This is a genomic window from Flagellimonas baculiformis (assembly GCF_033441575.1).
Lineage (GTDB): Bacteria > Bacteroidota > Bacteroidia > Flavobacteriales > Flavobacteriaceae > Flagellimonas > Flagellimonas baculiformis.
On the sequence record NZ_JAUZVW010000008.1, the window covers coordinates 1 to 57671 of the forward strand.

Consider the following 57671-nt stretch of genomic DNA (forward strand, 5'->3'; position numbering starts at 1 on the left):
AAGGTGGGTCACTTTCGTCCGGCCAGCTATGGTCACTTTGAACCGGCGAGGGTGGTATACTATGTCCGGCGTTTCCAACCCCATGGCACAAACATGGGCATGTCCATCTTAGACTTGCGATGGAGTTATGCTAGAATGATCAATGATTCAAGTTCCAATAGCTCGTACAGGCCTATATAGATAAATAAAGATTGCACCTTGTTCCTGATTGCCCTGACCAAGCTCCCGATATTTTCCAGGTTCATGAGGTCCATCAAAGAAAACTTTATATCGTATTTTTTTTCGATTTCGTTGATGAGCATCATGTGTGTGACCGAATCCCATCCATCCACATCCTTTGCAGTAGTGTCATCTTCCAGTTCAAACGAACTATGGCCCAGCGTATCCGTAAATATACTCTTTAACGAATCTTTTATTTCAGTATTTTCCATATCAATTGTGTTTGGTTTTTGAATCTGTAAACTGTGCCCTGAGCACTTTCATATCCACTTTATCATTTACGTTATGCGGAAACTGATCAAGGAACAGAAATTGGGTGGGGATCATATACGGGGGCAAAACTTGCCTCAAGTGGGCAATGACAGGTTCCAGATCAATTTTGTTGCCACAGATTGCCAATCCCAATTCCAGGTTCCCCATACCATCGGGAATGTCAATGACGACCACATCCACGCCCGCCAACTTTGTTTTTACATGGTATTCTATTTCTCCCAATTCAACTCGGAATCCCCTTATCTTTACTTGAAAATCAGCCCGGCCCACATACATATAATCCCCGTCGGTATCTTTATAGCAAAGATCTCCCGTCTTGTAGAACCTATGTAAAGAGCCTCCTTGTTCCCTAGTGAAAAAGACCTGTTTGTTCTTCTCTTCGTTTTTGATATATCCTGGAAATAATTGTTCCCCTGCTATGCAAAGCTCCCCGGTTTTTCCCACACCAACCTCTTCACCATTTTCGTCAATTATCATGTAGAAGGTATTGTCAAATGGTTTTCCGATGGATAGTACGTCATTTTCATGTTTGTTTTCCCCATCCTTGTTGAACAGGTACCCACCACAATATATGGTTGTTTCGGTGGGTCCATAATAGTTGATGATCTGTGCATTGGGAATGCATTTGTTCCATTCCTTCGCAATCTCCCCATAGAGTTTTCCTCCGGCAAAACATGAATACCTGACACTTGGACTAAGGATTTCCTTAAAGTATGGGCGTAGGTAGTGGATGATGGACGGCACCATGATCAAAACCGTCAATTGATATTCCGATAATAATTTTACGATCTCGAAATATTTGATGCCGTTCTTGGACAGGGTATAGACGCAGGCACCTTTCAGTAGCGGGGCCAAGAAGGAGACCACGGACATGTCGAAGGTCAGTTCGAACATTTGAAGACAGCGGTCGGAGGGTGAAAGGGCAAAGGATAGGTTCTCATCAATGGCAGCTGCAAAACTGTCCAAATTTTTGAATGTGATGGGTGCTCCCTTGGGAACGCCCGTACTTCCGGAAGTGAAAATCACGTAGGCAAAATTTTCAGGATCGACAGCCTTGGGCCGTAGATCCATTCCGTGTTTGGGCAGGTTGCCAGTGGAAAGAACCTGGAACCCTTCATCGAGGTATTTGGATGTGGACGAATCCAAGATATAGGCACTTTCCGTTTGCTCCAAAATCTCTTTATTACGGGCTTTTGGATAAATGGGGTTGATGGGCACATAGGCCTTCCCCTCAAACCACAGGGAGATAATGCCCGCATAGGTTTCCAGGTCATCATTGGTGACCACTCCTATGAATTTTTCGGAAGAGGGAACCCGGTGCTGTATAAGAGTCCTGATCTCAGAAATCTTAGCGCCCAATTGACCATAGGTATAATAAGTGCCATTTATCAGGAACGCATTCCTTAAGGAATGTTCTTCAATGGATTCTTGTAAATTTTTGAGGATTTCCATAGCTATATAAAATGTCCATCTTGCTCTGTCACAACAGCATCCCGCACCATCTCATGTATGGAATTGTGTGCCATGGATTTTTTCGTCTGTGTGTAGTGGTAAACCGTTGAAAAATTGTCCAAAAAATGCTTGGCCAGTGACGCGTTGTCCGTGAAAAAGTAAGTAATGCCCAACTTGATCATGTGCTCGTAGAGGGTTGCGCACACACTTCCCATTTCATCGAGATGGGCAAGGCCATATTTCAAATATGCGGTATGCCCTATATAGTGGAACGACACAAAACCGATATAGGCGTCGCCCCGAGTCAACATATAATTGACCATGCCTATTTTAGACCCATATCCCCTTATCAATCCTATGTTGGATTTTCTTTTGTCCAAGGGCGTCGATAAGTATTGCTTTTGATCAATTTGCCAATTGATGTATTCCCTGTTTTTTTGGACAAGGTCATTTTGAACCAAGGGTTCAATGAAGTCCCAAGAATCGGTATCCAATTGGTGGAGGTATTTTATTTTCAGGTCATGGCCAAGTTTATTGATCCGCGCTCGATTGAGCCATGAATACAACTTTACGGATGTTTTTTCCAGGCCTTTTGCGATAAATTTGATTTTTCCCAGCACAGGTAGCTTCTGTGCAAGGACATCACTGGCCAGACCAATGAACACCACATGTCTCAAATAGGTCTGAACTACGGTAAATGGCTGTTTTGCGTAGAAAGCTTCCGCATTCTGTTCATATGCTTTTACCAGCACCTTATGATGTGTGGCTTTTAGGGATTCACTGAAGACATAGGTGGAAACTACGGTACTCTTGGCAGTTTCAGAGGCCCACCATTGGGGCATCCAATATATTTTCCTATCCTCTTGTGTATGGTTGCCCCGTTGGGACAGTATATCGGGAACCAGATGGGTGAAACTCAGTATTTCCTTACTTGTCGTGGCCATGATCGCACAGAAATCGCCGTCCTCCATTCCTGGCTTTTCAACCAGCCATTGGGCTTTGTTGTCAGAAAAAGGTAGGTTATATTCACGCTTAAGGGCAGGAGTTCGTAAGTAGTCGAGGATATCTTTCTTGGTAACAAGGACCACTTTTAAATCAGTACTGTCCATACTTGTCTCTAAAGTTTATTGATCAACAAGGGTCATCATAACTAATGGGTTGTTTCAAATGGCCTGCAACGGACAATCCTTTCCCTCATGGGCCATAGATTTGCCGAATTTAATACATAGAACCGTATGTTTTCCAGATTTTGTCTTTGACCACTGTCCGCTTTTTGGAAATCATTCCAATAAGTGAACCATTTATCGGCCAGAGAACAGGACCTGTTATACAATCCCTTGATCGAAGTCGTCAAAAGAAACCTCCAATGTCCAGACAAAGAATCAAAAAAACAACCGAACATGCAATATATTATGATGTAAGGCAAAAATGTACGTTCTACGGCTCTAGTATGACGGAATCTCCAGAAGTATCAATGTTTTCCCTTTGCATCAAAAACCACTTGGATTCCAATTTCGCATAATAATGGTCCCCATCTGTTTTGAAAAATTCAACCTTGTTACGGGCCACCTCTTGTAAGTACAATAAGTCGTAGAGTGCTTTTTTCAGGCCATTGGGCAAGGGTCCGGAAAAAGGGCATGGATACAGCCCTATGTTTTTTGGAGGATGCCCCAAAAGGGAATGGGAGAATGACATCTCTTCTGCCTCATTATGCCCCTTGTTAAAATTAAATTTGAGCAACAATGTATCCTTCAGGTCATTGATTTTTTTTGATTTGAGGTATTCCTTTACCGATATGCGCCCATATTCCAATGTCCCCATAATCTTGGAGAGGGAATTCTTTTTTGGGATCAGGATGCAGTGGTCGAACTGATAGATATGGTTGCTCCATCTTCTTTTGTAATCCATGCCGCCCACTCCCATTTCAAAGCGGGAATAGCCATTTTGCAGACACCATTCCAACTGTTTGTAGATTTCTACATGCCCCAGGCCAAATTTGTTGTAGTTTATGTCAAAGGATGAAATGGAACTGAACAAAATTCCTTCCAGATGATAGTTCAGCGAGATTTCAATGGGAATGTTCCCATCAAAAATAACGAAGAAGGATGCCTTTTTTGAAAGTATCAGGTCATATGTGGAATCTTTTAGTGCCTTCCATCTCCACATTTCCTTATGGGTTTCTTCCCTTTGCTCAAAACGGTGGAGGATCATCTGCTCCAGGGATTCAAATATTCTGGTATATTCCCCGTGTTCCATCTCTCCAAAATAGTACCTGTAGGATATGGGGAAGCATATTTCCAACCTCTTGATATATCTTTTGATGATACTTCTTGTCTTTGACTTGAATTGGGATTCCATATAGGCATCAACGGATGGGAACCCTGTAAGGTCTATGGAATGCCCCCAGTTGAATTGGGGGATTTTTTTTAGGCAATATTGGTTGGGGATGTTTGCAAATTGCACATAATCGGGCATCAACCGCAAGGAATAACTGTCCCCATTGCCATGTGGGCCACCAAGGTTTCCATCAGTGTGAAGGGGGCGCCCGTTCACCATTGGTTCTGGAAGTCCGGGGGGCAGGCCCTCCCGTTCATAAAGGGCTTGGAAAATGTTTATTTTATGTAGCATCCCAAAAATGATTTCATGGTTTGAATTTTTGTCTCATTGCTTTTGTTGGTGAAATCAATCTTGTCTGTGGCGGTTCCACAGTCGATATTTCCACAGCAAAAATTTACTGGCCATATGTTGTCCCCCAATTTTTTTCAGGAAAATGATTGCATGATAACGAAGCGTATTGAGGGTCCAGACGGTACAGGCTTTGGACATTCCCAAGATATCACTGGTTTTGAACAGGCTAACTTCCCTATAGGTATAGGTGCCGTTCACCCATTTTCGTTTATGGAAAAAATCGCCTCTTCCCATGTCCACTGTGGAAATCTTTTTTTCAAAGCACCATCCCAGAACATCCAACAGCAATTGGTTGCCCAATCCGTATTGACCATATTGGACATCAAAGGCAATATTGAACAGATAAAGGATGTTTGCATTCACAAAACCGATTCCGATCCCTATGGGATCTTTGCCATGGAACCGGGCAAATATCACAGCTTCTCCCTTGGGGACCAAGGTCCTGAGCATTTTTTTATATAGGGGCAACAATGGAAGTTCGTAATTCTCGGATTCCTTTTGCTCAAAGCGGTTTGTAAGGAACATCCCAAGACGGTCGAACAACAGGGTCAGTTCCGCTTCATCCATGCTGTTGCCATAATAAATCTTGGTTGTGGAACCTATTTCCTCCCGAAGTCTTTTCCCATGTCTTCTGAACATCCGCGTCGTGGTGGGGAAATGGGATTTTAAATAGGAATCCAGATTTGGATAGAGGGAAAGGTCTATCAAAAATCCTTTGTACAGGGGGGAATCCATTTTTTTGAATGTTTTCAATTCTCCTTGCAGTACCAACTTTTGATAAGAAGGCAGGTCATAAAGGAAAAAAGGGGTGTTTGTGGGTTCACCGTCTTTTAAATTCACCTCGAAAGTCCAAGGACCTTCAATCATGGCAGAAGCAGATAAGGGCCCGGGATGGTCCTGGCCATGGGAGAGGACAATATCGAGAAGGAAGCGCAATTTCATCCGATTGAATTGTTTTTGACAAAAGAGAACAAATAGCAGTTGTCCCCGATTGTGATCAAAAATTGCCTTGGGTCATCTTTTTTTTGCGATACCTTGATGCTGTTCACGGGAAAACTGTGCTTATATGCCAGTGTGAAAATGCTATTTCTCAATTCTTTGTTGTCGGGAAATTTGCCCAAGGGATATGCATCTATTTCCAAATCAGTTTCGCAAGATATGGGAAGTAGTGGGGTTGTTTCCTTTTTTTTGATGCCCAACCCATTTTTCTTCCACGACTTGACAATTTGATGGAGCCTTAGCTGTTTGAGAACCCTTACCATGTCCAACCAAACTGTGACCCTATAGAACATCAAAAAGAACTTGATCTGGCCCAATAGGGAACCATCATGGTTCACAAAGACCAAATTGTTGGGATAAACTGAGTCTGACCATCTCTTCTTGATGTATCCATATCCCTTTAAAAGGTCATATTTTTCATAGCCGTGATCCATCATCCAATTGATGTTGTACCACATATCAAGCTTGCCAATGCGAAAGATCTCAAAATCAGGATCGAAAGCACTCAGTAGATAATAGGCAAGCTTTCCTTTCATAAGATTTATACGGATGCTGATAGGACTGCCATCTGCATGGATTACAAAGATGGAAGCCTGTTTTTGACAGATCTTGGGGTAGATGTCCCTTTTGATCTCCTCCAAATGCTGAAGCTCATAATTCTGTTCTTTTTTTTGTTCGAACCGTCGTGTCATCAAATCCCTGAGGTTTTCGAACAGGGTGTCATATTGTGTCCTGTCAATGTTTCCATAATAGGTATGGCTGTGTATGGAAAAACAGGATTCAAGCTTTTTTTTATAGCGTCTGAGCGAAGATCTGCTTTTGGCGCCCAAGTGTTTTTCCAAATACTCCCCGATGTCACTATATCCATCCAGGTCAATAACATAGGTCTGTTGGGTGGTAATGGTCCTGTATTGGAGAAAGTCAACATTGGGGTCCATTTTCATGTTGAGGTATCCGGGTACATCCTGTATGGCGAATAGTTTGGCACAGGATGCTGCAGGTGGAATGGTTTGTTTTTGATAAACTGTGGTGCCGTCCACAACATTTGTTATAGAGGCAATGCTCGGAGGAAATTTTTCAAGTGAGGCAAAGTGCTTCAAAAAAACGATGGTTTTGGGGCCCATGGATTCCATTAGTTTTTTTTCGAGTTTGTAAATTGTACTTTTTTGACCTGCCCGTTCCCTTTGAAAAAATAGATGTCCTGTTGGCCGGGGATTCCATAGACCTCCAATTCTTTTATGGGTGTCTTTGTATTGTACAGAAAATGATAGGCCGCTCTTTTAAGATATTCATGGGGTTCCGTTTCCAGATTTACTTTAGGCATATGATTTTTTGCCAATTGGATGGATTCCTCCTGACTGGGTACATCCAATTGATAAACTGAAACTTTTTTCTTCCGCCTTTTTGGTAAAAAGGATATGCCATGGTAAAGAATCCCAAATTTTCTCTTGAGGTTATAATAGACATCAAATTTGAGGGAGCACCCTATCCATGGCAGTAGGGCCAGAGGATTACGTTTTACAGAAGGTATAATAAAATGGGCCCGATATAAATAGGTGCTATCCGCGAACATTATTTTATAGTCCAAGTTCCCCCTTAGAAAGTCATGGATTTGGAATTGGTTGTTGAAGCTCCATTCAATCTGGATCAGCATATCGATAAACCCCAAGTGAAATCTCGAATAATTAACATGGAATCCCCTGACAAATGCAAAAACGAGTTTTTCCCAAACATAATTAAAGGCGATATGTATGGGCTGGCCATCACTGTAGATTACAAACATTACTGCTCGTTTTTCCGCTATCAAAATTCTACCCCACTTGATGAAATTGTCCCAGTCTTCCAAGGCGGTATGTTTCATCTGCTTTTCCTCAAACCGCTTGGTGATCATTTCCTTTAAGGCTTTCATAAGCCCGAAATATGTGCTGTCCGATAGTTCCACCCCGTAATAATAGGCATAATCGATTGAAAATATATGCTCTAGGTTCCGCTTGGCGGCCCTTATTTTGGCTCTTCGGTTGGAGCTTAACTTTTGCTTAATAAAATGGTTAAAGCCCTGGTATTTGCCTAATTCGATATAGGAGCCTTCATAAAGGGCAACTGATCTTTCAAATACCTTCCCGTTATCCCCGTGAAAGGTAACCTTCATATAATCGGGTATGTCCCAATAGGAACACGCCACCTCCGCCTCGGCTGTGGTGGAAGAACCCGAAGAAATGGGAATAATTCGCAAATGCTGACCAATATCGATAGATCTGCAATGATTCTTGATGGTACCCGATATCAATAATTCCTCAAAAAATGAATATTTTCTCATAATTTGGATTTTCGGAAATTTTGGTCCTTGTTTCCCATGATCAACAGCATTTGAGATCCCTCCATCAATATAATCGTGGAAGGTGTTTCCGAAAGGGAGAACAGATTTATACTTTTTAAGGGCTTTTTGTTTTTATGGCAAAAATCACAAATGGCCTTTCTCAGATTGGGGCAGGCAATTTCAGACCAATCCACCATAAAGCTATCATGCTCCAATGGCCCCTGTTCGGTATGTTCCAATTCCCTTAGATGAACCTGGCCATTCAATTTAGGTTTTGTGTTCCTTGGTTTGGACAGAGTGTGCCATAATTTAAGAAGTCCTACGGACCGTATAACATTATAGAGGATATAAAATATGGAAAGGATGTAATATAAGGACAATCCTTTTAGTTTTGGCCACCAAACATTGTTTCCAAAAACCAGTTGAAGGGTAAAACAATAGGGCGTGTCAGTGAATTTGTTTTTATAATTGTATTCCCCTTTCATGAAATCAAGGATTTCGAATCCCTGCTCAAAACACCATTCCACCATGTTCAACAACTCGATGGTTCCCAGGCCGAATTTGGAATAGGCCATGTCAAAGCTTCGGTTAAAACCGTGCACGACCTTCCCTAGTATAAAGTTTAGGCTTATGGCAATGGGCCTATCCCCATGATAGACTACCGAAAGGCAGGCCTCTTGGTCCAAAATTTGTTGGTAGGCACTTGCTTGGTACAGGGCCCACATCCCAGCGGTGTCATCCGTACAGCCCTTATGCGCCAAACGGGCCAAATGCATTTCTTTCAGTGTCTCAAAAAGCCGGTCGTATTCTGGCTTGTCAATGGCCCCGAAATACACCCTGTGCACAACTTCAAAGCAATGGTGGAGCAGGGCTTTGGAGCTTCTGAACTGGGCCCGCTGCTTGCCAGTGAAACGCATATCCAGATAGGATCTGTAATTTGGGTACGCCTTTAGGTTGATCAGGGAACCGGGAAAGGTTTTTATCGTTTTGACCTTCAAGTTGCCTCCAAGAACATATTGTCCCTTTATATATCCGGGCATGCTGGATAGGAGCATGGGTTTATCCAGATTCTTTTTGGATGCCGTGTTTTCCGATTCCACAAATTGGATACACTCCCCGGTAAACATATTGCTCAAGAATTCAAATAGTGAAGCTCCCTTTCTGTGTAGAAGGGTGGATTCATGAAAATCCACGGCTCTGAAAAGTTTGTGCTTACCTTTGAACATGGTTAAAGAGGGCTATTGGACTGAATTGGATCGTTGAATGTTTTCCTGTGCCTTTTATAGAGCCATTGGTCAACGTTGATTATATTTCCCAATATCCCAAGGTCCCTTAGTTTTTGAATTGTATTGTACTTCAGGGCCAAGGCACCTGCACATAGGGTCAGTGAAAGGGAATTCTTGGGATAGATCAGATCATGGTATAGACGGTACCTATGGTTGCACCATTTTTCCTTATATGCGCTTTCGCCCTTGGAAAGGTCGAGAATCGATTTTTCATGGTCCAGGCACCATTCCAATTGAAAATACAGCATGAGGTCCCCCACATTATATTTGGAATACTCCTGGTCAAAGGTCTGTATGTGGCTGAAGACACTGGATTCAAGAATATAATCCAGGGCCATCCCGATGGGTTTTCCGTCCACTTGGATAAGGAACAATAGAGCCTTTCCCTCCACCAATCTTGGATATGCCTGAAGGTACAGCCCCTGCCAGTCCATGAGATACCGGTTCAGGATTTTCTTTTTGTCGAACCTTCTTTTTAAAAGTTCATGGAAGGTTTCAAAAGCCTCTTTATAGACTCTTTCCTGTAAAGGTCCCATCAGTACTTTGTACTCCACCGTCCCCAAGCTTTCCAGTTTTTTCTTTTTTGCCTTGAAATTCTTTATGTTACGCCTACTCAATTGTCCCCGAAGAAAATCCTCAATTCCAGTATATGCTTCCAAGTTTACCAGGGAGCCATGGTATTGGGGAACATGTAGAGATTTCATTCCAACGGGCAATTTGGTCTCAAAATAGAGGTAATCCGGTATATCCTTGACCAGATTAAGGCCCTTGTAGATGTTTGCACGGTCCAGGGCAATGGAGTTTAGAGAGCTGCCCAAAAGCCTGTTGTGGACCTTTCCGGTACACATACCATGGACGCGATGTTCCAGATAGAACTGAAAGATGCATTCATGGATCTGCATGTTGGAACCTTTGCTCATCGTATATTTTAGTATTTCAAGATTTTGGTCTAAACCTATATCGTATTTTATGAACGGTTTCCTGGAGGTTATATTTTCGCGCCCAGAACTTGAGAATGAACTTAAGGGCCAATGTCCTGGCCAGGAGGTTGCTCTTCAAATTTCTGGAATCGTACCAAATGTGGTATTCAAACATATATGAGCTATTGCTCCATTGTTTTTTATACTCGTAAAACCCTTTTGAGAAATCCAGGATCTTGAAATTGTTCCCAATACACCATGCAATCTGTTCCATTAGGCTAAGGGTCCCGATACGGTACTTGGAAAAAGCTATATCAAAGACCCGTATGACATCAAAGGCCCGATCCCCAGAAAAATTCAAAAGTGTGATTGCCACGGGACGGTCCTCAACATAGGTGACAAACATGCCGGCCTCTTTGTCCTTCAGCATGGGAAAGGTCACTGCCTTATAAAATTGCCATTCAGAGGGGTCGAGATTATTGTTCACAATTTGTTTGTCTTCAAACCTCTTGTGCAATAGGGAGTGAAATTGCTCGAACAAGGTTTCATATTCCTCAACGGAAATATCGCCCCATACCATTCTGTACGCTATCTTATGGTCCCTATGCAATCTGTTCCTGTAGTTTCTGAGTTTTGAACTGGTGCGTTTACTGATCTGTTCCGCCATGTAGTCTTCTAGGGTGGTACAAACTCCAAAATCGCAAAAAAAGCCTGGGTATTGTGGAACCTTTTTAAAGCGGAATCCATGAACAGACCTGGCCTCGGGTGCATGCAGATCGGGAACATCATTGATAAGAAGCACTTTGTTCTTCAAGGGCTCAAGGGCCCCCTTTGGATTGACCCCATAGGACACCCCCTTGGTATTTGTACCCCCGACATTCGTCCATAGGAGAGCTGTCCTGGATTTGCAAAACTCAACACCTGTAATAAATTCCTGAGCCAATAATTCCCCTTCCGGTGGGAAGTGTTCCAACCAAATGGACTTGAAAGTTTTGTTCTGATATGGGGAACTGAACTTCATACTTGATTTCTAGATATCGGTTTCAGGGTTCATACGCCTCCGTGGTCCCCCCATTGCTTAGGATATCCTTTGCCAATTGAGTGCTGAATTCCTTGGCCGTTTCGGAGTATAGGTGAGAGCCATCATAGGTTGCAAACTTTCCACCTTTCTGGGAATAATCAAAATAGGGGATATTTTTCTCCAATGCGACACCCCGGATATAGCTGTTGAATTCCTTCCAACTTTGGTTTTCGAAATTAAGAATTTCCCGGTCAACTGGCATTCTTACCAAATAGACTGACCCCTCACTTTGGAGAAACTCAATGGTTTTCACAAACCATTCCTTGCGGTAAGGCTTTATTTCCAACTGGGACAATTGCCGGTGATAGTAGGCAAGATTCTGTCTTTTCCAATCTCCCATGAGCGTCTTGCCTATGGGTGTGGACTTGGATTCAAGGGATATTTCGTTCCAACCATTGTTGTGAGCGGTGAGGTTATCCCAATTTCGATTTTCAATCAGGGCAGTGTATAGCCCGTTTCCGTAACAGTTCATTATATAACTGTAATTGGGGTTGGATGTGAAATCCTTGGTTTTTCCAATTCCCGTTTTTGAATCCATCGCAGCGATTCCCTTGTTCCCGAAACCCATAGGTGCCGTAAAACTTCCTGGAGAAACCGTGATTATAAAAATTCGGTTTCCAGGTGCTGTATTGAGTTTCTTTTTTATGGCCTTGAAATAAGTTTCCCCAAAATTGTATTGGTTGGAGGCAAAGTTTATCAAAGGTCCATTAAAGGTTTCTTCTGGCATATGGTCCTCAATGGTCTCGGGATCAATGCCAAGGTCGGCCCTGGAAAGGCCAATGATCAGGCTGCCGGCTTCCTGGGTGAATTTCTGGTAAGTCATGTCCACATAGCCTTTGGAGAGTTGATCAACCAATAGAAAATAGCCTCCCCCCAAAAACGAACAGAAAAAAATTGTTTTTAGAATTAATTTCTTCATGGTTGGATCAAAATTGAAAATAAATGAAACTCTGTTGGCTGTTCACCCCGAACAGCAATATAAGTATCAGATAGATAAAATAAATGGACCATCTGGCCCATACTGGTTTCGCCTCGACCAATTCATAAATTTTATTGTTTCCTTTGTAATAATGTACCAACTGTACCCCTAAAATCAAAGCAAAGCTCAAAATCAGCTCAAAATAATTGTTGAGGATGTTAAAGTGAAGGTTGGGCCAAATAAAGAGATTCTGGAAATATGTCACGGCATCCCCAATACTTGGTGCCCTAAAGAATATGAGGGAGAGAAGCATAAATGAAAATGCAGCCCCCCAACCCAAAAGTCCCCTTATCCTTGGACCCACGCCCAAAAATTCAAATACTCGTTTGCGAAGGGTATAGGTCATCATTTCTACAATCAAGAACACGGCATTGAGAATTCCCCACACGACAAAGGTCCAGTTGGCCCCGTGCCATAGTCCCATGACAGAAAAGACGATCAAAACGGCCAATGCCCGGTCGATATTTGCATTTCTTGTAAGGGGACGATATAAATAGTCCCGGATCCAATGGGTCAGTGAGATGTGCCAACGTTGCCAAAACTGGGTTATGCTCTGGGAGAACAGCGGCCTGTTAAAGTTGTTGGTCAAGACGATCCCCATGCACTTTGAGGCACCAATGGCAATATAGGTATAGCCTGCAAAATCAAAATAGATCTGAAAGACGAAAAAGAAAGCGGCCAGGATCAAGGGCAGGCCCCTGTTGCCCTCGGGATCGGCATAGGCAACATCAACATACATGCCCAACCGGTCTGCCACGACGATCTTCATGAAAAAACCCCAAGCCATAAAAATGAGGCCTCTCTTTATTTGATGGGCATCAGGGAGTACAATTTTTTTGAACTGTGGCAACATTCGGGAGGCCCGTTCGATAGGACCGGCCACCAATTGCGGAAAAAAGGCCACGAAGAGGGCAAATCGGCCAAAGTGTTTTTCAGGATGTACATTCCCCCTGTACACGTCTATGGTATAGCTCATGGTTTGGAAAGTGTAGAAACTGATTCCGATAGGTAAAAGGATCTGGTCAATCCGATACCCTTGTATCTTTTCAGCTGCCTCTACTTGGATTCCGAATTGTTCCAACAATCCATTGAGGGAATCCCATAGAAAAAACAAATATTTAAAGCTGACCAGAATCCCTATATTGATTATGATACTGGTCCATAGAAAGATTTTTTTGGTTCTCTGGTTTTCAGTGGTTCCGATTTTCAGCCCACAATAATAATCCGTCAGCGTGGAAAACATGAGCAAACCGATCAGGTATGGCTCCCCGACGGCATAAAAATAATAACTGGCCAGTACCAAAAACAACCAACGGCTTCGGTGGGGCAGCACATAGTACAAGATGAGTACAACTGGGAAGAAAATCAGAAATTCAAAAGAGTTGAAAAGCATAGCTTGTCCTTGATTCAGGTAAATGTACAGTTAAAAAGGAAGTCCAAACCAGAAAAAGGCTGATCTTGAAGGTTTCATCGATGAACATCCAAACCTATTACCAAGTACTAGCAGTTACTTGTAATGACTTGTTTGGTATCGGTACTTACGCTTATATTAGTTGGCTGAACTTATGGGGTAATGAGAATGTTCAACTCAGTGCGTCACAAATTCTCTCGGCTTTGGTCAATATGTTGATAATGAGGAGCGAATATTAGTGTAGGTTCAGAAAAAAATAATGCAATCAACCTATGGGTATAGAGAACGGACAAACAATTAGATGGGCCTTTTTATGCAGTTTTTGGGGTAAAAATGCAAAGGATGCCATCTGTTGGCACGTGGAGAGAGACCTAGTTGACAAAATAGGCGTATTGGTTTATGAGCAAGAAGAATGTGGTGCGGCCATCGAGGCGGAAAAGCACGGGATAAAGACAGTTTTTTTGCCAGTGGACAGGTTTGGGAACAAAAAAAGCCATCAGGCGGAAATTCTGCAAGTATTGTCCCAAGAAAAAATATCGCATGTGTTCCTATTGGGATTCCAACATTTGATCCTTGGCGACATGCTACGATCTTTTCCCAATAGGATCGTGAACATCCATCCGTCCCTCTTCCCTAGTTTTTTGGCAACAAAAACTGCCATCCAGGATGCATTGGACTATGGCGTGAAGGTATCTGGAATAACGACCCATATCATAGATGACAAGTTTGACAGGGGGGTCATCCTCTGTCAGGAGCCCATCCGAATCGAACAAACGGACACCTTTGAAACATTGTACCCGAAATTCTCCCACAAAGGACTGGATATCATAATCGACACGATGAAGATGATGGAGGATGGGAGCTGGAAAAAGCAACAGAAACATTAAACAAGTCGATGTGTATAAGAATGGTTTAAAAAGGTCACTTGACTTTCTGACATCCCTTTTTGGGATTCTGCTACTTTCCCCATTTTTCATTGTCATAACCATTGTTTTATGGATCGACTTTAAGGGGAATCCTTTTTTTAAACAGGATAGGCCAGGAAAGGATGAAAAGATCTTCACTATCCTTAAGTTCAAGACCATGAACGATAAAAAGGACAAAACAGGCAATCTGCTTCCGGACAATCAACGGATCACCAAAATGGGGAGGTTGATAAGGAAAACCTCTTTGGACGAGATTCCCCAGCTCTTCAATATACTGAAGGGCGACATGAGCTTGGTGGGGCCTAGGCCTTTGCGGACCTTCTATCTTCCCTACTACAATGAGGTCGAAAAACTGCGGCATACTGTCCGGCCAGGTATAACAGGCCTTGCCCAGATTTCGGGAAGGAACTATCTCACGTGGGAGGAAAGGTTCGGTCTGGATGTGGAATATGTAAGGAATGTAAGTTTGCGCATGGACTTTAAGATTTTGGTGGAAACTTTCAAAAAGGCAGTCACAGGAAAAGATGTTGCAGAAGATCCTGACGCCTTTATCGAACATTTTGACAGCTACCGCAAAAAACAAATGTCCGAAGGTGTTTTTTCCAGTAACCAGGACCAAGATGTCGAGTGAATTGTTACGAATGGCCCAGGGGTGACCGATTCCTGTCAAAATGGAATACGTTCAGCACCTTATTTTAAGTTGCTTCGGTATTTTGGAAAATAATTGGGTTTCCCTGAATTGGGTTCTGGAGAATACCTTTTGCAAAGCCTATCATAAGCTTCCCGATCGGCAATGAACTTCCATACCTGAAACGGCGCACTGTTTTGGGAGAAAGAGGCCTTAAATTCATACAGGGAGTCGTTTTTGCTCCCGACACCGCCGCCAAGATTGAAATAACGATGACCATTGGAAGCTCCTTGTCTCCTGACATGGTCGATCACTGTGCGGATGGGGGAGAGGTGACGATATTTATCTGATGTGCCCGATAAATGATACTGTATGATATGGTTTTGGGTAGCTACTATGAAGGCACCGGAAGCGACTTCCTTCGAATCTTTGGAAACGGCAAATACAAATCGGGCATCAAAATTTTCATTTTGGACGAGGTCCATGAAATAGGGGAGCTTGAAATAATAATTGGGTTCTGCATGGATCCTATCCATAGTTTGATAATAGATGTCCATAAATTTTTTGGCATCTTGCTCTGTTTTTCCCTCCTGTATATCAAAAAGTTGCTGGTTCCGTTTGACGTACCTCAGGGTCGTTTTTGAGTACTCCTCCAAATGATCATCGGGTTTCCCCAAATCGAAATAGACAATCCTCCCGAGGTTCTCGATATCGCCAAACCCGACAAGAAGACTATTCTGTTCACTGATGAACGGGTTCATACTCGAAAAGGCGCTCACTATCCTGTTCTTTGCAAAGAACTGAGCCAGCTGTCGGTGCCATTCAGGTAGAAGGTTCTTCCACCCATCCATTTTTGTGACCAAGGGGCCGACATAGCCATACACAGAGGTCACATCAAAATAACCGCTGTCATTGATGGGGCGGATCACTAAGGGGAATGCAATGGAAACCCCGTTGGAAGTATAGGACAGTAGCACGGCCTTTTCATCCTCCTTTATGTTGGCCTTATGATAGTCAAAGGAATGGTAAAAGTCAATTTCACCGAAACGTTTCACCGTCCGGTCCCAATCATTTTTATGGGTAATTACTTCTAACATCCGTCTTTTTACTATTTATATGGAACCCTTTCGATATAGTGGGAAAAATGGGAGGTTCCCAGTTTCTGTACTAGTGTCCGAAGAAAGTGCACTTAATCTATGATACCCGTCCATGTCCACTATTTTTCTGCCGGTATAAAAGGTCCGGTCCGACGAATTTGGAAAAAGCGACTTCTTGAATTTGTAAAGTCCGTCCCCATTCGTAATTCCGCCTCCAAGTATATAGTGTTTGTCACCCCTTTCAATTCCCCAGCGGATCACTTCCACTCTTAAAAAATCGTTGGGCCTGTAATTGAAATAGTCGGACAAGGTCCCGCCCAAATAACCATAGATACAGCCATCCAAATGGATTATCAATTCTGTTGACACAGGAATGCCGTTGGTGTACACAAAAACCAAGCTAAAGCTTTCATTGTGGTTAAGTATCAGATTTTCAAAATGTTCCAAAGAGAAGAACATTGCTTTGGAAGCCTCGTTGCGTACCATGGTACTGACATAAATATGGTAAAAATCCGAAACGTGCTCTTTGGTAATGTGGTCATTGGAGAAAAACCCCATCGTAAGATCGGCCTTGGCCGCTTTTCGGTAGTTGTTCCTTACTTTTGGCAAAAAGGATTCCCATTGGGCATCGAAAGTGTCCATGAGCGTTCCATACACATTGTCAAGAGTGGGCAGTATAGTGCCTGAATAGTGTTGATGGTTACCATTAAGGTGGAACCTTACAAACTCTGTTATGATGTGGTTCTCCCGATACCAGCCGTCAACTGCCCTCCAAAAGGTTTCTACCACTTGTTGGGCCGTGCCTTTTTTGAACAAGGGTCCACTATAGCCATAGGGGGAGATGACATCCAGCAAGGGTTCGTCTGTCATCTCTATTTCCCTGACAACCATAGGCATTACAACGGTTGATTTTCCACCGACCGTAAAGTTAAAGGCAATAAGCCTGTTCGTGCCATTACGGTGATGACGGAAATAATCATATAGATAGTAGGGATTGTCGTCCCATTCCTCCTTGATCAGGTTCGTATAAGTATATAGTCCATCCTTATCGTCAAGGTTCAGTACTTCGAGCTTAAAATCCATAGGTGGTTATGGTTTGGTGATTATGGCTTTAAAGTGTTCTCAAATACATTGTCATTTGTCGATTTCTCGTTTTACAATGTTTTAGGTCTTTATATCATAGGCTCCTTTATTTATTTCTGTTGTCCTTAAAATAATGATATATGAGTGAAATGTCTTGGTTCGGGTTCTTTCCATTTTTTGGAAGGCTTCCCTGAGATATTAACATACTTTTATGTGTTATATTTTATGATCCTTCCAGGATTGCCCACCACAACGGCAAAATCGGGAACATCCCTAATGATTACTGAACCTGCCCCCACAGTGCACCATTTTCCGACCTTTACCTTTGGGATAACGATTGCCCCTGTTCCCATATGCGTCCCTTCTCCTATTGTCACTTGGCCAGCCAAGGAAACATTTGGGGATATGTGCACAAAGTCCTCTATGGTATTGTCATGGTCCACCAAGGCACCGGTATTGATAATGACATGGCGACCTATGGTGCTACCGGCCTGTACTATCCCACCTACATTCACCACGGTTCCTTCGCCTAGTTGGGCATGACGGCTTATCACAGCGGTGGGGTGCACAAGAACTTCAAAACGGGAGTTCAGCTTGTGGGCCAGCTTTGCCCTTACATGGTTGTCGCCTATGGCAACTATCATGGGCTCGCTGTCGGAAAAAAAGTTTTCCTTGTCAACGGAAAGTTCTTGTATGTCCGCTCCATCATTCAAACTCGTCTGGTCAGGATAGTCGTCATATATTTTGGTAATGGTGTATCCAAGGCTCTCCGCTATGTCCATGATGACCTTGGAATGTCCCCCTGCACCGTAGATTTTTATTTTTTTCATAGGATAGTGTCGTATTGATAAGAATGTTTTGAGGGTAAAAAAGTACAAAGAATATAACTCAATTTCCTTCCCAAACGGGCATTGTTTTATCAATCCCTTGGTTGATGTCCTTTTTCTTGACCACTTTGATCAATGTCAGATACAATATTTTTAGGTCCAATGAAAATGAAAGATGGTCAACATACCAAACATCCAACTCAAATTTTTGGGTCCAACTGATACTGTTTCTCCCATTTACTTGGGCCCATCCTGTAATCCCAGGCCTTACCAAATGCCTTTTGCCCTGGACCTCATTGTACAACGGCAAGTATTCTACCAGCAAGGGTCTTGGACCGACCAGGCTCATATCACCTTTTAACACGTTCACCAATTGCAAAAGTTCATCCAAGGAATATTTGCGGATAAGGTGTCCTGCCTTTGTTACCCGGTCTAGGTTATGTACATCCACTGTTGAGCCTGGATCCAAGTCCCTCATTGTCTTAAACTTGATGATCTTAAAAATTCTGCCGTTTTTTCCTGGACGGGGTTGGAGGAAAAATGGAGTGCCTTTGTTGGTCAGGGTCAAAACAATGATGATGACTACCAGTAGGGGAGATACCAAGACAATCAGCAATAGGGAAAGTACAAAATCGATAAGAGGCTTAAATAAATGATTGTACATGGTAAAACTGTATTATTTGGGGTTAGAATACACGATTGTCCAGCATTTAAAAGTAGGTCAGCAATATAAAATTATGCTACAGGAGCCAACTCTTCTCTATATTATGGTCAAAGAAGCGAAAAAAATAGATGAATGGACTTTAGAAATGTACGAACAATTATTCAAGTTTATCCGTTTCGCTCTAAAATATGCTTACAGGACCTGTTATGCTGCAAGGAACGGATTTCATTCCAGACTCCTATATTCCTTAAGGAGTTCTTCCCAGATAAAGGCCCTCTGGAAGCGGTCTTGGATAAGTTGTCTATAGGTGGATTTCGCTTTTGTAAGTTCATCTTTGTGCTCTACGGCATATTTCATGGCCACATACAATGCATTTGCATCTTTTGGAGGTACTATCATTCCGTTTACCCTCTCTTGGATGATTTCATTGCATCCATTTATATCACTGACTATGCTGTACAGACCCATGGCCCCGGCTTGCATGACCACATTTGGAAACCCTTCCCTGTAACTTGGAAAAGTGAGGCAATCACTGATTCCAAAATAGGGACGTACATCATCTACCCAACCGACCCATTTGATCTTGTCCGATTTTAAGATAAATTCTTCGGTCTCGGGCATAAGGGGGTCAAGTTCTTTTTCAAGATTGCCTACCAAGAGCAACTGAACGTTTTCATACTCTTCGAGTATCTTTCTGAAAGCAACTATGAGTTCGTTCAGCCCTTTATCCCCAACTATTCGACCAACAAAAACAAAAACAAAATCGTCATTGGAAATTTTCAATCTGTTTCTGAGCTGGGCCAGTTCGGACACATCGTTCAATTGTGGGTCGAAATAGGAAGTGTCGATTCCATTGGAACTGCCATGGCCGATCACCCTAAGTTTGCCCGGTTTGGTAAACTTATGGTCCAGGACTATTTTTTTCAATCCCATCGAATTTGGATACACCCGGGTAGCGCAGGCATAGGTGATTTTTTCCACGGTGTTCAGCAGCATTCTTTTTAAGCCGGTGGATTCTACCAAGGGCAGCCCGGCTATGGTATGCAGGCGATGCGGCACGCCGGCCAGTCTGGCGGCCATCATGCCAATGGTGCCGGCTTTGGGCGTATGCGTGTGGACAATGAAGGGCTTTTCCTTTACCAGCACCCGCCATAATTTTATCAGGGCGACCACATCCTTTATGGGCGTGATCTTCCGGGTAAGTTCGATGGGGATTACCCTGATCCCTTCCTGTTCCCCGACCAAACTTAATTTTTCCGGATCTGCCGAAACCCCTATTACTTCATAATATTGGTTCATGAATTTCGATTGCCCTTGCAACAGACCGCCCAAAGAGATCGGTATTGTGGTAACCCTTATTATTTTCTTTTTCATTTTTTTAGCAATCTAATTTGAAAATGATTTTTTTAAAGATTTTTTGAGGCAAAAAGTATTTTTGACCTTGGTAAAGATAGTCCCATAAATTACCTAAATATGAATAATGGCCAAATTTTAGATTTAAGGAACAAATAAGGGATAAGATGTCTAACTAGGATAAAAAATGCTACCCATGATATGATTTATGTAATTAATAAGTATTTTCGATTTCAATGGATGTCAATTTGAACTTATAGATATTATCCCTTTTTTTCCCATTTATCTTTGACTTGTTTATGAAACTGAGTTTTGTTATCCCAGCATATAATGCAGAAAAATTTATTGTTAGATGTATAAAATCTATAACCGAACAAAAAGGGGTTGATGGTAAGAGTTATGAGATTATTGTAGTAAATGATGGCTCTAAAGATGGAACTGAAGCCATATGTCTGGAACTAGAAAATGAACATCCTCAGCTTCACCTTTATAATAACGAAAATCACGGTCCAGGATATACTCGTAATTTTGGAATGAAAAAGGCACAAGGGAAATATGTTTGGTTTGTGGACTCTGACGATTATCTAGAAAATGGAATATTGTCAAATGTTATGGACGAGTTGGATTTGAATAAACCCATGTATGTTGTTGGGTTCAAACATGTCACAGAGTCAGGTGAAGAAATGAGAAAGATGAAGTTTGGACATCAAATTCTGACTTCTTCAGAGTTTTTAAATCAAGGGAATTATGTTAATTACGTTTGGTGTAGGGTCATAAGAAGGAATCTTTTTGAAAAGCATCAAATACTTTTCCGTGAAGATGCTATAACTGCTGAGGATTTTCATTTGATATTCAGACTAATGAAAGAAGTTGAAGAATTGAAATGTATTGATAGGATATGCTACAATTATGTTCTTAATCCAAAATCTCTAATGAATTCACGTTCGCAAGAGCATATGAAACGCCTGGCTTATTCTACACTATTGATAGGTAGGGATTTAAGAACAGAGTTGAACAATATCAATGATTCAAAAAAAGCAGAGGCTTTTGAAACGTGGTTGAGCAATTATCTATATGGTTTTCTATTTAGCTTATATAGATTTAAATACAGCCCAACTTTTGTGATAAAAATGCTTGATCAGTTAAAAAGAGATGATAATTATCCGGTAAATGCTCATTTGTTGAGTCTGAAACGGAAGCTTTTTACTACCATGGCAAATCAACGCTTTTTGTTTGTATTTTTTATCAAAATGCGTCGTATCTTCTTTTAAACACCCAATACATTTATTCGGGGCTAAATATATTGCTTCAATTTTTGTGGGCTTTAACTCAAAATGGAAATATCTACATAGTTCCCCTGGCAGACATGGTAAAGTCTATTTCTACATAATCCAATAAGTGTATTTCAACGATTTTTTTGTTAAAAAATAGACCTACAGCATCCAAAAGATGCTCGAAGCCCGTATCATGCTGTGTATTTCATCGAAAAAAAGACCCATTTTGTCGTTTTTTCAGTTAAAAGAATCAATTTTGATTTAATAAAAATTGTATGCAGCAAATGAACACCCCAAAACTGCTATTATATTCCCTGGTATTTTTATTATTCATCAATACAACATTGGTGTCTTGTGCCAAGGACGAAGCATTTATAGACCTGGTAGGTCTTGACGACGATAAAGATGGGACCGACCCGGACGGAAACGGTTCGGAAGATCCCGATCAAGGAGGAGGAGACCCAGATCCTGGAAACGGTGACGATGGTTCCCAAGATGGTGACAGTGGGCCTGATTTTGATTCTTCTGAAGGATTAAAAATAAGTACGACCCCTTGCGATTTTACCTTGAGCGCAGTTGAAGCCAATGCTACAGTCGAAATTGATTGCCGTATGGACCTGGGAGGCCAGACCATTACACTTCCAGCCGGGGTTACCCTCATTTATAAAGAAGGGGAGATAATCAATGGGACCCTGAATTTTTCTGGACAAGGTGTTATTGACGGAAAACTGTTGAACAAGGACTTGACCATTGAAGGGGATGTTCGATTGAGTGACCCTATTTTTCAATTTTACCTAGAGCGTTGGGATATTGTTCAAGGAAATGTTGATATGCAAAGGGCAAAGGATAACAGTCTTGGAATACAAGCGGCGATTGACCTAGTCCATACTCTGGGAGGGAGTACCTTTGAAATTGATGTTTTGGACGCTTTTTTTTATGGAAAGGGTGTTTTCAATTACAACATAGTGATGCCTTCCAATTTTCATTTAAAAATGACAGAGAACACCCATCTTCGAACTTTTCCATCAGTTGATGAATATTCTACTTTCTTGATAATGATCCAAGGTGTGGAAAACGTTCGGGTATCTGGAGGATTTTTACATGGGGATAGGGACCTTTATGGAAGAAAAGATAATTTGCCAGGCAGCCATACAATGAAAATTAAGACAGGTGTGAATGTCGTGATTGAAAACGTGCATATGAGCAACGCCACACAAGATGGTTTGGCGATTGAGAGTAATGGTTTTGCTTACGATCCCAACTATGTTGGCTCTAGTAACATCCTGATTAAAGATTGTGTTTTTGACTCAAACAGGAGGATTAATTTAACAATAACTGATGGCCATGATATTACTATTGAGGGATGTACTTTTATAGATGGTGGAATTGACACCCCTAATTCCAACTCTTCTGCACCGTCATGTAACTTGAACATAGAACCTCATCGCTCTTGGAGTGCAGGAAATCTTATTGAGTATCAAAGAGTAAGTGATGTGACGATTCGTAACAATAAGCAATATCTAAGGGATGCCTCTAACACTAAGGCCGGAGGGTTTTTGCTCTCTCACGGATATGGGCCTATTATTGTGGAAAATAATGAAATGACATATTGCGGTGTATCTTTCACTACAGTTGATGGTGCTATTATCCGAAACAATACCATAGTTGGAGGAGGAATAAATGCAGGGAATGCAGGTAATTTTGATAGGACAGATTTTGTGTATGGCAATGAGATTTATGGAAACAAAGTTATTAATGAAGGGGGAACGGCCCTAAATGTTGCAGGTAATGGCGTTTTGGTACGTGACAATGAGTTTGAAGGTGCCGTAGGTGTAGCTTTTGGAACAGGTGCCACAAATTCAAGCTATGGAACGTCAAATTCTACATTTTCAAACAATATTATAAAGGCTAGTAGTCAGGGAATCAGGACTACCAATACAATCAAAAATGTATTGATCGACTCTAATGAAATACATATGTTACAAGGTTCAAGCTTTGCTTTAAGTCTTGGGAACACATGGAATGAAACTTCCAATGCCAATTTTGTGGTAAGGGGTAATGTAGTAACTGGTGAAAGTTCAAACACAGGTGCTCCGGGAGTATTGATTGCAGCAAATTCTATTGAATTTTCTGAGAACAATATTGGAGATTTGCAGATAAACGGAGGTGAAAATATGGAACTGACAGGAAACATTATCAATGCGCCCATAGGTGCACATGGTATATTGTTTTATTCAGATGCTCCAAACAGTACAGTAGCTGATAATAGTATTACAATTTACCCATCCCGAACACCATTGAATGTGCAGTGCATTACACAAGCAAATGGCGTTTCGCTTTCTAGTTCGGTCAATATTTCTTCCAATAATACATGTACGGAACAGTAATAATTTAAGTACAAAACAATATAGGTGGAAAGGATTCAATATGTACAAACTATTGAATCCTTTTTTGTTCCCTAAAAATGTTTTTTATAGTTGCTTTTTGAAGATTGTACCATATAAATCAATTGTCTTGGCCACCATGGCGCCAATATCATATTCCATGGCTCTTTTTTGACAGTTTTGTACAACGGTCTGGTTCAACTCTGTATCTTCTTCAAGATTCTTAATTGCTTCTGCCAGCAATTGACTGTCACCCTCAGGAAACAAAAGACCTGCATCCATTACAATGTTTCCAAGTCCCGGTACATTGGATGCGATAAAAGGTTTTCCCGATGCCATCCCCTCAATACAGGCTAAGGATAGCCCTTCAAAGTGAGAGGAAAGAACTATAAAGTCAACTGATTTTAAAAGTTGATAGACATCTGTTCTTATTCCCAAGAATATAACCCTATCATTTAAACCGAGTTCGTTCACTAGATTTCTGCATTCGTCCCTTGTAGGACCATCGCCAACAAAACAGCAAAAATAATTTTCCGGTAAGAGCTGCAAGGCTTTGATTACCGTTTTCTGATCTTTTTGTGGAGTGAATGAGGATACTTGTAAAATGACTTTGGACCTATCTGCTAGGATAGGCGATATTTTGGATTTTGGGATTGGGATGGCACTATTTATGGCTTCAATATTCACGCCATTGGGGATGAGCACAAATTTTTCACTATCATTTTTTGCTCCTAGATGGATTTTGATATTCTTATCAACATCGGGTGAGATGGTTATGATTTTTCTAAAATTGGCATATACCAGTCGATCCAGATATTTGAAAACTATATTCTTTCTTCTTCTATTGGTTGTATTGTGTTCTGTATATACCATTTTCACCTTGGAGAAAGACAAAAATTTTGCTATTCCTGCCCAGTACAGTGAAGGAAATAGATGTACATGGACTATATCGTATTTTTTTAAATAGGGTAAAATTTTAAAAATGAAGAAAGGATCATATATTCTGTTCTTGCTCAAGCAGAATGTCCTATTCGCGTTTAAAGAGCGTATCAAACTTAAAAAAGGTTGATTGTCCCCACAGAGCAACAATAAATCTACGGTCATGTCCTTTTCTTGGTTAAGCCTGGGTATAGTTTCCAAGAGTAATTTTTCGGCACCACCGGTATGTAGGCTATTGGCAATATGAAGTATCCTCATTTTCTAATTTTGAAGAGTATATATATATGTAAAATGATTCCAAAGGGTAATGCAAGAATGGTTGTCAGTTTTTTTGGATTGCCGGATAAAATATTCCACCTCTTTATGAAAATACATGAGGATACATAATGCATAGCCCTTGTAAATGTATGTGGCCATGACTTGGAATATTTCATTTCAATGACTCTGGCATATAAAAAACCTTTAGGACTTCTTTTATATTGTTTCAAGATGTTTCTGGAGGATCCGTCATCTAAATATTCCACTATACAGTACACTTCATTCGCACATCGGTACTTGTATTTTTGGTCGATTTGAAGGTATAAGGTCCCTAAAGGAACAAGTCGTTCATTCTCATAAATAGGGTAGGGCGGAAATTCTTTCACAACGGATGTTCGAAGAACCAACTTTTTGTCACCTTTAACCTTATGTTTATGGTGCAAATCGTAGAGGGTTGATTCAACAAGACCCTCAGGTAATTTGGTTCCTAGTATTTTTCCGGATTTATCTGCATCCAAACCTATAATGCCAGCCAATTTTTTGTTATCCTTGATTTTGTCCCATTGTTTTAGAATCAGTTCAACTGCATTTAAGGGCATATGATCATCGGAGTCGATACATACATTCAATTCAGTCTCGATTAATTTATAAGCGGAATTATGGCCACCGTGCATTCCCTGGTTTGCTTGGTAATGGTATTGTATGTTGATCTTATTCTCATTGATCCATGACTGGACTAATTCTTTGGTGTTATCAATTGAGCCATCATCAATGATCAACCAACAAAAATCCTGATTGGTTTGACCAATGAGGCTATTGTAGAGTTGTTCCAAGCAATAAGCTCTATTGAAGGATGGAGTGAATATTGTTAAAGTCTTCATGATAGGTTTATGCATAATAGATGTAGTACATTAAATAGGTGAAGGAAAAATAAGCCACTATTATTTTACCTATCATAAAATGCTGATTCTCGAAAAATTGTTTTTTTAGCAATGGATAAATGATCACAATGGCCATCATAAACCAGGACAGATAGGCGAAACGGTTGGAAAAATTCGCTTTGATTACCAAAATCCAGAACCCATTACAAATCAAATAAGTGATCAGAAGCTTATTGTACACACTGTCATGGAAATTTCGCTTCAACACAAAATACCAACCTGCAAAAACGGCAAAGGCTGAGTGGAACAGAAAATCCCACCGAAAGCCGGTACTGGAAAACGTGCCATCGGCAGAGCTTGATGTCAAATACCCGGAAAGCCTATCGTCCCCAAATCCCAAACTCGCAAATAGATTGATCCATACTCCACCGGCCGCAAGTGACAAAGGAATGCACAACACCCATCCCCAAAAAAAGAATTTGGGATTGTTGTAAACATAGGTAACCAAATAGGCAGCCACAGGAAGCAGCAGTGTTTTATGGAAGGATACCGCCAGAAAGAAGAACAGTGCCATTACAAGTTTCTTGTTTTCATGGCACAATCCCCAGAGGAACAATGAACAGGCGGCTCCATTTCTGATACCGTTTACTCCATAGGTCCAAAAGGAAAAGGAAACTAGGAACATGATAAAGGCATAATACCAATATTGACCAAAATAGGTAACGGAAATCTTGTACAGCGGGAAGGTGTAAATAAAAGCCACAACAGTAAAAAATGTTGAAATAGTGGTAAAAGACGCCATTAACTTCATAAAATAATGCCATCCAAGATCGGTATCTTTTTCAATTTGGCCCCCTAAGACATAATTTTGATATGCATGTGCATAATTGACAGTATCTCCGAAAAATCTTCCACTTATTTCTCGCTGTCCCATGTAGAGTATAATGAAGCACAACAAAAACAGACCTGCCAAATTGATAAAGGTCAAGTTAGTGTGGTTGTCCATTTTTAAGGTCAAGGTGTGGAACAAGGTAAAGACCACCAAGAACAGACAAATATTGATGTATATGGGATAATATGATTCAAGAGGTATAAAAGAGAACATAGCCTATTCTATAGATTTGATGATTTTTGCCGGGTTTCCGGCAACAATACAATTGGAGGGCACATCCTTGACCACCACTGAACCGGCCCCGACCACCACATTATCGCCGATGGTTATGCCACCGATTATGGTGGCATTGGTATATAATTTCACATTGTTGCCTATTTTTGGACGAAGCCCATTGTTTTCCCCTATCGTCACCAATTGATTGATATATAAATTATCGCCAATAGTTTCCGCATTGATGATGCTACTGTATGGATGTGCCAAAACAACACCCCCACCCAAGCGGGTATTGATGTCAATGGTGAACCGTTTGTCCCTAGGAAAAAAAATTCGTAAAAGATGGCTCAATAATCCTCTTGTCCTAAAATAGAACAAGGTTCTAAAGTAAGTGTCCGAGGCCAATTTATACAGGAGATCAAAAAATATCTTCCATTTGCTGGACGGTTGTTGGTTTGGACCATAAACATCAGCAATGATCAAGTCCCGTTGGGAAGATTTTACAAAAACCAGCCCATGGAGTATAAAGGCAAATTGGTAAGCAAGTAAAAAATATCTCCTCATTAAATTTTGCTTAAAATGTTATCTTCCCAGGATTGCATGACATTGTCCAAAAGATATTGCTGGACCGATTGAAACCCATTTTTGGCCAACCCCGATCTTCGATTTTCATCTGAGGTTAATTTTATCATTGCATCAACAAAGGAAGCTTGATTGTCCATCTCCACCAACATCCCATTTTTTCCTGATTGGACAATATTGCGCGGTCCCGTAGGACAATCAAAAGATATAAGGGGCAATCCAGATGCCTGCGCTTCCAACAAAACCATGGGAAAGCACTCCTGTTCAGAAGTCATCAAATAGATTCCCCTGGTGCGCATGATTTCTGGTAGATTATTAACAGGTTGCAATATTTGGACCGAGTCCATAATTCCCAATTCCCTGATTTGATCATTGAGCCTTTCCATGTCATTCTCAGGACCGTCCCCATATATTTCCAATTTCCACTCGGTATCATTCTTTTTGAATTTTGACCAGATTTCCAATAAAACATGAAATCGTTTCACTGGGGAAATTCGTCCAGCGGCCATGGCCACTTTTTCCCTTTTGCCAAATTCCGGCTGTTCCAAGCTTGAAAAAGGGATAGGGTTGGGAATATGAAAGACCTTGTTTGAATCGTAGAACGATTTTTCTTCCTTGTTCAATACAACCTGAAAATCGAGCTTGGATTCGATGAATTTTTCAAACCTCTTGAAAAGTGTGACACTTTGTTTCGACCGAAAATATTGGGTGTAGTGGTATTCTTTTAAAATTTTGGCCTTTGTCCGCAACAAAGGGAAAAAAAAAGTAACGGGTATATGATTCGCAATGATGATCAGATCAGGCTTTAATTTTCTTTCCAATTTTTGGAGGGCCCTGAGGTTTTGGGCCACTTTCGGAAAATTTTCTTTACCAAAATAGCTTTGGGCCCTGTCATAGTTGATATTCAGATCATGCAATCCCACTTTGGGGTCGAAATCATAAAAGGGTCGGTTTCCGGCTTGTTCTGTGGTCACAACATGCACTTCATATCCCTTTTTAGTGGCCCAATGATTGGCCTTTAATTGAATGAGACTGTTTATTCCCCCTATTTTATGGAGTTGGTCCGTTAAAATAACAATGGTCTTCATTCGGGTTGAGTTCGTCAGTTGGATTGAGCAGCAATGGTTTCGACCTCTAAATTAATATATTTGTTGAGGTATGGTGAATAGTTTTCCTTGAATGGTCTATACTTTGGTCAAAATGCCCTAATGCCTATTGGCCAGCTCCAAGAAAAGATTGTTCCAGACGTTCCCTATTTCCCTTATTTTGTATCGACCTACGGATATTTTTGCATTATGGCCCAGTCGTTTTCTTAGATTCTCATCTTCAATGAGCTTACATATGGAGTTGGCCATTTCTTCGATGTTTCCGTTTTCAACCAAAAGGCCATTATGATGATCTGTTATAATATCCGATGGACCGTGTGGACAATCAAAGGATATGGAGGGAAGCCCGCATGCCATAGCCTCAATGATCACCATACCAAAACCTTCATATCTTGAAGAGAGGACATGGAAAGAGGAATTTAAATAATGATTGTAAATGTCTTTGGCTGGGGACTTAAGATTAACGGTATGGTCTATTCGGAGATTTTTTGACCATTGATCAAGATTATGCTTGGGGTGGGATAAACCAAATATCTCCAGGGTCCAATCAGGATGTTGTTTTGTAACTACTTCCCATGCCATCAATAATCGATCATATCCCTTCTGATAACAATGTTTTCCGACAGCTATAACTTTTTTTTCGGTCAAAGCAGATACACCTTCTGGAAAAATTGGCAAAGGGTTGGCTATTACCCTTACATTTGGTGATTTCCACTCTTTCCTGTTTCCCTCGGTGAGCACTATAAAAGAATCAAACTTTTTTGCTCCAATATCCATTAACTTATATTTGATTTTAGTGGATATCCTTTTAGAAAAGGAACCTTTGCCTTCGCCCTGTTCCACCACCTTGGAAACATGTCTTTCATAGACAATGGTTTTGCCATTATTGAAGAATGGAACAAAAAAACCTTTTATACCGTCATCACACACCAAAATAATATCAGGGTCAATATCTGAAATGATTTTCTTTACACCTTTAAAGTATCCTAGCATATAAGCTATGGTGGAATTTCTCAAACTGATGTTGTGAAGCTGTATTTTTGGACTGAACTTAAAGAAAATGGAATCGTGCGTATCATTTAAAGTAACAATATGCACTTCATGGCCAAGTTCATCTGCAAAATGACTTGCTTTTATAGAGAGGACCCTTTCCAGACCTCCAGAACCACTGATTTGATTTGTAATGTATAAAAGCTTCATGAGTATATATCAATCATTTGGCAAAAGTTCCAGGGCCTTTCTTAAATAGGTTTTGGAGTGGTCTATGTTCTCTTTGATTATATGTTGGATTCCACTGTAATCGATTGTTACAAGTTTGTCCAGAGATACAACATCATTTTTACCAAAAAGACGATTTTTAATATGAAAAAGCTCTAGAAGGTCCCTCATACGTGTATTTATGGCTTCCTTTCTATTAAAAACCACAATCTCCTTCTGAAAAATGATGGAAAATGCCACCGCATGAAAGGAATTGGCAACTACAATTTTAGCGTTCTTGACTAAGTCCAAAAAGATTTCAGGACCTTCTAAGTAGAAGTTATGGTCAGCATACTTATTGAGTTCGTTCATACTGATAATTTTGTATCCCTTGGAACTTCTTACGCTTTCGGCAAATTGTTGTATGGATGGGTTATAATCAAAATCGTATATAAAAATATAATCTTGGAGTTCTTTTTTTGGTCTCGCAATATTAGCCCAATGGGCCTTGTCCAATAGAAAAACGGGATCCAATACTTGCGTGACATTTTTTATACCTAAATCATTCAGGATTCGAACCCCTGAAGTCTCCCGAACCGATATTTGGTCCAGTCGAGAGATCTTTTCCTTGACGAACGGTTTTATGGATTCTTCCAGATTGTCTATAGCAAAACTAGCGGCATAAGAAATCTTTAATTTGTTGTTGGGCACAAAGTCTAGATAAAAAGCAGGATCTTTGCCATTTTCGAAAAAAGAATTCCATATTTGATCGCTTCCACAAATATAAGCTTCCGCATCCGGTAATTGCTTTCTTAACTCATCATTGTTCTGATAGAGTTTTTTGGTAGATGGAATGTATTTTTGGGTAAATCGGTCAAAATTTCTTTTTCTGATCCTGTTGATCAATCGTTTTGGGAGTTTAAGTACCAGATAGATTGATTTGGTAATCAAATTTCTTTCAAAAAAAGGATGCGAAACCTGCCAAAGATTGAAATGGTTACTTAAATAAGGAGGCTTATAATTAATGGTTTCGCTGATATGTCCTTCTTGTTTTAGGAACTCCAGAAGTGCATATTCTTGCAAACTTGCACCATAGTTGTACACATCATGGCATGTGATAGTCAAAATTTTCTTGTCTTTTTTTCCTTCCACGGTTTTGCGGTTTGTGTTAGACTTCGTCAAAAAGTTGGTACATGGCATCCAAGGTTTTTTGTGTTTCCTTTTGTGATTGTTCCCTGAGATTTTTGACAAGCCTTTCTTTAAGGTCATTGTCAGAAATTAGCCTTATTATTCCACTTGCGATTTCAGATGGCTCCATTCCTACAATAATACCTGTCTCATTATTCGTGAGGATTTGAGATGCGGTCGGAAAATTGGTGGTGACAATGGGTTTGTTTAAAATGCCTGCCTCGATGATTGTCCTCCCGAGACCTTCAAAAATGGACGATTGGAGATAGATGTCACAATCTTTAATGTATGGAAATGGATTTTCCAAATAACCAAGTAGGGTGACCTGACCTGACATACCTTTCTCCGAAATCAATGATTCCAAATACCCCCTTTCTGGACCTTCTCCAATGATATAGAGGTGGGCCTTGTGCCCTTTCTTGTTAACGATATCAATTGCTTCGATTGCAAATTGAAAAGATTTTTGTTTTGCCAACCTCCCAACAGAGACGATATTAAGTTCTTCTGTATTAAATTCAATCTCTTTTTTTTGTTGACTCCAAGAATAAATTTCAACCTCATCAACGATATCCCTTATAAACATTACGCTGTAGTTGGGATAGGTTTTTTTCATTTCCTCTTTCACGAACGGAGAAACACCGATTATTTTATCAAACTCCTTATAAATCAACTCATCTTGGGGAGCATAATATCCTGCTTTTTCATAATCGATATTCACCCAAGCAATTTTTTTTGATGCACGGACTTTTTTTGATACAAAGTAAGTGGCGAAACCTTGCCCCCAAGCAATTGCAATGTCATATTGTCTTTCATGCTCTGGTATGGAGGATTTGATTGATTTCCATAGAAGTTGGGCGTTGTGGTATTTTCTATTGGTATTTAGCAGTTTAAAGACTTTAAATTTCAATCTTTCACCAATACTGGGCACATAATCTATATAGGATTTCTTTACGTCCTTGGGAACGAATTTTTCAAATTCCCCGCCTTGTTTGTATAATAATATTTCCAAATCATATCTTGAAAGGTCAATATTGTTCAATAAACTTATCAAACTTTTTTCAGCACCACCCAAATGCAAGGATTCAATGAGAAACAATATCTTTTTCATAATTGATGTTTTTGAATGAAGTTTTCCGTTTCCATATAAAAATCATTAATTCTTTCTTTTATAATCTTTTCATCCCAATTCCACCAACTTATTTTTTTAAGTGCGTCTATTTGTTCTTTATTGAACTTGAATTTTATGACCTTGGCAGGGTTTCCGCCAACTACAGCATAATCTGGCACATCTTTGGTGACTATTGAGTTAGCGGCTATCGTAACTCCATCACCGATATGTACACCAGGTAAAATGATACTGTTCATCCCAATCCAAACATCATTTCCGATGGTTATACCTGATTTTTGTTTTTCACTCAGGGTTTCAATTTTGATTTTATGCTCAGATATGGGTGCGTTTTTGTAAAGGTTTATAGCTAAAGGGAATGATGTTATTTGGGAACTTTTATGGTAACCTTCATCTGCAATGAACCTGACATTATTAGCTATACTGCAATATTTGCCAACAGTAATAGGACTGTTTGTCCATCTCCACACCATGGCACCATTTTCGTATGTTCTGTGCCCCATAGTGGTGTAAGGGTCATTTTTTAAAAAAACATAATCATGAATTCTAAGAGTTTGTCTAAAATCCACCCCTAAAACTCTCCAAATTAAATTTCGAATAAAAAAAAGCATTTTGAATTATTTTGGGATTTTTTGGATTAGTTGGGCAATAAGGCCTTTTTCATATTTGTTTACAGCTAAAAAGTACATGGCAGAAAAATAAACAACACCATATAGTCCAATTTTCAAAATAAAATTCAACCAACCACTGCCAGGGATCAACATTATAGGAAACCCAACCAACATTATTAATATTTGGGATGGCAATATTCTACTAAATGTTTCTTTGAAAAATCTGAAAATATTTAAATCCAGAGTTTTATGGTAAAAAACATTCATGATGTTCTGGGCTACTACCCATCCTATAATAGTTCCGGCAATCATTCCCATAGCACCATGGTTAAGCGCCATAAAATATCCCAAAAGGGTTCCTAATAGTAAAAAGACCAAATAAGTGATTGATTTAAAAGCAACTTTATTCTTTGCTTCTATTAGAGGCCCGGTAAATCCCTGTACCAAAGGGATGGTGTATGCAAGCATGATAAGCAGGGCAATGATCCATGAAAGGTTATAATTATCACCCACCCATAAGGAAATGAATTGCTTTCCGTATAAGACAAAAGCTCCGAAAATAAACATGAGGACAAAAAGAGAAATCCGGCCTATTTTGATCATTTCATTCGTTAAGCTTTCAGAACTGGCACCTGAAACTATCATCTGGGTCGCTCTAGGTACAAAAACGCTGGTAATGGCACTAGAGAAAGCACCATAATACCCTCCAAGCATCAAACCAACGGCATAAATACTCAATACTTCTGGAGCTGATATATTTCCGAGCGCTATATGTCCTGCCTTCCATTGAAACTGAGCCACTATGCTATATATAAATATCCAAACGGAATAACTGAATATTTTCTTAACATATTTACTCTCAAAGGAATGAAGCTTGATTTTTACATGCAATTTGTAATTTACATAATAGAAGGTAATAAGAATTATAAGTACATTGAAAACGGAATCCAGAATTACAATGGATAAAGATTTTCCACCCCAAAAAAGCAAGCCTACAACCATTAATGATCGCAAGATATATCTGAAAATGCTTAATGATTTGGGAAATGTAAATTTTTCATAACCAAGACAAATACCTGTAAAAGCTCCTCCTGGAAGTCCGATGGCAATGTTGAATATCAATATGAGGAACAAAGTTTTTGCCAGTTGAATCTCTTCATTACTCATGGCGGTAAAGTAATGATCTAAATTAAAATAGATTCCAAAGCCAACTAACAAGACGATACATGAAATAATCAAGTACATGATCATGGTTATCGCCAAGAAATTTTGCTCTTCCTTGACATTTTTCTCAGCTTGGTATTTGGCCACAAAACGTATTATGGTATTGTTCAGACCAAAATCTAGTACAGAAAAAGTGCCAATAAGAGCCCCAATAGTGGTATATATGCCATATTCAGCATCCCCCAAGGATTTAATGATAAATGGTGTAAGTACCAGACCAATGACATTGGTCAAAAAGATACTAACATAATTGAGCAAAGCCCCTTTCTTGATCTGACTCATGGCAGTATTTGGTGTCTAGCTGGTTTTGGTTGTAAATTATAGGCTACCTTCCACAGCTTCTGTGACAACTCCCTTGACATCGTACAGAATTCCGTTGTTGTTAAGCAGGGACCGCAGCCCCATGTCCATAAATTTCTTGTGCGCCACGGTAAGAACCACCGCATCAAATGTATCCTGTGGCATTTCCTTGGTGGTGTCAAGGCCGTATTCATGGGCAACCTCAGAGGGATCCGCCCAAGGATCATAAATGGTAACTTCGGTGCCATAGTCCATTAAGTTCTTTATCACATCCACGGCCCGGGTGTTTCGGACATCCGGACAGTTTTCCTTAAAAGTGATTCCAAGCACCAATATTTTTGCACCCTTGATCCGAAGGTCTTTTTTTACCATCAGTTTGATGATTTCGGAAGCTACATAGCCTCCCATACTGTCGTTCAAGCGTCTTCCTGCGAGGATGATCTCAGGATGATAGCCAAACTCCTGTGCACGTTGGGCCAAATAATAAGGATCTACCCCAATGCAGTGCCCACCCACCAATCCGGGCTTAAAGGGCAGGAAGTTCCATTTGGTGCCGGCAGCCTTCAGCACCGCATGGGTATCGATATCCATCAGATTGAAGATTTTGGCCAGTTCGTTCACAAAGGCTATGTTGATGTCCCTCTGGGAATTTTCAATCACCTTGGCCGCCTCTGCGACCTTGATGGTAGGCGCCAAGTGCGTCCCGGCCGTGATCACGGAAGCGTACAGCCCATCGACAATCTTCCCGATTTCAGGAGTGGAGCCGGAAGTGACCTTCAATATCTTCTCAACGGTATGTTCCTTGTCCCCGGGATTGATGCGTTCAGGGGAATAGCCGGCATAAAAATCCTCGTTGAAGGTCAAACCGCTTATGCGCTCAAGTACAGGGATGCATTCTTCCTCAGTAGCCCCTGGATAAACAGTGGATTCATAAATGACGATGTCTCCTTTTTTGAGTACCTTTCCCACCGTTTCACTGGCTTTGTACAATGGAGTCAGATCGGGCCTATTGTTCCTGTCCACAGGGGTAGGAACAGTGACCACATAAATAGTGCAACTGGAAATGTCTTCCAATTTGCAAGAACAGTATAGCCCTTTGGTTTCTGGTAGTTTGTCCACCAAGGCGGATTTCAATATGTCATCTTCCACTTCAAGTGTTGTGTCCTTTCCAGATTGTAGTTCCTTGACACGTTTTTCGTTGATGTCAAAACCTACAACGGGATACTTTGTAGCAAATAGGCGTGCCAACGGCAGGCCCACATATCCCAAACCTATTACGGCAATTTTGATATTGTTCATATATGATTGTTGTCTAGCGAGTTTTTTGGATAGGCTTTTGGTTTCACTATTTCCCGATTTGGTGGTATGTGAACCCAAGTTGCTCAAGCCTTTCACCATCATATTGGTTACGGCCATCAAAAATTATCGGGGTCTTCAGATTTTCTTTGAGGGAATTGAAATCAGGGGACCGGAATTCCTTCCATTCGGTGAGCAAGAGGAGGGCATCTGCATCTTTTAAAGCTTCATACTTGGATGAGACATATTCGATGTTCCCTACATCCTTCAAATAGAATTCTTTGGCCTCATGGATGGCTTTGGGGTCATACGCCTTTATCTTGGCACCGAGATCGGTCAATTTTTTGATGATATAGATGGAAGGGGCCTCACGCATATCATCGGTTCCCGGCTTGAACGACAATCCCCAAACGGCAAAGGTCCTTCCCTTCAAATTTTCACCAAAATGGTTGATGACCTTGTTGGCCACAACAAATTTCTGTCTATCGTTTACATCTTCCACGGCATGCAACAATTGCGCATTGTAGCCGTTCTGTTCGGCGGTTTTCTTCAATGCCTTTACATCCTTGGGGAAACACGACCCGCCATAACCACTTCCAGGATAGATGAAACTGTAGCCGATACGGCTATCCGACCCGATTCCGATACGCACTTTGTTCACATCTGCCCCTACGAGCTCACAGATGTTGGCCACTTCGTTCATGAACGAGATTTTGGTGGCCAACATGGCGTTCGCCACATATTTGGTCATTTCTGCGGAACGAACATCCATCACGAGCATACGGTCCATACTGCTTCTAAAAAATGGGCTGTACAACTGCCGCATTTTCTCTGCGGTGTTCTTGTCCTCCGTTCCTACCACGACCCGGTCAGGTTTCATAAAATCACTGATGGCGTCGCCTTCTTTGAGAAACTCTGGGTTGGAAACTACATGGAATTCAATGTCCTTTCCTCTCTTTTCAAGCTCTTGTTGTATAACTTCTTTGACTTTGTCCGCTGTCCCAACAGGTACTGTGGATTTATCCACTACGATCAAGGGGTGGGACATGTGCCTGCCTATTTCGGACGCAACGTCCAAGACATATTTCAGGTCGGCCGATCCATCTTCTCCCATAGGGGTTCCCACTGCAATGAAGGCCATGTCACAATCTCCAAGGGAGTCTTCTAATTTTGTGCTGAAGAACAAGGTCCCATTGTCCACATTGCGTTGTACCATGGCTTCCAATCCTGGTTCGTATATGGGGATGATGCCTTTCCTCAGATTTTCAATCTTTTTGCTGTCAATGTCAACACAGGTAACCGTATTTCCCATTTCAGCAAAACAGGTTCCTGTTACCAAGCCCACATAGCCTGTTCCGATGATTGTTAAGTTCATTTTCTTTTTAGATTTTTATTTCTACTTCAGGTTCTCCCAATACCAGTTCACGGCTTCTTTTAACCCTGATCTCATATCATATTTGGGACTATAGCCCAATAACTTTTTAGCTTTATCGATCGATGCAAGGGAATGGGGAACGTCCCCTTGACGGCTTGGGCCATATTCTATTTCAATATTTTTAATCTTGGCATCATATTCGCCCAAATATTCCTTGAGCAATGCGACCAGTTCGTTCAGGTCGGTCCTTTCCCCGAAAGCCACATTGTACACAGTGTTCAATGCCATTTCATTCTCAGAGGTTATCGCCCTGATGTTCATTTCGATCACATTATCTATGTAAGTGAAATCCCTGGAAAAAGAACCGTCACCATTTATAACCGGCGACTCATGCTGCATGAGTTGCATCACAAATTTAGGGATAACGGCAGCATAAGCCCCATTGGGGTCCTGTTTTCTCCCGAATACATTGAAGTATCGTAGGCCGATGGTGGATAGGCCATAGGTCTTGGAGAATATATCCGCATACAGTTCGTTGACATATTTGGTGATGGCGTAGGGGGACAATGGCCTCCCAATGACATCCTCTACCTTTGGCAACGACTCCGAGTCACCATAGGTGGAGGAGCTTGCCGCATATACAAATCGTTTCACATGGGCATCGCGTGCAGCAACAAGCATGTTCAGGAAACCGGAAACATTGACATCGTTGCTGGTAATGGGATCATTGATGGATCTTGGTACAGATCCAAGGGCTGCTTGGTGCAATACAAAATCAACATTTTTACAGGCCCTCTGGCAATCTTTCAAAATCCGGATGTCCCCTTCTATCAATGTAAAGTTTGCATCGTCCATCAAATGGGTGATATTTTCCCGTTTTCCCGTTGCGAAATTGTCCAGACAAGTCACCTTGTTGCCATTTCCCAATAAAGCTTCACAAAGATTGGATCCAATGAAGCCGGCCCCTCCTGTGACCAATATATGATTGTTTTGATTGAGGTTGAGATGAGATATATCCATAGACGATTAAGGGAATTTCAGGCAAATATCAAGAAAACATATCAAAACCATATTGGTTTTAGATGAACTTTTCATAAAACGGATGAATTGCATTTTTAGTGCTGCACCTGTAAATCTCCTTGCTACAGCCCCAATTATCAAAAAAAGAAAATCTTGACCTTCTACCTATAGATCATATTGAAAGGGAACAGGGTCATTGTGGGCCTATCTTATGGTAGTCCTTGTACCATGCCACAAATTTTGATATGCCATTTTTGACCAAGGTATCGGGTGTATAGCCATAATCCCTTGCAAGGTCGTCAACATTCGCCCAAGTTTTTTCAACGTCGCCCGGTTGCATGGGCAAGAATTCTTTTTGGGCTTCTAGGCCGAGGCTTTTTTCCAAGGCTTCGATAAAATCCATGAGTTTTACGGACTTACTGTTGCCAATATTATATATTTTATATGTTGGTCTTTCAGGAGGGGTACCAACATAACCATCCTCGATGATTTTGGTCACCCCTTCCACAATATCATCTATATAAGTGAAATCCCGTTCCATTTTTCCATTATTGAATACCTTGATGGGATTTCCTTGCACGATGGCCTCTGTGAACAGGAAGAGCGCCATATCGGGCCTGCCCCATGGACCGTAAACAGTGAAAAAGCGAAGCCCCGTAGTCCTAAATCCATATAGATGACTGTATGTGTGGGCCATGAGTTCATTGCTTTTTTTGGAAGCGGCATACAAGCTGATGGGATGGTCCACCGGGTCGGTGGTCTCAAAAGGGACTTTCTTGTTGAGCCCATACACACTGGAACTGCTGGCATAGACCAAGTGTTGTATATTGTAATTTCGGCAACATTCCAAAACATTCAAGAACCCCACTATGTTACTGTCAATGTACGATTCAGGATTTTCAAGGCTGTAGCGCACACCTGCTTGCGCAGCGAGATTGCACACCACGGTAAAATTTTCTTTTGCGAACAATTTGGGAAGCTGCTCACGATCTTCCAGGTCCATCCGTATAAAATGGAATCCACTGTATTTGGAACTGGATGTTCTTTTATGAAAGTCCTGTGCATCTTTTGAACTTATTCCCAATTGTTCCAGACGTGCAAGTTTCAGATTGACATCGTAATAATCGTTGAGATTGTCCAGACCGACCACCGTATGTTGGTGCCCCAATAGCTTAAGTGCTACATGATAGCCGATGAAACCTGCCGCACCAGTGACCAGTATCTTCATTCTTTCGATTTTTTGAATGTTTATTTCTCTACAAAGATTAAAAAATGGACCCAATTTATTGGTCTAAATTTGTTTTATCAAAGTGTCAGGGCTGATTTTGGACAGTGTTTTTATTGCAGATGGACACTTAATCGATTTTTTTTCATGTTCGGCGAATTGTGGGTTGAAATGATTTGAAAGGCCAATTTTACTGTTACTTTTACCTTCGAAAAATAAAACCTCACCTACTTGTATCAACCCAAAACTGAAATGGAAACCACTATACTTAAAAAAATATGGCTATCGCCGCCGCATATGGGCGGAAATGAAAGGGCCTATGTCAATGATGCTTTTGAGACAAATTGGATTGCACCACTCGGACCCAACGTACACGAATTTGAGAATGCCATTGAACAATATGTGGGAAATGGTGTTCATGCAGCATGTTTGACCTCGGGTACGGGGGCAATACATTTGGGATTACAACTTTTGGGCGTGGGGACCGGCGATGAAGTGCTCTGTCAGAGTTTCACCTTTGCAGCTTCGGCCAATCCAATAACCTATCTAGGGGCATCCCCCATATTTATCGATAGTGAAAAAGATACCTGGAATATTTGTCCGGACCTTCTGGAAGATGCGATCAAAGACAGGCTTGCCATAGGCAAGAAGCCCAAGGCCATAGTGGCCGTTCACCTATATGGGACGCCCTATAAGGTGAATGAAGTACATGCGGTTGCCCAGAAATACGGTATCCCTGTTCTGGAAGATAGTGCAGAGGCATTGGGCAGTACATACCGTGGACAACATTGTGGCAGTTTTGGGGACATTTCCATCCTGTCGTTCAACGGAAACAAGATTATTACCACTTCAGGAGGGGGCGCCTTACTTTGCAAGGACGAAAATCTAAAGAACAAGGCGGTTTTTTTGGCTACCCAAGCCAGGGACAATTCCCCGCATTACCAACATTCCCAGATTGGCTATAATTATCGCATGAGCAATGTTTTGGCCGGAATCGGAATAGGCCAGATGGAAGTCCTGGAGGAGAGGGTGGCAGCAAGAAGGGCCAATTTTGGGTATTATGTGGAAAATCTTTCCCACATTCCTGAAATAAGCTTTGCCAAGGAACCAGCGGAAAGTTTCTCGAACAGATGGCTTACCTGCATCTTGACCCCGTCATTTCAAACAAGGGAAAAAATCAGGATCGCTCTTGAAAAGGAGAACATAGAATCCAGACCATTGTGGAAGCCCATGCATTTGCAACCGGTTTTTGAAAAGTCCACTTCCTATGTGAACGGCATCAGCGAAGATCTTTTTGAGAAAGGGCTTTGCTTGCCCAGCGGATCCAGCATGGAGGAAGGCGACCTTGAAAGGATTTGTGATATCATTAAAAGCGTACTCAGATGATAAAGGACTACTTTTTAAGGAACGGTAAACGTTATGCTTCCAAATGGACAGTGCTTTTTATTGATCTGTGCATCGTTTCGGCCTCTTTTATTTTGGCTTATTTCATAAGGTTCAACCTCAGTTTTGACTTTGATGTACAAAGTTTTCGTGCCCAACTTCCAGTAGTGGTGCTTCTCTTTATGTTGGCTTTCCTTATTTCTGGGAGCTACAAAGGAGTGGTCAGACACACTGGAATCAAAGACGTATATGCTATTTTCAATGCCGTTTGTTTGGCGAGCATTGGTACGATAGCTGTGGTGATGGCCAATAGGTATTACAATTTGATCGATGGGTTCACCATCCCTCTTTCAATCATCATCATCAATAGCCTGTTGACCTTTATAAGTCTGGCAGCGTCCAGGTACCTGTTCAAAATTGGATATGAAAATCTAATGAACGGAAACCAAGGGCCGGTCAAGAATTTGATCATCTATGGGGCAGGCGAATCAGGCATCATCACCTACAATACCTTGACAAACCATTCGCAGATGGGTGTGAAGGTAATTGGGTTTGTTGACAATAATCAGCAAAAAGTGGGCAAACAGATCAATGGGGTAAAAGTATTTGACAAATCCATTTTGACCGAGGAGTTTGTGAAGTTCCACAAAGTCTCGGAAATTATATTCTCCATCCAGAGTATCCGCCCAAAACAATTGAGAACACTGGTCAATGAAATTGTGGACCTTCCCGTCAAGGTGAAAATTGTGCCTCCTGTGGAGGATTGGATAAATGGTGAGCTCAAGGTATCGCAGATTAAAAGGGTACAAATTGAAGATCTTCTGGACAGACCTCCCATTGAGATCAAGAACAGTAAGGTCATGAAAGACTTTGACGATAAGGTCATCATGGTCACAGGGGGGGGCAGGTTCCATTGGAAGTGAGTTGGTGAGACAAATCTGCAAGTACAACTACCGCTCGTTGATCGTGATCGATCAAGCGGAATCTGCACTTTACGATCTTCAACAGGAGTTGAAACAGGCTGGCTTCTTCAATTTTTTACCCATAGTCGGCGACATACGTGATAAGAACAAAATGCGAACTTTGTTCGAAGAATACCGCCCTGACAGAATTTTTCATGCAGCGGCATACAAACACGTTCCGTTGATGGAACAAAACCCGTATGAAGCCGTTAAGATAAATGTGGCAGGAACCAAGACCATCGCAGACCTTGCCTTGGAATATGATGTGGAAAAGTTTGTTTTTGTTTCTACGGATAAGGCAGTGAACCCCACTAATATCATGGGAGCCACAAAGCGGATCGCAGAAATGTACATCAGTTGCAGGCAACAAGAGGGAAAAACAAAGTTCATTACGACCCGTTTCGGTAATGTACTGGGTTCCAATGGCTCTGTAATCCCGCTTTTTAGGAAGCAAATAGAAAAAGGAGGTCCGCTGACCGTGACCCACAAGGATATCACACGTTACTTTATGACCATTCCCGAAGCCTCCCAATTGGTTTTGGAAGCTGGAGCAATGGGCAAAGGGGGTGAGATATTTATTTTTGACATGGGGGAATCCGTGAAAATCATGGACCTGGCCAAGAATATGATCAGACTTTCGGGACTCCACTACCCAGATGATATAGATATCAAGATCACGGGGCTGAGACCAGGTGAAAAACTATACGAAGAGCTGCTCGCCAATGGAGAGAACACATTGCCAACCTATCATGATAAGATCATGATCAGCAAGGTAAGGGAAGTTGATTACAGTGCGACCCGGACAAAGATCGATGAATTGTGCATCTCCAATTTGTTTTTCAAGGACAATGTGGTACAATTGATGAAAAGTATTGTTCCCGAATATATTTCTAACAATTCCGATTTTTGTAAATTGGACAATCCCAAGAGCCCAGCAATTAAAAACGAGGGGCATTTGAAGGAAGTATCCCAACTAAACAATTAATATAGACATCCCTATGAAACCAAAATTAAGTTTGGCAGGTGTGGTTCTCATTCTACTTATTGCCTCATGCGGGTCTCCCAAGAAAATAGTGTATTTCCAAGATTCCCAGAATTTTGAGACCATTGTGGCCGACAACGCATTTGAACCCAAGTTCAAGGTCGATGATGTGGTCAGTATTTATGTGGCAACCCTCAACCCAGAGGCAAGTGCCCCTTTTAACCTCACAATCGGTGTTTCGGCCAATGGTCAGTCGGAAAGTTTGGATTATCTGGTGGACAAGAATGGGGAAATCGATTTTCCAGTGATTGGAAAGGTAAAGATTTTAGGACTGTCACCCGAGGAAGTAAAATCCCTTTTGCGTAAAGAACTGTCGTCCTATTTAAAAGATCCTATCATAAATGTACGCTTGCGCAATTTTACCGTCACCATTCTTGGTGAAGTGAGAAACCCGGGCACATACCCCATTATCGGTGAGCAAATCACCATATTGGAAGCTTTGGGGCTTGCAGGTGACCTTACCATTAAAGGAAAAAGGGAAAACATAATGGTCATCAGGGATTTTGATGGGGTGAAGGTATATAACAAGATAGACCTTACCTCAAAAGAAGCGATGAAATCCCCGGCCTTTTATCTGACACAGAATGATGTAGTCTATGTAGAGCCCAACAAGTCTGCAGTTTCTGCGTCATCTTTGGACAACAGGACCACGATTTTTATTTCTTTGCTTTCCTTGGCAATTACCTCTACTTTGATTCTAGTACGTTAATTTTAGTTGTTGATGAGTGAAATGAATTCTCAAAGCGGAAAATTCTCCTTTGATAAAATTGATTTTAAGGAAGTTATAAGGCAATACACGGGAAAATGGTATTGGTTCGCCATATCTGTTTTTTTGTTTCTATTGTTAGGGTTTGTTTACAATAGATACACTGCGCCCCAATATGATGCCCTGGCCAGAATAAAGATCGTTACGGAGGAAAACAGCACTTCGGAGTTGGCAATTTTTCAGGATTTGGGTGCATTTCAGGGACAGCGGAACCCCATCATAGACGAAATTGAAATCATTAAATCCAGATCCAACCTCATAGAAGTTGTAAACAAGCTTCAACTGAACACAAAAGTGTTCAAACTTGGGAATATACTGGATTCAGAGATTTATAATAATCTTCCATTCAATCTGAACTTTGTTGAGTCGGACTCGGTGGTACATAAATCAGGGTTCACTTTTTATCTAAACCTGACCTCCAATGCCACTTTTGGTTTCAAACAGGATGAAGGGGCCCCCTATAAGTCAAACACTTATGGTTCCAATATCTCAACACCTCTTGGGGATATGGTGATTACTCCCAACACAGAAAAGATAGCAGCTTTCAAAGGGGACGAATTCAAGGTGGTCATCAATCCTGTTTCCGTAGTAGCGGATAATTATAGGGCCCGGATAATGATCAATCCCGTTGAAAAGGGGTCAAATATTTTGACCCTCTACTTGCAGGATAGGATACAGAAAAGGGCACAGGACATTATCAACACGTTGGTCGAGGTGTATAATCAGAACGCCATAGATGATAAGAAAATGGCGGCGGACAAGACCTCCAACTTCATTGACGCAAGGATTACCGAGATTTATTCCAATCTCTACAATGTAGATCAATCTGCCGAAGAATTTAAAACCGATAAGGGCATAACCGATATATCATCTGAGTCCAATATCAATCTGAATGTGGGAATGGCCAACAGGCAAGAGTTGGAGAACGCATCATTGCAGTTGAACATAGCCACTTCCATGAAAGATATTGTGGAGAACCAGAACGGGTATGAAGTATTGCCATCCAACCTTGGTCTTTCGGATCCATCGGTGTCAGGAACAACAGCAAGATACAACCAGCTTGTCGCCGAGCGAAATAGGATCCTTGAAAGTTCCAGTGACCTTAACCCTGTTGTCCAGAATTTGGATAGGGAGTTGAGCAGTCTAAAACGAAGCCTGCTCTCAAGTTTGAACAACACCACGAACAGTCTGGAACTCCAAATGAATAGCTTGGCCAAACAACAGTCCAGGATCAATAGTAGAATTTATTCGGCTCCCAGTAACGAAAGGGCGCTTAGGGATATCACAAGAAAATTGGAGACTACGGAATCCTTGTACCTGTACCTTCTCGAGAAAAGGGAGGAGGCTCAGATAGCATTTGCTTCCGCATCCCCTCCATCCTCGATTGTGGATGCTGCCTATAGCACAAGTTCGGCCCCTGTTTCACCTAATAAAATGATGAACTACATAGCCTGTTTTGGCTTGGGCATCATGTTTCCCTTTTTGTTCATATATGTAGGTGGTATCTTGGACAATAAGATTCACAGCAAGCAAGAATTGGAAGGCTTGTTGGGGGATGATATACCCGTTATAGCTGAATTGCCCAAAGTGGGCAACAAAGAAAGTAAGATAATCAAAAAGGATGACCGTTCCGTTTTGGCAGAATCCCTTAGGATACTTCGGACCAATTTAAATTACATCCAAAGTTCCAAAGGAAATCAATCAAAGGGCAGTCTCATATTCATTACATCAAGCATCCCGGGTGAAGGAAAAACATTTGTTTCATCCAACTTGGCCACGGTCTATGCCAACACGGGTAAAAAAGTACTCCTGATCGGGGCGGATATTAGAAACCCCAAGCTTTATGATTTCTTTTCAAGAGACGAACTGACGATGGGGGAGAAGAGGGCTTCCAAAAAAGGTTTGACCGAATATTTGGTCAATTCCGGGCTGGATATTGATGATATTGCAACCCCAACACAAATCAATGAAAACAGAATAGATATCATCTTTTCTGGCACAATTCCACCCAATCCAGCAGAATTATTAATGAACGATAGGATGGGGAAACTTTTTGAAAGCGCATCACAGACATATGATTATGTAATCGTGGACACCGCACCTTTGATGGTTGTGACGGACACATTATTGATCAGCGAGTACGCCGACCAAATTTTGTATGTGGTCAAAGCGATGTCAACAGAGAAAAAGGTCATGGATTACCCCTTGAAACTCAAAAAAGAAGGCAAGCTCAAAAACCTGTCCTTCGTGGTCAATGGGGTAAAGCCATCCAACTTGGGCTATGGCGGAAAATATGGCTATGGCTATGGAAAGACCATCAAAAAATGGTGGAGCTTTTCTTGATCAATAAAAAGTCTCGATTGTATTTTCGATGACGGGAAGCAAAAGGTTCAAAGTCTTGTTTTGCAGCCTAATTTCCTTCAAGAGTTCCAATTGACGAACATTGTGCACATCGGAACCCACAAAATCAACCAAATGGTCCTGTAATAGTTTCAGGGCCATTTTTTGTACACCACTACCGTAAGACTCGGGTGTCAATGACAACAGGTTCAACTGGAACTGTATGCCATTGGCCTTCATTTTTTTATAGGTCCCATATTTTTGATGAAAGTACATGTACCGCTCCGGATGGGCCAGAACAGGAAAATATTTGAGTTTGGCCATCTTCTCCACGGCAATGTCAAAATTGAACGAAGGCTGCAGGTACGACATTTCGACCAAAAGAAAAGAGTCCTTCAGGGCTATGACCTGCCCGTTTTCCAGAATCGGCTCGAAGTTGTCATCGATCATATGCTCTGCCGCATATGCGATGGAAGTATGGGAAAGATCACTCTTTTCCAATGTGGCCATCAAAGTCTTATAGGCCTCTTTGATGGTTTTTGGGGTATTATCGTAATGGTTGTGCATGATGTGGGGCGTGCAGATAAAACGGGTAACGCCCATTTCACCGAACCCTTTGATCAGCTTCATGGAGTCATCGACCGTTTTTGCCCCGTCATCAATACCGGGAAGGATATGGTTGTGCATATCCACCAGACCATGTAGATAATCGACCAGATAGGTTTTCTTCTGAAAAAAACTGAACATGCCTAAAATTTGGAGTGTAAAGATAAACGATAAGAAGTTATGGGGACACTCACGAGGCAAAAGGGACAAACAAAAAACCGACCCTTTAGGGTCGGCTTGATGGATTCGCTACTGTGAATGTATTGTATCTAACTAAACTCAGGGCCAAGATAGGGTTCTGCAGGATAGGAATGGATTAAGGAAAAGACAAAAAGACTAATGAAAGATTAATACGCTTAACCAAGGCGTAAATAGCTGGTGTTTTTTTGTTTATTTAGCACCATGCTGACCAAGAGAAATCTGTATGTTTTTGTTTTTGTGGTGTCCGTGGTGGGCCTTTTTGTGGTTCAGTACCAATATTTGAGGGTGGGTCTCGGATTGGCCAAGGCACAGTTCTCCGAAAAAATGGATGGGGCCAGGACCCATATAGGGGAGGAACTCTCGCAGTTCAATTCCCTCACCTACACCATAGGGAACACCATCAGAAAGGACACTTCTGAAGTGAAGATAAGCTTGGACAGCCTCCAAAAAGCATCACAGTTCTATCTCAACGATTACATTTCCTATCAGTTGGGCGTTTCCGGCATAGATGCACCCTTTACGTACTCCCTTTTCGCGAGGGATTCCACGGAATACCTGAGCTCTGCCAAAGAACATCTCCGAGGAGAAGGGATGCTCACATATCCCATAAAGATGGAAGGGTATTTGCCGGGACTTCTGCAGAAGGAAGTGATCCTGGAACTTGGTTTTCAGGATCTGAACAAGTATTTTTTAGGCCAGTTGAAAGGGCTCACCATTCCGAGCGTCCTTTTTCTTATAGCCATCATTGTGGTCGTGATATGGGTATTGCGCTCGTTCTATTGGCAGAGCAGCTTGATCACCACCACGAACGATTTTATCAACAACCTGACCCACGAGCTGAAAACCCCTGTATTTTCCATAGGATTGGCCAGTAAAATCTTGGAAGAGGATGTGGCAGAGGAAAAAAAGCCCGTTGTGGAGCTCATCCGAAGGGAAACGGAACGGTTGAAAGGGCATATCGATAAGGTATTGGAACTGTCCAGCCTGGAATCAGGAAAAAAACTGATGCAGTTCGCTGAAATTGATTTTAGGCCGGTATTGCTTAAATTATGCGAGGATTTTGCTCTGCTCGCCAAACATGAGAAAGTTGATTTTGACTATCAACTGCAAGAGGGCCCCTTTTCCCTCCGGGCCGAAAAGTTCCATTTGGAGAATGTGATCGGGAACCTGTTGGAAAACGCCAAAAAGTATTCCGATGATCCTGTGGTGCGACTGGAAGCCTATAAAGAAAAGGGAAGACTTGTGATCATTGTTTCGGACAATGGACAGGGCATTGCAAAGCAGGACAGGAAAAAGATCTTTAGGAAATATTACAGAGTAAAAAATGGTGATGTGCATAAGGTAAAAGGGTACGGATTGGGCCTGTCCTATGTGCAAAAGATCGTGAGGATGCACCGCGGCAAGATTTCCGTGGATAGTAAATTGGGTGAGGGCACCACATTTGTCCTTTCCCTAAAATTGACCAAAAATGGATAGAAAATACAACTTGATCCTAGTGGAGGACGATGCTTCGCTGGGGTATCTGCTTTCAGAATATTTGGGCATGAAAGGCTTTGTGGTCACGTGGGCAAAAAATGCCCAAGATGCCCTTCTGAAGACGGAGACCAATGTCTTTGACCTTGCCATTCTGGATGTGATGTTGCCGGACATGGACGGATTTGAGCTCTCCCAAAAGATAAAGGGCATCAATCCCGACCTGCCTTTCATCTTCCTTACGGCCCGATCACTCAAGATAGATGTGTTGAAAGGATTTTCATTGGGTGCCGTGGATTATTTGAAAAAACCCATAGACGAGGAAGAGTTGGTGGTGCGGATCAATGCCTTGCTGGCCCGCTTGGTGACCGAGACCGATGAAGAACCACAACTTTCCCATTATGAGATTGGCGACTATACCCTGAACACCGAGAATTTTGAACTCAGGTACAAAGGGGAAATCGTGAAGTTGACCGGAAAGGAATTTGACCTGCTCGCCCTGTTGGCCATGAACCAGAACCAACTCTGTACCCACAAGGAAATACTTACCACCATTTGGGACAAAAATGATTATTTCAATAAAAAGAGCCTTAATGTTTTCATATCCCACCTGAGGAAACATTTGGGGAGAGACCCCCGCATCAGCATTGTGAATGTCAACCGTAGAGGGTTTATGCTCCGTGTGGAAGAAAAATAGCGTTAATGATCATGGCTTGGTTTTTGTGGCGATTCTAAAATGGACAAACCAACCCTTTTTGATTTAATGATGTTGAATTTTTTCCGAAATAGTACCAAAAAGACTTCCTTGCAGCAATTGGACCATCTTTACATGCAGGCCATATCCAAATTGTCCGTCAATGAAAAGATTGCCTACTGCCAAAGATTGATAGAGAGTTCCCAGTACCATTTGGCACAACCATGCCCCAAGAAAGATGTGCCTCACTTGAAGAACCTTATTCAGGCGGCGGATGAGGAAATCCATAAGCTGCGCACCCGAAAGGACCACTGAGACAAGGCCATTTTATGGATTGGAATTCGTATTTTTCAGCAAATGGAATCCCCGTGCACACCGCAGAACAAAAATTGAAGGAACGCATCAAGGAGCTGACCTGTCTTTATGAGGTCACCTCGCTGATCGTAAACAGTGATTATGAGCATATAGATGAAGTGCTTCGGGCCATCACATCCTGTCTGCAAAGAGCTTGGCAGTTCAATGAAGAGACCTATGTGGAGCTGACCTCCTCCATGGGAACAATCAAGACCGAAAAAAGAGCAGATACCTACGTGTTTCTTCAATCACCCATAAAAGTCTTCAATGAGGAGAATGGACACATAAAAATCGGCTACCCCTCGCCTAAATACACCATGGATGATTTTTTGGTAGAAGAAAAACAATTGCTGGACAATGTATGCCTTGAGGTGGGAAACCTACTGGAACGAAAAGAGATCAAGGACAACCAAGAAAGTATCCGACGGCAAGTGGAGCAGGCAGACCGGTTACGTATCCTTGGGGAAATAACTGCCGGCATTGCCCATGAACTCAACACACCTTTGGCCAACATATTGGGTTTTACGGAATTGCTGAAAGAAAGTGTGGAAGGCAACCCAAAGGCCGAAAAAGATTTGGACAAGATCATCACCAATACCATTTTTTCACGCGAAGTGGTCAAAAAACTCATGTTCTTCGCCTGCGAGATGCCCCAGGAAAGAACTAGCCTGAACATTGTACCCGTCATCGAGGATGCCATAGACTTATTGCGGACTACTTTACGACAGAACCAAATCAACTGCAAACTCACAACGGACAAAAAGGAAATTGTATTGAAAATGGACAAGATCCAACTCACCCAAGTATTGTTCAACCTTATTGTGAACGCCATTTATTTTTCCCCACCGCAGAGCACTATTTTGGTGGATGTGAGGGAGAAAGAAGGAAATGTGGTCCTGAAAATTTCTGACGAGGGCAGCGGCATACCCAAGGACAAGGCGGAGACCATTTTTGCCCCTTTCTTCACCACCAAACCCGTAGGGGAGGGGAGCGGATTGGGACTCAGTGTGGTGCACGGGATAGTGAAGAGCCATCAAGGAACCATCGCGCACTCGCCCAATAAGCCCAAAGGCACTATCTTTACCATCAAATTTCCCAAAACCGTTTAACGGACATGCTCAAAAAGGAGAACATATTGCTGGTGGATGATGACATCCAGATTTTGGAGCTTTTGCACCGGCACCTGAATTCCATGCATTACCATACCTATAGTGCGGTTTCGGTAAAAGAGGCCCTATACATTCTCAAGGACACAGAAATTGATTTGCTCATCACCGACATCAATATGCCGGAGATCAACGGTATCCAGCTGATAAAATATACGGCCGAACATTTTCCCGATATGCCAAAATTGGTCGTCACGGGCTTTCCTTCCATTGATGATGCCATGGACGTTTTCCGATCTGGGGCCACGGAGTACCTTACCAAACCTTTCACCAAGAAGGAGTTGGCCGATGCGGTCAAAAAATCCCTTGAAAGTAGGACGCACCAAGGATCCATCCAAAAAAGCACAGCAAAACGGAACAACGGGTATGGGGAAATGATCGGGGCTTCCGAAGCCTTTTCAGAGATTGTTGAGATCATCGAGCGGGTGAAGGACAACCACGCTACCATTTTAATCCAAGGCGAGAGTGGCACTGGGAAGGAATTGGTGGCACGATCCATCCATTATTCGGGCAGGTTCGCACGGGCCCCCTTCATTGCTGTCAATTGCGGGGCCATTCCCGAAAACCTTTTGGAAGCAGAGCTTTTTGGCTACACCAAGGGGGCCTTCACAGGGGCCAATGAAACCCGGAAGGGCTTTTTTCAGGCTGCGGACAATGGCACCATTTTTTTGGACGAGATTGGGAATGCATCCTTGGCCGTTCAGGGAAAACTGTTGCGGGTGCTACAGGAAAAGGAAGTCACAAAGGTCGGATCACAGAAACCCGAGAAACTCACTGTGCGGGTCATAGCGGCCACCAACAGCAATCTGGAGGAGCTTATCCAAAAAAAACTTTTCCGGGAAGACCTATACTATCGATTGACGGTGGTTTCCATTGTGGTCCCTCCACTTCGGGAACGGGTCGCGGACATTCGTTTGCTCGTGGACAAGTTCCTTCAAAAGTATGGGGTGGAATACAGGGACCGTTTGGTCCGTATATCCCCAGAAGCATTGAAAATCTTGGAACGCTATCCTTGGCCGGGAAACATCCGGGAATTGGAGAACGTGGTCCAAAGGGCCGTTATCATGTGCGATGGTCAGGTAGATGTCAAGCATCTGCCGGAACAGGTAAAGTATAAGATCGATTTTTCGGAGGAAGCCTTGCGACCTTTGAAAGAGGTCGAAAAGGAACATATCATCAAAGTACTGGCCGCCACCGGGAACAACAAGACCAAGGCCGCCGAAATTCTTGGCATAGACCGCAAGACCCTGCGGGAAAAACTCAAATAATCCACTGGGTAAAATTTCCCCACACGGGTAAAAATTCCTCACCCCGAGGGTTTTCTTTTCTTTCTTTTTACTTTATAAATATTTGATTTTTAATTACTTACATATCGATGTCTATCTACTGGATTTTTGGGCATATGGTTTGCTCATTTCTATCGAATACAGATCGAACAAAGTTGGAAATCACAAATGACCGAGCATGAAAAGGAATGATCTGATGATGGAAAAATCGGATTACGTGGCCATAAAAAAGGTACTGAACTTTCACAGGTACTATCAGGATTATGCCCACAAGGAAACCTTGGATGCGCTTAGAGAACAATTGGTAAACACCACGGTCTGCAGTGCATCTGAACTGCCAAAAGGCGTGGTGCGGCTCAGGTCCAAAGTGACCGTGGCCTCCAAGTCGGGCTGGTGGAACACTTTCCAGGTGATGCTGCACGATGATGGGGACAACAAAGAAGGGCAGATTTCAGTAAAAAGCACCTTGGGTGCCGCCCTGATAGGCAGGAGCATCGGTGATGTTGTGCTGGTTGGGATGCCCAACAGCCCGCTGAGTTTGGAGATCAAGGAAGTGAAATGGGAGGTGGGTGAAGATGAAGAACTGGCCTTGCTCAAATAAGGAACAATTTAGATTCAATTATATAAACCTTAAATTCTGTTAGTTATGAAGAAATATCTTTTGTTTTTGGGATTGTTTATAGCAGCCATCAACCTTCAGGCCCAAGACGTGGCAGTGGGGGATACCTTTGAGATAGGAAGCCCCGATTCGCCCCAATATGCGCATTTGGAATTCCCGAGGGCCAATTTTATCATCAAAAGAGGTGGAATTGCCAATTATAAAAGTGTGCAAGGGCAAAAAGTAGTTGTGACTTCCATTAAGGAGAAGAAGGACGGCACCAAAGTGGTCAAGATCAAAAGGGCCGATGGAAACCGTTTTTTTGGCAGCCACTGGCAAGTAGCGGCCAATGTTGAGAAGGCTTTGGAGTCCGGAGAGTTGCTCAAAATATAGATGGATTGATGTGATGTACTGTTCCCGGTCCCTTGTTCTTTTTGGATTTGCTCAAAATGGGGCCGGGATGTACTAATCAACAACGCACGGAAAATGATTTAAAAAGAAAATCGACTTGTTTGAACCCAAAGTCATATCAGGAGGATCCAAGAAAAAGCGCCGTTTAAAGTTTATTTTGGTGCTCGGGGTATCCTTTTTGTTGATTTTGGTCGCCAACTTGATCGATCACACCTACCTCTCCAATGTGCGGCACAATGTGAACTCCGTATATGAGGATAGGGTCGTGGCCCAGGATTATATCTACCGTCTCAGCAAGCTGTTCCATCAAAAACAGCTGTCCATGGGCCAAAACACAGGCGATTTGAACAGAAGCCATCAAAATGATTCCATTGACAGACTGCTGTTCCAATTCTCCAAGACCGAACTCACCCGAAGTGAAGCTGGCTTCTTTTTTGATCTTCAAAAAAACTACGTGGAATTGATGTCTCTTGAAAAAGTGCTGTCCAGTGGATTTAAAGAACCTACACTTGACATACAACAGGATATAGGCAGGGAACTCAAGGAGATCAGAAAGAATTTGGACGATTTAGAGGACGTGCAGTTCAAAGAAGGGGCAGAAATGACCCAAAGTTCCAACCGGTCTCTGGGCATGAATGCCTTTTTATACAAATTGGAGCTCGCTTTTTTGATCATCAACGGTACCGTGCTCCTCTATATGGTAATGTTGGGCACCAACCTGATGGGGAAGGTGAATTGATTTTAGCTGTTGACACCCAGCAGCTTGATCGTGATGCCGATTTGTCCCAAATGGTATAGGTCATGATGGACAATCCCTTCCACTAGATGTTTGAGGTTATGATGGGGTTTATAGGTATTGTTCTCCAAATAATCATCGTCCTTATCCGATAGAACTGCAATCAACTCCGCTTGGCTCCCACGCAGATCTGCCTTTAGTTTTTTCCACCCGATTTTTTTCAGTTCCTCGTTGCTCTTCCAGTTTTCTGGACTATCCATGCTCAGGTTGGATTCCTGCCCTTGGAGTAGTTTGATGGTATGTATGCGCCAGACCCAAATGTGGGAAATCAATTCTGCCACGCTATGGATTTCTGGAATGGGTCTTTCAAAGGCCTGTGTTTCCGAAATGGGTTCGATTTTGTTCTCCAAGTTGTCATCGTACCAAGTCTTCCCATTTTGGATATCCCTTAACTGTGCAATGATGTTTTCTACAATTTTTCGGTTCATATGAATGTCTGTTTTATTTTTTATCCAAGAACTTTTCAATCAGGGGGACGATAAGTTGGTTTTCTTTAAAGCCAGGTTGTATCGTGGTTATTTCCCCAATATATTCCCCATGACCACCGGGAATAATGGCCAGTTCTGAATGGGCAATTTGTCGGTGAAGTTCCATGGCGTGTTCAGGAGTGATAATGTCCTTGTCGCCAATGATGATCAGTGTGGGTACTTGGATGGCTACAATCTGCTCGTCAGGAATGTCCTTAAAATTCACCATCCGTTTGGCATCCCTATCATGCATCAGCTGCAAGCCAGCGGTATCCGATGCCACTTCTTTGTATGCATTTTTGAGCTGTTCGGGCATATGTTCCAGTTTTGACTGCTTCATAAAACCCCAAAACCATTCGGGAACCCCATTGCGTTTGGCCAGTGCGGAACCCAGTACCATTTTGTTGACCAAATTCGGATGGCGAATGGCAATCTGTATGGCTGTAGTCCCACCATTGCTGAAACCGAAAAAGTCGGCTTTGTCCACCTTCAGATTGTGGAGGAGTGTTGCCACATCATCGGCATCCTGTTCAAAGGACGAGTCCGTACCCCTGTCATTCGTACGCCCGTGCGCCTGAAGCTCCATAGCAATCACCTGTCTGCTTTTGGCAAACAGCGGAACGACCTTTCCAAAATTGGAAGGAATAGTGGAACCGCCCCCGTGGATCAGGACTAAGGGTTTTCCTTGCCCACCTGCCTGACCGGCCGGCAGGTAGATCTCATAATACATTTTTAGGCCGTTCACTTCGGAATATCCGCTGGCAAAGGCCAGTTCTTCTGTTGCTGTGGGTTCCATTTTTTGGGGTTCTGTTTTTGAGTGGTTACATGCGGTCAAAATGAAAAGCAACAAACCGAGTAGTGGGAGTGGTGGTTTCATTTTTATAAATCGGTTATCATCTTGTTAGGTGTAATGATCGTTCATGGACAATAAGAAATGGAAAAGGTTGAAAGAATTTTTGCTGCCTACAAATCCATTCATCCCACCAATTTACCATAAATTCAATAAAAAACAGTAAGTTTAAAGGGGATTCAGCACATACTTCCCGTTCCATAAAAACTATGATCAACCCATGAAAAAATGTATTCTACTCACTCTATTTTTAGCCTTGAGTTTAACCATTTCTGCCACCGAGACCAAATTGATGGTCAGAGCCAAGGCCAAGGACGCCAAATTTATCGGCAGTTCCATTGGCGGGGCCCACGTCATTGTCAGAAACACTATAAACAACCAAATACTGGCCGAGGGGGTCACCACTGGCAGCACGGGGAACACCGATCTTATTATGAAGACCCCCATGGACCGAAACACCCAGCTCACGGACGATAAAACGGCGGGCTTTTTGGCCGTGGTGGACATCGACGAGCCCACCTTTGTTCGTGTGGAGGTCATTTCGCCCTACAACAAGAAAAACGCCCAGGTACATGCCAGTACCGAACTGTGGCTTATCCCCGGGAAAGACATTTTAGGAGATGGCGTTGTGGTGGAAATCCCTGGTTTTGTCATCGATATCCTCACGCCCAACACCCATCAGTACATTTCGAAGCAATCCATTGCAGATGGGTTGGACATCCGTGCCAATATGGTGATGATGTGCGGTTGTCCCATCGAAAAAGGGGGCATTTGGGACTCAATGCCCATGGAAGTGGTGGCCATTCTGAAAAAGGACGGGACCACTGTCGCCAGCATACCTTTGGATAACCCTTCGCGAAATATGTTTGAGGGTCGGATGAAGATCACGGAGACCGGTTATTACGAGGTGACCGTCTATGCCTACGATGCCACAACAGGAAACACTGGGGTGGACAAAGTGAATTATGTGGTGACCGATTGATTGCGCAGTGCACCAGACGTTTAAAAAGCAATAGAACCAACCCATGAAAAAGACCATTTTACAGTTCCTCGGAGTTTCCCTTTTCTTTCTTGCCTGCCAGCAGCCCAAGCGCATCGACCTATTGGATGTGGGCATACCCCTTACCATGGCAGAATACCGTAAGGAACAGGTTTCCAATGTGGTCTATGGCCTTTCTTTTGATATTCCCGAAGATAAAACACAGCCAATTCCCACAAAACTGAAACTGGACCTCCAGATCCATGACCTTTCCCAGCCCCTGTACCTTGATTTTAATGCCGATGCCTCGCTGTTGAAACGACTCACCGTCAATGGCAGCCAGCAAGAGATGTATCATGAAAAAGAACACTTGATAATTTCGGAAGACCTCCACGAAGGCAGTAACACCATAGAAATTTTGTTCTCTGCGGGCGAACAGTCCCTGAACCGAAACGAGGATTACCTCTATACCTTGTTGGTGCCGGAACGGGCCAGCACCCTCTTTCCATGTTTTGACCAGCCCAATATCAAGTCAAACTATGTGTTGGACGTGACCGCACCCAAGGATTGGAAAGTGCTCTGCGGTGCAGTTCTGGAAAAAAGAACGGAGAAGGAAGGGAAGGTACGCTATCAGTTTGCCAAAAGCGACCCCATGAGCACTTACCTTTTTTCGATGGTCGCCGGTAAGTTTGAATCGTCCATTGAAAATCCGGGCATCTTCGACATGACCTTTCTTTATCGAGAGACCGACACGGCCAAGGTCAGACCCAGTTTGCCCATTGTTTATGATTTGCATCAACGTTCCATTGATTTTTTACAAGGATATACCGAATATGAATTTCCGTTCCAAAAATTGGATTTTGCAGCCATTCCAGGTTTTCAGTATGGGGGTATGGAGCATGTGGGGGCGATTCAGTATCGGGAATCTTCCCTGTTTTTGGATGCGAGTGCCACCGAACGGCAGCATTTGGGCAGGGCCAAGCTCATTGCGCACGAGACCGCGCATATGTGGTTTGGTGATTTGGTCACGATGGACTGGTTCAATGATGTTTGGATGAAAGAGGTGTTCGCCAATTTTATGGCGGACAAAATTATCAACCCGACCTTTCCCGATGTCAACCACCAATTGCAGTTCATGACCGCACACTACCGAGGAGCCTATGGGGAGGACAGGACCCGTGGCACCAACCCCATCCGCCAGCAATTGGATAATCTGAAGAACGCGGGCAGCTTGTACGGGGGCATCATCTACAACAAGGCCCCGATCATGATGCGGCAGTTGGAAGCTACAATAGGTGAAGTTGCGTTTCGGGATGGCATTCGGGAATATATCTCCCGATTTGCCTATGGCAATGCCACTTGGAAAGACCTGGTGGAAATCTTGGACAATAAAACGCCCGATGACCTGAAGAAATGGAGTGAGGTGTGGGTGAACCAATCGGGAAGGCCCATTTTCAATGAGGAGGTTTCGTATGAAAACGGAAAAATAAAGCAGCTTGCCATTTCGCAGCAAGCAGAAGACGGCAGTAACAAACTGTGGCCCCAATCCTTTGAGATTACCCTGGTCTATCTGGACAGTATGCTTGTGCTACCCGTTTCGATATCGGACAGCACGGCCATCGTGGCCCAAGTTGCCGGAAAACCCAGACCAGAGGCCATTCTCTACAATTCCAATGCTTTTGGCTATGGGGTGTTTCCGATAGCGACCTCGGATTTTCCTATTATCCAAGACATAGGGGATGAGGTGGCGAGAGGGCATGCCTACCTGAATACGTATGAAAATATTCTTTCGGGCATTATTTCACCCAAGGAAGGATTGGATTTTTTTGCAAAAGGCATTCAGAATGAACAAAATGAATTGATACATGGTATGCTTTGTGGTCAAATCAATGGTCTTTTCTGGAGCTATCTCACTGCTGAAGATAGACAAATGGAGCAGCCCGTTTTGGAAAAAATGCTGTGGGACGAGTTGAAAAATGGACAACACACGTCCAATATCA

52 protein-coding genes and 1 pseudogene (1 of these 53 running past the window's edge) are annotated in these 57671 nt (G+C 42.2%); 19 read left to right on the plus strand and 34 right to left on the minus strand.

Annotated elements, in window-relative coordinates; translation table 11 throughout:
* Nucleotides 1–125: 125 nt before the first annotated feature.
* The 12 genes from SD450_RS12055 to SD450_RS12110 all read right to left on the minus strand — a co-directional run bounded on the left by SD450_RS12055 (nucleotide 126) and on the right by SD450_RS12110 (nucleotide 13607).
* Entirely contained in the window at nucleotides 126–431 is a 306-nt protein-coding gene (locus SD450_RS12055) for an acyl carrier protein (RefSeq protein WP_318344706.1), read from the minus strand.
* Nucleotide 432: 1 nt separating this feature from the next.
* Nucleotides 433–1944, minus strand: coding sequence for an amino acid adenylation domain-containing protein (locus tag SD450_RS12060; RefSeq protein ID WP_318344707.1), 1512 nt, complete (start codon nucleotides 1942–1944; stop codon nucleotides 433–435).
* 2 nt (nucleotides 1945–1946) lie between these two features.
* A complete protein-coding gene (locus tag SD450_RS12065) occupies nucleotides 1947–3053 on the minus strand; it encodes a GNAT family protein (protein ID WP_318344708.1) in 1107 nt (368 codons plus the stop codon).
* Nucleotides 3054–3381: 328 nt separating this feature from the next.
* Nucleotides 3382–4572 (minus strand): GNAT family N-acetyltransferase, encoded by a 1191-nt coding sequence (locus tag SD450_RS12070; protein ID WP_318344709.1) that lies wholly within the window; start codon nucleotides 4570–4572, stop codon nucleotides 3382–3384.
* Nucleotides 4573–4626: 54 nt separating this feature from the next.
* Nucleotides 4627–5574: a GNAT family N-acetyltransferase gene (locus tag SD450_RS12075; RefSeq protein WP_318344710.1), complete on the minus strand. Its 948-nt coding sequence runs from the start codon at nucleotides 5572–5574 to the stop codon at nucleotides 4627–4629.
* On the minus strand, nucleotides 5571–6755 hold the full coding sequence (locus tag SD450_RS12080; protein WP_318344711.1) for a GNAT family N-acetyltransferase: 1185 nt from the start codon (nucleotides 6753–6755) through the stop codon (nucleotides 5571–5573). The genes SD450_RS12075 and SD450_RS12080 overlap by 4 nt, the downstream gene beginning before the upstream one ends.
* Nucleotides 6756–6763: 8 nt before the next feature.
* The gene (locus SD450_RS12085) at nucleotides 6764–7948 is read right to left on the minus strand and encodes a GNAT family N-acetyltransferase (protein WP_318344712.1); all 1185 of its coding nucleotides are present in this window, start codon (nucleotides 7946–7948) and stop codon (nucleotides 6764–6766) included.
* Nucleotides 7945–9174 (minus strand): GNAT family N-acetyltransferase, encoded by a 1230-nt coding sequence (locus tag SD450_RS12090; protein WP_318344713.1) that lies wholly within the window; start codon nucleotides 9172–9174, stop codon nucleotides 7945–7947. The genes SD450_RS12085 and SD450_RS12090 overlap by 4 nt, the downstream gene beginning before the upstream one ends.
* Nucleotides 9175–9176: 2 nt before the next feature.
* Nucleotides 9177–10154, minus strand: coding sequence for a GNAT family N-acetyltransferase (locus SD450_RS12095; RefSeq protein ID WP_318344714.1), 978 nt, complete (start codon nucleotides 10152–10154; stop codon nucleotides 9177–9179).
* Nucleotides 10155–10170: 16 nt separating this feature from the next.
* Nucleotides 10171–11175 carry a GNAT family N-acetyltransferase gene (locus SD450_RS12100; RefSeq protein ID WP_318344715.1) on the minus strand — a complete coding sequence of 335 codons (1005 nt, stop codon included), beginning with the start codon at nucleotides 11173–11175 and terminating at the stop codon, nucleotides 10171–10173.
* A 22-nt stretch (nucleotides 11176–11197) separates the two neighbouring features.
* Nucleotides 11198–12154 carry a hypothetical protein gene (locus SD450_RS12105; protein ID WP_318344716.1) on the minus strand — a complete coding sequence of 319 codons (957 nt, stop codon included), beginning with the start codon at nucleotides 12152–12154 and terminating at the stop codon, nucleotides 11198–11200.
* 7 nt (nucleotides 12155–12161) lie between these two features.
* Nucleotides 12162–13607 (minus strand): MBOAT family O-acyltransferase, encoded by a 1446-nt coding sequence (locus tag SD450_RS12110; RefSeq protein WP_318344717.1) that lies wholly within the window; start codon nucleotides 13605–13607, stop codon nucleotides 12162–12164.
* A gap of 290 nt (nucleotides 13608–13897) precedes the next feature.
* Here SD450_RS12110 and SD450_RS12115 point away from each other — a divergent pair, with 290 nt between their 5' ends.
* Entirely contained in the window at nucleotides 13898–14512 is a 615-nt protein-coding gene (locus SD450_RS12115) for a formyltransferase family protein (RefSeq protein ID WP_318344718.1), read from the plus strand.
* Nucleotides 14481–15182 (plus strand): sugar transferase, encoded by a 702-nt coding sequence (locus SD450_RS12120; RefSeq protein ID WP_318344719.1) that lies wholly within the window; start codon nucleotides 14481–14483, stop codon nucleotides 15180–15182. The genes SD450_RS12115 and SD450_RS12120 overlap by 32 nt, the downstream gene beginning before the upstream one ends.
* Nucleotides 15183–15241: 59 nt before the next feature.
* On the opposite strand, the gene SD450_RS12125 is transcribed toward SD450_RS12120, so the two are convergent.
* From SD450_RS12125 to SD450_RS12145, 5 genes are all read right to left on the minus strand, one after another.
* Complete coding sequence (locus SD450_RS12125) at nucleotides 15242–16276, minus strand: GNAT family N-acetyltransferase (RefSeq protein ID WP_318344720.1); 1035 nt, start codon at nucleotides 16274–16276, stop codon at nucleotides 15242–15244.
* Nucleotides 16277–16291: 15 nt separating this feature from the next.
* A complete protein-coding gene (locus SD450_RS12130; protein ID WP_318344721.1) occupies nucleotides 16292–17359 on the minus strand; it encodes a GNAT family N-acetyltransferase in 1068 nt (355 codons plus the stop codon).
* A gap of 209 nt (nucleotides 17360–17568) precedes the next feature.
* On the minus strand, nucleotides 17569–18189 hold the full coding sequence (locus SD450_RS12135) for an acetyltransferase (protein WP_318344722.1): 621 nt from the start codon (nucleotides 18187–18189) through the stop codon (nucleotides 17569–17571).
* A gap of 58 nt (nucleotides 18190–18247) precedes the next feature.
* Entirely contained in the window at nucleotides 18248–18850 is a 603-nt protein-coding gene (locus SD450_RS12140; RefSeq protein WP_318344723.1) for a sugar transferase, read from the minus strand.
* A gap of 225 nt (nucleotides 18851–19075) precedes the next feature.
* Nucleotides 19076–20224, minus strand: coding sequence for a glycosyltransferase family 4 protein (locus SD450_RS12145; RefSeq protein ID WP_318344724.1), 1149 nt, complete (start codon nucleotides 20222–20224; stop codon nucleotides 19076–19078).
* A 278-nt stretch (nucleotides 20225–20502) separates the two neighbouring features.
* On the opposite strand from SD450_RS12145, the gene SD450_RS12150 reads away from it, so the two are divergent.
* Together SD450_RS12150 and SD450_RS12155 are read left to right on the plus strand one after the other, a co-directional pair.
* Nucleotides 20503–21474, plus strand: a complete 972-nt coding sequence (locus SD450_RS12150) for a glycosyltransferase family 2 protein (protein ID WP_318344725.1) — start codon at nucleotides 20503–20505, stop codon at nucleotides 21472–21474.
* Between the two features lie 278 nt (nucleotides 21475–21752).
* Complete coding sequence (locus SD450_RS12155) at nucleotides 21753–23864, plus strand: hypothetical protein (RefSeq protein WP_318344726.1); 2112 nt, start codon at nucleotides 21753–21755, stop codon at nucleotides 23862–23864.
* Nucleotides 23865–23948: 84 nt separating this feature from the next.
* On the opposite strand, the gene SD450_RS12160 is transcribed toward SD450_RS12155, so the two are convergent.
* Genes SD450_RS12160 through SD450_RS12170 form a run of 3 tightly spaced genes read right to left on the minus strand, consistent with a single transcriptional unit; the run spans nucleotide 23949 to nucleotide 26945 of the window.
* Complete coding sequence (locus SD450_RS12160) at nucleotides 23949–25058, minus strand: glycosyltransferase (RefSeq protein ID WP_318344727.1); 1110 nt, start codon at nucleotides 25056–25058, stop codon at nucleotides 23949–23951.
* A complete protein-coding gene (locus SD450_RS12165) occupies nucleotides 25055–25939 on the minus strand; it encodes a glycosyltransferase family 2 protein (protein WP_318344728.1) in 885 nt (294 codons plus the stop codon). Before SD450_RS12165 ends, SD450_RS12160 begins: the two co-directional genes overlap by 4 nt.
* A gap of 7 nt (nucleotides 25940–25946) precedes the next feature.
* Complete coding sequence (locus tag SD450_RS12170) at nucleotides 25947–26945, minus strand: EpsG family protein (protein ID WP_318344882.1); 999 nt, start codon at nucleotides 26943–26945, stop codon at nucleotides 25947–25949.
* On the opposite strand from SD450_RS12170, the gene SD450_RS12175 reads away from it, so the two are divergent.
* Complete coding sequence (locus tag SD450_RS12175; protein ID WP_318344886.1) at nucleotides 26884–27015, plus strand: hypothetical protein; 132 nt, start codon at nucleotides 26884–26886, stop codon at nucleotides 27013–27015. The genes SD450_RS12170 and SD450_RS12175 overlap by 62 nt on opposite strands.
* A gap of 32 nt (nucleotides 27016–27047) precedes the next feature.
* Here the strand turns inward: SD450_RS12175 and SD450_RS12180 are convergent, their stop codons facing one another.
* From SD450_RS12180 to SD450_RS12230, 11 genes are all read right to left on the minus strand, one after another.
* The gene (locus SD450_RS12180; protein ID WP_318344729.1) at nucleotides 27048–27611 is read right to left on the minus strand and encodes an LbetaH domain-containing protein; all 564 of its coding nucleotides are present in this window, start codon (nucleotides 27609–27611) and stop codon (nucleotides 27048–27050) included.
* The gene (locus SD450_RS12185; protein ID WP_318344730.1) at nucleotides 27611–28717 is read right to left on the minus strand and encodes a glycosyltransferase family 4 protein; all 1107 of its coding nucleotides are present in this window, start codon (nucleotides 28715–28717) and stop codon (nucleotides 27611–27613) included. The genes SD450_RS12180 and SD450_RS12185 overlap by 1 nt, the downstream gene beginning before the upstream one ends.
* Before the next feature lie 117 nt (nucleotides 28718–28834).
* Nucleotides 28835–29935, minus strand: a complete 1101-nt coding sequence (locus tag SD450_RS12190) for a glycosyltransferase family 4 protein (protein ID WP_318344731.1) — start codon at nucleotides 29933–29935, stop codon at nucleotides 28835–28837.
* Between the two features lie 9 nt (nucleotides 29936–29944).
* The gene (locus tag SD450_RS12195) at nucleotides 29945–31084 is read right to left on the minus strand and encodes a polysaccharide pyruvyl transferase family protein (protein ID WP_318344732.1); all 1140 of its coding nucleotides are present in this window, start codon (nucleotides 31082–31084) and stop codon (nucleotides 29945–29947) included.
* A gap of 16 nt (nucleotides 31085–31100) precedes the next feature.
* Nucleotides 31101–32228 carry a glycosyltransferase gene (locus tag SD450_RS12200; protein ID WP_318344733.1) on the minus strand — a complete coding sequence of 376 codons (1128 nt, stop codon included), beginning with the start codon at nucleotides 32226–32228 and terminating at the stop codon, nucleotides 31101–31103.
* On the minus strand, nucleotides 32225–32857 hold the full coding sequence (locus tag SD450_RS12205) for a CatB-related O-acetyltransferase (protein ID WP_318344734.1): 633 nt from the start codon (nucleotides 32855–32857) through the stop codon (nucleotides 32225–32227). The genes SD450_RS12200 and SD450_RS12205 overlap by 4 nt, the downstream gene beginning before the upstream one ends.
* Before the next feature lie 6 nt (nucleotides 32858–32863).
* On the minus strand, nucleotides 32864–34363 hold the full coding sequence (locus SD450_RS12210) for a lipopolysaccharide biosynthesis protein (protein WP_318344735.1): 1500 nt from the start codon (nucleotides 34361–34363) through the stop codon (nucleotides 32864–32866).
* A 36-nt stretch (nucleotides 34364–34399) separates the two neighbouring features.
* Nucleotides 34400–35680, minus strand: coding sequence for a nucleotide sugar dehydrogenase (locus SD450_RS12215; protein ID WP_318344736.1), 1281 nt, complete (start codon nucleotides 35678–35680; stop codon nucleotides 34400–34402).
* Between the two features lie 46 nt (nucleotides 35681–35726).
* The gene (locus tag SD450_RS12220) at nucleotides 35727–37052 is read right to left on the minus strand and encodes a UDP-glucose dehydrogenase family protein (RefSeq protein WP_318344737.1); all 1326 of its coding nucleotides are present in this window, start codon (nucleotides 37050–37052) and stop codon (nucleotides 35727–35729) included.
* A gap of 21 nt (nucleotides 37053–37073) precedes the next feature.
* Entirely contained in the window at nucleotides 37074–38072 is a 999-nt protein-coding gene (locus SD450_RS12225; protein ID WP_318344738.1) for an SDR family oxidoreductase, read from the minus strand.
* 193 nt (nucleotides 38073–38265) lie between these two features.
* A complete protein-coding gene (locus SD450_RS12230) occupies nucleotides 38266–39300 on the minus strand; it encodes an NAD-dependent epimerase (protein ID WP_318344739.1) in 1035 nt (344 codons plus the stop codon).
* 249 nt (nucleotides 39301–39549) lie between these two features.
* Between SD450_RS12230 and SD450_RS12235 the strand changes: the two genes are divergently transcribed.
* From SD450_RS12235 to SD450_RS12255, 4 genes and pseudogenes are all read left to right on the plus strand, one after another.
* Complete coding sequence (locus SD450_RS12235) at nucleotides 39550–40683, plus strand: DegT/DnrJ/EryC1/StrS family aminotransferase (protein WP_318344740.1); 1134 nt, start codon at nucleotides 39550–39552, stop codon at nucleotides 40681–40683.
* A pseudogene (locus SD450_RS19540) lies at nucleotides 40680–42627 on the plus strand (polysaccharide biosynthesis protein). Before SD450_RS12235 ends, SD450_RS19540 begins: the two are co-directional and overlap by 4 nt.
* A 13-nt stretch (nucleotides 42628–42640) precedes the next feature.
* Nucleotides 42641–43393, plus strand: a complete 753-nt coding sequence (locus SD450_RS12250) for a polysaccharide biosynthesis/export family protein (protein ID WP_318344743.1) — start codon at nucleotides 42641–42643, stop codon at nucleotides 43391–43393.
* A gap of 12 nt (nucleotides 43394–43405) precedes the next feature.
* Nucleotides 43406–45793, plus strand: a complete 2388-nt coding sequence (locus tag SD450_RS12255; protein WP_318344744.1) for a GumC family protein — start codon at nucleotides 43406–43408, stop codon at nucleotides 45791–45793.
* Here the strand turns inward: SD450_RS12255 and SD450_RS12260 are convergent, their stop codons facing one another.
* Nucleotides 45794–46537, minus strand: coding sequence for a tyrosine-protein phosphatase (locus SD450_RS12260; protein WP_318344745.1), 744 nt, complete (start codon nucleotides 46535–46537; stop codon nucleotides 45794–45796).
* A 261-nt stretch (nucleotides 46538–46798) separates the two neighbouring features.
* Here SD450_RS12260 and SD450_RS12265 point away from each other — a divergent pair, with 261 nt between their 5' ends.
* From SD450_RS12265 to SD450_RS12300, 8 genes are all read left to right on the plus strand, one after another.
* Complete coding sequence (locus SD450_RS12265; protein WP_318344746.1) at nucleotides 46799–48073, plus strand: sensor histidine kinase; 1275 nt, start codon at nucleotides 46799–46801, stop codon at nucleotides 48071–48073.
* On the plus strand, nucleotides 48066–48767 hold the full coding sequence (locus tag SD450_RS12270) for a response regulator transcription factor (RefSeq protein WP_318344747.1): 702 nt from the start codon (nucleotides 48066–48068) through the stop codon (nucleotides 48765–48767). The genes SD450_RS12265 and SD450_RS12270 overlap by 8 nt, the downstream gene beginning before the upstream one ends.
* A 66-nt stretch (nucleotides 48768–48833) precedes the next feature.
* Nucleotides 48834–49079, plus strand: coding sequence for a hypothetical protein (locus SD450_RS12275; RefSeq protein ID WP_318344748.1), 246 nt, complete (start codon nucleotides 48834–48836; stop codon nucleotides 49077–49079).
* A gap of 14 nt (nucleotides 49080–49093) precedes the next feature.
* Entirely contained in the window at nucleotides 49094–50227 is a 1134-nt protein-coding gene (locus SD450_RS12280; protein ID WP_318344749.1) for a sensor histidine kinase, read from the plus strand.
* A 5-nt stretch (nucleotides 50228–50232) separates the two neighbouring features.
* Nucleotides 50233–51552, plus strand: coding sequence for a sigma-54-dependent transcriptional regulator (locus tag SD450_RS12285; protein WP_318344750.1), 1320 nt, complete (start codon nucleotides 50233–50235; stop codon nucleotides 51550–51552).
* A 196-nt stretch (nucleotides 51553–51748) separates the two neighbouring features.
* Nucleotides 51749–52171 (plus strand): GreA/GreB family elongation factor, encoded by a 423-nt coding sequence (locus tag SD450_RS12290; protein WP_318344751.1) that lies wholly within the window; start codon nucleotides 51749–51751, stop codon nucleotides 52169–52171.
* 45 nt (nucleotides 52172–52216) lie between these two features.
* Complete coding sequence (locus SD450_RS12295; protein ID WP_318344752.1) at nucleotides 52217–52561, plus strand: hypothetical protein; 345 nt, start codon at nucleotides 52217–52219, stop codon at nucleotides 52559–52561.
* A gap of 115 nt (nucleotides 52562–52676) precedes the next feature.
* Nucleotides 52677–53318, plus strand: coding sequence for an MCP four helix bundle domain-containing protein (locus tag SD450_RS12300; protein WP_318344753.1), 642 nt, complete (start codon nucleotides 52677–52679; stop codon nucleotides 53316–53318).
* Between the two features lie 2 nt (nucleotides 53319–53320).
* Here SD450_RS12300 and SD450_RS12305 read toward each other — a convergent pair whose 3' ends face one another.
* Complete coding sequence (locus SD450_RS12305; protein WP_318344754.1) at nucleotides 53321–53803, minus strand: DinB family protein; 483 nt, start codon at nucleotides 53801–53803, stop codon at nucleotides 53321–53323.
* A gap of 13 nt (nucleotides 53804–53816) precedes the next feature.
* Nucleotides 53817–54638, minus strand: coding sequence for an alpha/beta fold hydrolase (locus SD450_RS12310; protein ID WP_318344755.1), 822 nt, complete (start codon nucleotides 54636–54638; stop codon nucleotides 53817–53819).
* A 274-nt stretch (nucleotides 54639–54912) separates the two neighbouring features.
* Here SD450_RS12310 and SD450_RS12315 point away from each other — a divergent pair, with 274 nt between their 5' ends.
* Nucleotides 54913–55674, plus strand: coding sequence for a hypothetical protein (locus SD450_RS12315; protein WP_318344756.1), 762 nt, complete (start codon nucleotides 54913–54915; stop codon nucleotides 55672–55674).
* A gap of 43 nt (nucleotides 55675–55717) precedes the next feature.
* Nucleotides 55718–57671: the 5' portion of a M1 family metallopeptidase gene (locus SD450_RS12320; protein WP_318344757.1), read on the plus strand. It continues 611 nt past the right edge of the window; only the first 1954 of its 2565 coding nucleotides appear in the window; it begins with the start codon at nucleotides 55718–55720; its stop codon lies beyond the right edge, outside the window.

Bases quoted from the DNA above. Each gene is read 5' to 3' on its own strand.
- SD450_RS12275 (WP_318344748.1), top strand. From the start codon at position 48,834: ATGATGTTGAATTTTTTCCGAAATAGTACCAAAAAGACTTCCTTGCAG.
- SD450_RS12125 (WP_318344720.1), bottom strand. From the start codon at position 16,276: ATGTTAGAAGTAATTACCCATAAAAATGATTGGGACCGGACGGTGAAA.
- SD450_RS12155 (WP_318344726.1), top strand. From the start codon at position 21,753: ATGCAGCAAATGAACACCCCAAAACTGCTATTATATTCCCTGGTATTT.
- SD450_RS12060 (WP_318344707.1), bottom strand. From the start codon at position 1,944: ATGGAAATCCTCAAAAATTTACAAGAATCCATTGAAGAACATTCCTTA.
- SD450_RS12170 (WP_318344882.1), bottom strand. From the start codon at position 26,945: ATGGACAACCACACTAACTTGACCTTTATCAATTTGGCAGGTCTGTTT.
- SD450_RS12160 (WP_318344727.1), bottom strand. From the start codon at position 25,058: ATGAGGATACTTCATATTGCCAATAGCCTACATACCGGTGGTGCCGAA.
- SD450_RS12215 (WP_318344736.1), bottom strand. From the start codon at position 35,680: ATGAACAATATCAAAATTGCCGTAATAGGTTTGGGATATGTGGGCCTG.
- SD450_RS12055 (WP_318344706.1), bottom strand. From the start codon at position 431: ATGGAAAATACTGAAATAAAAGATTCGTTAAAGAGTATATTTACGGAT.
- SD450_RS12310 (WP_318344755.1), bottom strand. From the start codon at position 54,638: ATGGAACCCACAGCAACAGAAGAACTGGCCTTTGCCAGCGGATATTCC.
- SD450_RS12235 (WP_318344740.1), top strand. From the start codon at position 39,550: ATGGAAACCACTATACTTAAAAAAATATGGCTATCGCCGCCGCATATG.
- SD450_RS12265 (WP_318344746.1), top strand. From the start codon at position 46,799: ATGCTGACCAAGAGAAATCTGTATGTTTTTGTTTTTGTGGTGTCCGTG.
- SD450_RS12250 (WP_318344743.1), top strand. From the start codon at position 42,641: ATGAAACCAAAATTAAGTTTGGCAGGTGTGGTTCTCATTCTACTTATT.
- SD450_RS12110 (WP_318344717.1), bottom strand. From the start codon at position 13,607: ATGCTTTTCAACTCTTTTGAATTTCTGATTTTCTTCCCAGTTGTACTC.
- SD450_RS12120 (WP_318344719.1), top strand. From the start codon at position 14,481: ATGGGAGCTGGAAAAAGCAACAGAAACATTAAACAAGTCGATGTGTAT.
- SD450_RS12150 (WP_318344725.1), top strand. From the start codon at position 20,503: ATGAAACTGAGTTTTGTTATCCCAGCATATAATGCAGAAAAATTTATT.
- SD450_RS12070 (WP_318344709.1), bottom strand. From the start codon at position 4,572: ATGCTACATAAAATAAACATTTTCCAAGCCCTTTATGAACGGGAGGGC.
- SD450_RS12140 (WP_318344723.1), bottom strand. From the start codon at position 18,850: ATGTACAATCATTTATTTAAGCCTCTTATCGATTTTGTACTTTCCCTA.
- SD450_RS12205 (WP_318344734.1), bottom strand. From the start codon at position 32,857: ATGCTTTTTTTTATTCGAAATTTAATTTGGAGAGTTTTAGGGGTGGAT.
- SD450_RS12075 (WP_318344710.1), bottom strand. From the start codon at position 5,574: ATGAAATTGCGCTTCCTTCTCGATATTGTCCTCTCCCATGGCCAGGAC.
- SD450_RS12295 (WP_318344752.1), top strand. From the start codon at position 52,217: ATGAAGAAATATCTTTTGTTTTTGGGATTGTTTATAGCAGCCATCAAC.
- SD450_RS12305 (WP_318344754.1), bottom strand. From the start codon at position 53,803: ATGAACCGAAAAATTGTAGAAAACATCATTGCACAGTTAAGGGATATC.
- SD450_RS12080 (WP_318344711.1), bottom strand. From the start codon at position 6,755: ATGGGCCCCAAAACCATCGTTTTTTTGAAGCACTTTGCCTCACTTGAA.
- SD450_RS12100 (WP_318344715.1), bottom strand. From the start codon at position 11,175: ATGAAGTTCAGTTCCCCATATCAGAACAAAACTTTCAAGTCCATTTGG.
- SD450_RS12255 (WP_318344744.1), top strand. From the start codon at position 43,406: ATGAGTGAAATGAATTCTCAAAGCGGAAAATTCTCCTTTGATAAAATT.
- SD450_RS12130 (WP_318344721.1), bottom strand. From the start codon at position 17,359: ATGGATTTTAAGCTCGAAGTACTGAACCTTGACGATAAGGATGGACTA.
- SD450_RS12190 (WP_318344731.1), bottom strand. From the start codon at position 29,935: ATGAAGCTTTTATACATTACAAATCAAATCAGTGGTTCTGGAGGTCTG.
- SD450_RS12200 (WP_318344733.1), bottom strand. From the start codon at position 32,228: ATGAAAAAGATATTGTTTCTCATTGAATCCTTGCATTTGGGTGGTGCT.
- SD450_RS12105 (WP_318344716.1), bottom strand. From the start codon at position 12,154: ATGAAGAAATTAATTCTAAAAACAATTTTTTTCTGTTCGTTTTTGGGG.
- SD450_RS12085 (WP_318344712.1), bottom strand. From the start codon at position 7,948: ATGAGAAAATATTCATTTTTTGAGGAATTATTGATATCGGGTACCATC.
- SD450_RS12225 (WP_318344738.1), bottom strand. From the start codon at position 38,072: ATGGATATATCTCATCTCAACCTCAATCAAAACAATCATATATTGGTC.
- SD450_RS12180 (WP_318344729.1), bottom strand. From the start codon at position 27,611: ATGAGGAGATATTTTTTACTTGCTTACCAATTTGCCTTTATACTCCAT.
- SD450_RS12210 (WP_318344735.1), bottom strand. From the start codon at position 34,363: ATGAGTCAGATCAAGAAAGGGGCTTTGCTCAATTATGTTAGTATCTTT.
- SD450_RS12285 (WP_318344750.1), top strand. From the start codon at position 50,233: ATGCTCAAAAAGGAGAACATATTGCTGGTGGATGATGACATCCAGATT.
- SD450_RS12090 (WP_318344713.1), bottom strand. From the start codon at position 9,174: ATGTTCAAAGGTAAGCACAAACTTTTCAGAGCCGTGGATTTTCATGAA.
- SD450_RS12065 (WP_318344708.1), bottom strand. From the start codon at position 3,053: ATGGACAGTACTGATTTAAAAGTGGTCCTTGTTACCAAGAAAGATATC.
- SD450_RS12135 (WP_318344722.1), bottom strand. From the start codon at position 18,189: ATGAAAAAAATAAAAATCTACGGTGCAGGGGGACATTCCAAGGTCATC.
- SD450_RS12175 (WP_318344886.1), top strand. From the start codon at position 26,884: ATGAAGCACAACAAAAACAGACCTGCCAAATTGATAAAGGTCAAGTTA.
- SD450_RS12185 (WP_318344730.1), bottom strand. From the start codon at position 28,717: ATGAAGACCATTGTTATTTTAACGGACCAACTCCATAAAATAGGGGGA.
- SD450_RS12165 (WP_318344728.1), bottom strand. From the start codon at position 25,939: ATGAAGACTTTAACAATATTCACTCCATCCTTCAATAGAGCTTATTGC.
- SD450_RS12260 (WP_318344745.1), bottom strand. From the start codon at position 46,537: ATGTTCAGTTTTTTTCAGAAGAAAACCTATCTGGTCGATTATCTACAT.
- SD450_RS12115 (WP_318344718.1), top strand. From the start codon at position 13,898: ATGGGTATAGAGAACGGACAAACAATTAGATGGGCCTTTTTATGCAGT.
- SD450_RS12095 (WP_318344714.1), bottom strand. From the start codon at position 10,154: ATGAGCAAAGGTTCCAACATGCAGATCCATGAATGCATCTTTCAGTTC.
- SD450_RS12315 (WP_318344756.1), top strand. From the start codon at position 54,913: ATGAAAAAATGTATTCTACTCACTCTATTTTTAGCCTTGAGTTTAACC.
- SD450_RS12280 (WP_318344749.1), top strand. From the start codon at position 49,094: ATGGATTGGAATTCGTATTTTTCAGCAAATGGAATCCCCGTGCACACC.
- SD450_RS12270 (WP_318344747.1), top strand. From the start codon at position 48,066: ATGGATAGAAAATACAACTTGATCCTAGTGGAGGACGATGCTTCGCTG.
- SD450_RS12220 (WP_318344737.1), bottom strand. From the start codon at position 37,052: ATGAACTTAACAATCATCGGAACAGGCTATGTGGGCTTGGTAACAGGA.
- SD450_RS12145 (WP_318344724.1), bottom strand. From the start codon at position 20,224: ATGAAAAAGAAAATAATAAGGGTTACCACAATACCGATCTCTTTGGGC.
- SD450_RS12290 (WP_318344751.1), top strand. From the start codon at position 51,749: ATGAAAAGGAATGATCTGATGATGGAAAAATCGGATTACGTGGCCATA.
- SD450_RS12230 (WP_318344739.1), bottom strand. From the start codon at position 39,300: ATGAAGATACTGGTCACTGGTGCGGCAGGTTTCATCGGCTATCATGTA.